Source organism: Kitasatospora sp. NEAU-CNBT7, assembly GCF_057220535.1.
Genome location: NZ_JBXQQB010000017.1, coordinates 1 through 55,619, shown reverse-complemented (window position 1 = coordinate 55,619; position 55,619 = coordinate 1). Strand labels below are relative to the sequence as shown.

At 73.2% G+C, this 55,619-nt stretch carries 53 protein-coding genes and 3 tRNA genes (1 of these 56 running past the window's edge); 32 read left to right on the top strand and 24 right to left on the bottom strand.

Features of this window, described 5'->3' with window-relative positions; translation table 11 throughout:
• The 5 genes from AC2TEW_RS22120 to AC2TEW_RS22100 all read left to right on the top strand — a co-directional run.
• On the top strand, positions 1–301 hold the final stretch of the coding sequence (locus tag AC2TEW_RS22120; protein ID WP_484625060.1) for a response regulator. Its footprint begins 374 nt before the window's first position; 301 of the gene's 675 nt are visible here — the last part of the coding sequence; its start codon lies beyond the left edge, outside the window; its stop codon occupies positions 299–301.
• 444 nt (positions 302–745) lie between these two features.
• Positions 746–1,897, top strand: a complete 1,152-nt coding sequence (locus AC2TEW_RS22115; RefSeq protein ID WP_484625059.1) for an alpha/beta hydrolase — start codon at positions 746–748, stop codon at positions 1,895–1,897.
• Positions 1,887–3,119, top strand: coding sequence for an acyltransferase family protein (locus AC2TEW_RS22110; RefSeq protein WP_484625058.1), 1,233 nt, complete (start codon positions 1,887–1,889; stop codon positions 3,117–3,119). Before AC2TEW_RS22115 ends, AC2TEW_RS22110 begins: the two co-directional genes overlap by 11 nt.
• A gap of 40 nt (positions 3,120–3,159) precedes the next feature.
• A complete protein-coding gene (locus AC2TEW_RS22105; RefSeq protein WP_484625057.1) occupies positions 3,160–3,558 on the top strand; it encodes an MmcQ/YjbR family DNA-binding protein in 399 nt (132 codons plus the stop codon).
• A gap of 175 nt (positions 3,559–3,733) precedes the next feature.
• Complete coding sequence (locus tag AC2TEW_RS22100) at positions 3,734–4,918, top strand: alpha/beta hydrolase (protein ID WP_484625056.1); 1,185 nt, start codon at positions 3,734–3,736, stop codon at positions 4,916–4,918.
• Here AC2TEW_RS22100 and AC2TEW_RS22095 read toward each other — a convergent pair whose 3' ends face one another.
• Positions 4,919–5,890 carry a helix-turn-helix transcriptional regulator gene (locus tag AC2TEW_RS22095; protein WP_484625055.1) on the bottom strand — a complete coding sequence of 324 codons (972 nt, stop codon included), beginning with the start codon at positions 5,888–5,890 and terminating at the stop codon, positions 4,919–4,921.
• A 116-nt stretch (positions 5,891–6,006) separates the two neighbouring features.
• Here AC2TEW_RS22095 and AC2TEW_RS22090 point away from each other — a divergent pair, with 116 nt between their 5' ends.
• Entirely contained in the window at positions 6,007–6,588 is a 582-nt protein-coding gene (locus tag AC2TEW_RS22090; RefSeq protein WP_484625054.1) for a TIGR03086 family metal-binding protein, read from the top strand.
• A 75-nt stretch (positions 6,589–6,663) separates the two neighbouring features.
• On the opposite strand, the gene AC2TEW_RS22085 is transcribed toward AC2TEW_RS22090, so the two are convergent.
• A complete protein-coding gene (locus AC2TEW_RS22085; protein ID WP_484625053.1) occupies positions 6,664–7,668 on the bottom strand; it encodes an aldo/keto reductase in 1,005 nt (334 codons plus the stop codon).
• On the bottom strand, positions 7,665–8,135 hold the full coding sequence (locus tag AC2TEW_RS22080) for a MerR family transcriptional regulator (RefSeq protein WP_484625052.1): 471 nt from the start codon (positions 8,133–8,135) through the stop codon (positions 7,665–7,667). Before AC2TEW_RS22080 ends, AC2TEW_RS22085 begins: the two co-directional genes overlap by 4 nt.
• Positions 8,136–8,242: 107 nt before the next feature.
• On the opposite strand from AC2TEW_RS22080, the gene AC2TEW_RS22075 reads away from it, so the two are divergent.
• Positions 8,243–9,076 carry a serine hydrolase domain-containing protein gene (locus tag AC2TEW_RS22075; RefSeq protein WP_484625051.1) on the top strand — a complete coding sequence of 278 codons (834 nt, stop codon included), beginning with the start codon at positions 8,243–8,245 and terminating at the stop codon, positions 9,074–9,076.
• A 22-nt stretch (positions 9,077–9,098) separates the two neighbouring features.
• Here the strand turns inward: AC2TEW_RS22075 and AC2TEW_RS22070 are convergent, their stop codons facing one another.
• Positions 9,099–9,875 carry a pirin family protein gene (locus AC2TEW_RS22070; protein ID WP_484625050.1) on the bottom strand — a complete coding sequence of 259 codons (777 nt, stop codon included), beginning with the start codon at positions 9,873–9,875 and terminating at the stop codon, positions 9,099–9,101.
• 197 nt (positions 9,876–10,072) lie between these two features.
• On the opposite strand from AC2TEW_RS22070, the gene AC2TEW_RS22065 reads away from it, so the two are divergent.
• From AC2TEW_RS22065 to fabF, 5 genes are all read left to right on the top strand, one after another.
• On the top strand, positions 10,073–11,269 hold the full coding sequence (locus AC2TEW_RS22065) for a PucR family transcriptional regulator (RefSeq protein ID WP_082527268.1): 1,197 nt from the start codon (positions 10,073–10,075) through the stop codon (positions 11,267–11,269).
• An 89-nt stretch (positions 11,270–11,358) separates the two neighbouring features.
• Complete coding sequence (locus tag AC2TEW_RS22060; RefSeq protein ID WP_484625049.1) at positions 11,359–12,303, top strand: ACP S-malonyltransferase; 945 nt, start codon at positions 11,359–11,361, stop codon at positions 12,301–12,303.
• Positions 12,300–13,331: a beta-ketoacyl-ACP synthase III gene (locus AC2TEW_RS22055; RefSeq protein WP_484625048.1), complete on the top strand. Its 1,032-nt coding sequence runs from the start codon at positions 12,300–12,302 to the stop codon at positions 13,329–13,331. Before AC2TEW_RS22060 ends, AC2TEW_RS22055 begins: the two co-directional genes overlap by 4 nt.
• Before the next feature lie 93 nt (positions 13,332–13,424).
• Positions 13,425–13,667 carry an acyl carrier protein gene (locus AC2TEW_RS22050; protein WP_033825980.1) on the top strand — a complete coding sequence of 81 codons (243 nt, stop codon included), beginning with the start codon at positions 13,425–13,427 and terminating at the stop codon, positions 13,665–13,667.
• Positions 13,668–13,770: 103 nt separating this feature from the next.
• Complete coding sequence (gene fabF / locus AC2TEW_RS22045) at positions 13,771–15,036, top strand: beta-ketoacyl-ACP synthase II (protein ID WP_484625047.1); 1,266 nt, start codon at positions 13,771–13,773, stop codon at positions 15,034–15,036.
• Positions 15,037–15,121: 85 nt separating this feature from the next.
• On the opposite strand, the gene AC2TEW_RS22040 is transcribed toward fabF, so the two are convergent.
• Together AC2TEW_RS22040 and AC2TEW_RS22035 are read right to left on the bottom strand one after the other, a co-directional pair.
• Positions 15,122–15,616, bottom strand: a complete 495-nt coding sequence (locus AC2TEW_RS22040; RefSeq protein ID WP_484625046.1) for a DUF3145 domain-containing protein — start codon at positions 15,614–15,616, stop codon at positions 15,122–15,124.
• 357 nt (positions 15,617–15,973) lie between these two features.
• A complete protein-coding gene (locus AC2TEW_RS22035) occupies positions 15,974–16,993 on the bottom strand; it encodes an NADP-dependent oxidoreductase (RefSeq protein WP_484625045.1) in 1,020 nt (339 codons plus the stop codon).
• A gap of 125 nt (positions 16,994–17,118) precedes the next feature.
• On the opposite strand from AC2TEW_RS22035, the gene AC2TEW_RS22030 reads away from it, so the two are divergent.
• On the top strand, positions 17,119–17,583 hold the full coding sequence (locus tag AC2TEW_RS22030) for a MarR family winged helix-turn-helix transcriptional regulator (RefSeq protein WP_484625044.1): 465 nt from the start codon (positions 17,119–17,121) through the stop codon (positions 17,581–17,583).
• Between the two features lie 131 nt (positions 17,584–17,714).
• On the top strand, positions 17,715–19,214 hold the full coding sequence (locus AC2TEW_RS22025; RefSeq protein ID WP_484625043.1) for an LCP family protein: 1,500 nt from the start codon (positions 17,715–17,717) through the stop codon (positions 19,212–19,214).
• On the opposite strand, the gene AC2TEW_RS22020 is transcribed toward AC2TEW_RS22025, so the two are convergent.
• Both AC2TEW_RS22020 and AC2TEW_RS22015 read right to left on the bottom strand, forming a co-directional pair.
• A complete protein-coding gene (locus AC2TEW_RS22020) occupies positions 19,201–20,112 on the bottom strand; it encodes a 1-aminocyclopropane-1-carboxylate deaminase/D-cysteine desulfhydrase (RefSeq protein WP_484625042.1) in 912 nt (303 codons plus the stop codon). The genes AC2TEW_RS22025 and AC2TEW_RS22020 overlap by 14 nt on opposite strands.
• Before the next feature lie 135 nt (positions 20,113–20,247).
• Positions 20,248–20,321, bottom strand: a tRNA-Ile gene (locus AC2TEW_RS22015).
• Between the two features lie 254 nt (positions 20,322–20,575).
• Here AC2TEW_RS22015 and AC2TEW_RS22010 point away from each other — a divergent pair.
• On the top strand, positions 20,576–21,337 hold the full coding sequence (locus tag AC2TEW_RS22010; RefSeq protein ID WP_484625041.1) for a trypsin-like serine peptidase: 762 nt from the start codon (positions 20,576–20,578) through the stop codon (positions 21,335–21,337).
• Between the two features lie 129 nt (positions 21,338–21,466).
• Here AC2TEW_RS22010 and AC2TEW_RS22005 read toward each other — a convergent pair.
• Together AC2TEW_RS22005 and AC2TEW_RS22000 are read right to left on the bottom strand one after the other, a co-directional pair.
• Positions 21,467–21,539 (bottom strand) — tRNA-Asn (locus AC2TEW_RS22005).
• 32 nt (positions 21,540–21,571) lie between these two features.
• A tRNA-Asn gene (locus AC2TEW_RS22000) sits at positions 21,572–21,647 on the bottom strand.
• 294 nt (positions 21,648–21,941) lie between these two features.
• On the opposite strand from AC2TEW_RS22000, the gene AC2TEW_RS21995 reads away from it, so the two are divergent.
• The 3 genes from AC2TEW_RS21995 to gad all read left to right on the top strand — a co-directional run bounded on the left by AC2TEW_RS21995 (position 21,942) and on the right by gad (position 25,280).
• The gene (locus AC2TEW_RS21995; RefSeq protein WP_033822299.1) at positions 21,942–22,235 is read left to right on the top strand and encodes a hypothetical protein; all 294 of its coding nucleotides are present in this window, start codon (positions 21,942–21,944) and stop codon (positions 22,233–22,235) included.
• A gap of 111 nt (positions 22,236–22,346) precedes the next feature.
• Positions 22,347–23,780, top strand: coding sequence for an FGGY family carbohydrate kinase (locus AC2TEW_RS21990; protein ID WP_484625040.1), 1,434 nt, complete (start codon positions 22,347–22,349; stop codon positions 23,778–23,780).
• Positions 23,781–23,879: 99 nt separating this feature from the next.
• A complete protein-coding gene (gene gad / locus AC2TEW_RS21985) occupies positions 23,880–25,280 on the top strand; it encodes a glutamate decarboxylase (protein WP_484625039.1) in 1,401 nt (466 codons plus the stop codon).
• Between the two features lie 29 nt (positions 25,281–25,309).
• On the opposite strand, the gene AC2TEW_RS21980 is transcribed toward gad, so the two are convergent.
• From AC2TEW_RS21980 to AC2TEW_RS21965, 4 genes are all read right to left on the bottom strand, one after another.
• Positions 25,310–26,569, bottom strand: coding sequence for an RNA polymerase sigma factor (locus AC2TEW_RS21980; RefSeq protein ID WP_484625038.1), 1,260 nt, complete (start codon positions 26,567–26,569; stop codon positions 25,310–25,312).
• Between the two features lie 124 nt (positions 26,570–26,693).
• Positions 26,694–28,598: a DNA primase gene (gene dnaG / locus AC2TEW_RS21975; RefSeq protein WP_484625037.1), complete on the bottom strand. Its 1,905-nt coding sequence runs from the start codon at positions 28,596–28,598 to the stop codon at positions 26,694–26,696.
• Positions 28,599–28,620: 22 nt separating this feature from the next.
• Positions 28,621–29,925 carry a deoxyguanosinetriphosphate triphosphohydrolase gene (locus tag AC2TEW_RS21970; protein ID WP_484625036.1) on the bottom strand — a complete coding sequence of 435 codons (1,305 nt, stop codon included), beginning with the start codon at positions 29,923–29,925 and terminating at the stop codon, positions 28,621–28,623.
• A gap of 160 nt (positions 29,926–30,085) precedes the next feature.
• Positions 30,086–30,853: a sirohydrochlorin chelatase gene (locus tag AC2TEW_RS21965; protein WP_484625035.1), complete on the bottom strand. Its 768-nt coding sequence runs from the start codon at positions 30,851–30,853 to the stop codon at positions 30,086–30,088.
• Positions 30,854–31,466: 613 nt separating this feature from the next.
• Between AC2TEW_RS21965 and nirB the strand changes: the two genes are divergently transcribed.
• Together nirB and nirD are read left to right on the top strand one after the other, a co-directional pair.
• Positions 31,467–34,091, top strand: a complete 2,625-nt coding sequence (nirB, locus tag AC2TEW_RS21960; RefSeq protein ID WP_484625034.1) for a nitrite reductase large subunit NirB — start codon at positions 31,467–31,469, stop codon at positions 34,089–34,091.
• Positions 34,088–34,486, top strand: coding sequence for a nitrite reductase small subunit NirD (gene nirD, locus AC2TEW_RS21955; RefSeq protein ID WP_484625033.1), 399 nt, complete (start codon positions 34,088–34,090; stop codon positions 34,484–34,486). The genes nirB and nirD overlap by 4 nt, the downstream gene beginning before the upstream one ends.
• A gap of 35 nt (positions 34,487–34,521) precedes the next feature.
• Here the strand turns inward: nirD and AC2TEW_RS21950 are convergent, their stop codons facing one another.
• Complete coding sequence (locus AC2TEW_RS21950; protein ID WP_484625032.1) at positions 34,522–35,529, bottom strand: SGNH/GDSL hydrolase family protein; 1,008 nt, start codon at positions 35,527–35,529, stop codon at positions 34,522–34,524.
• Positions 35,530–35,667: 138 nt separating this feature from the next.
• Positions 35,668–36,612, bottom strand: coding sequence for a PAC2 family protein (locus tag AC2TEW_RS21945; protein WP_484625031.1), 945 nt, complete (start codon positions 36,610–36,612; stop codon positions 35,668–35,670).
• Positions 36,613–37,290: 678 nt separating this feature from the next.
• Between AC2TEW_RS21945 and AC2TEW_RS21940 the strand changes: the two genes are divergently transcribed.
• Entirely contained in the window at positions 37,291–38,010 is a 720-nt protein-coding gene (locus AC2TEW_RS21940) for a GNAT family N-acetyltransferase (RefSeq protein ID WP_484625030.1), read from the top strand.
• Between the two features lie 71 nt (positions 38,011–38,081).
• On the opposite strand, the gene AC2TEW_RS21935 is transcribed toward AC2TEW_RS21940, so the two are convergent.
• The 6 genes from AC2TEW_RS21935 to AC2TEW_RS21910 form a co-directional block, all read right to left on the bottom strand.
• The gene (locus AC2TEW_RS21935) at positions 38,082–38,783 is read right to left on the bottom strand and encodes an MOSC domain-containing protein (protein ID WP_484625029.1); all 702 of its coding nucleotides are present in this window, start codon (positions 38,781–38,783) and stop codon (positions 38,082–38,084) included.
• Between the two features lie 93 nt (positions 38,784–38,876).
• Entirely contained in the window at positions 38,877–39,719 is an 843-nt protein-coding gene (locus AC2TEW_RS21930; RefSeq protein ID WP_484625028.1) for an alpha/beta fold hydrolase, read from the bottom strand.
• A gap of 107 nt (positions 39,720–39,826) precedes the next feature.
• Positions 39,827–40,291, bottom strand: coding sequence for a ribonuclease domain-containing protein (locus AC2TEW_RS21925; protein ID WP_484625027.1), 465 nt, complete (start codon positions 40,289–40,291; stop codon positions 39,827–39,829).
• 177 nt (positions 40,292–40,468) lie between these two features.
• Positions 40,469–43,177, bottom strand: coding sequence for a pyruvate, phosphate dikinase (gene ppdK, locus AC2TEW_RS21920; protein WP_484625026.1), 2,709 nt, complete (start codon positions 43,175–43,177; stop codon positions 40,469–40,471).
• 565 nt (positions 43,178–43,742) lie between these two features.
• The gene (dusB, locus tag AC2TEW_RS21915; protein WP_484625025.1) at positions 43,743–44,915 is read right to left on the bottom strand and encodes a tRNA dihydrouridine synthase DusB; all 1,173 of its coding nucleotides are present in this window, start codon (positions 44,913–44,915) and stop codon (positions 43,743–43,745) included.
• A gap of 91 nt (positions 44,916–45,006) precedes the next feature.
• The gene (locus AC2TEW_RS21910) at positions 45,007–45,669 is read right to left on the bottom strand and encodes an MmyB family transcriptional regulator (RefSeq protein ID WP_484625024.1); all 663 of its coding nucleotides are present in this window, start codon (positions 45,667–45,669) and stop codon (positions 45,007–45,009) included.
• 53 nt (positions 45,670–45,722) lie between these two features.
• On the opposite strand from AC2TEW_RS21910, the gene AC2TEW_RS21905 reads away from it, so the two are divergent.
• The 5 genes from AC2TEW_RS21905 (at position 45,723) to AC2TEW_RS21885 (ending at position 51,112) form a co-directional block, all read left to right on the top strand.
• Positions 45,723–47,165, top strand: coding sequence for a recombinase family protein (locus AC2TEW_RS21905; RefSeq protein WP_484624314.1), 1,443 nt, complete (start codon positions 45,723–45,725; stop codon positions 47,163–47,165).
• A gap of 1,051 nt (positions 47,166–48,216) precedes the next feature.
• A complete protein-coding gene (locus AC2TEW_RS21900) occupies positions 48,217–48,492 on the top strand; it encodes a hypothetical protein (protein ID WP_484624313.1) in 276 nt (91 codons plus the stop codon).
• A 131-nt stretch (positions 48,493–48,623) separates the two neighbouring features.
• The gene (locus tag AC2TEW_RS21895; RefSeq protein ID WP_484624312.1) at positions 48,624–48,872 is read left to right on the top strand and encodes a hypothetical protein; all 249 of its coding nucleotides are present in this window, start codon (positions 48,624–48,626) and stop codon (positions 48,870–48,872) included.
• A 2-nt stretch (positions 48,873–48,874) separates the two neighbouring features.
• Positions 48,875–49,372, top strand: a complete 498-nt coding sequence (locus AC2TEW_RS21890) for a hypothetical protein (protein ID WP_484624311.1) — start codon at positions 48,875–48,877, stop codon at positions 49,370–49,372.
• Positions 49,373–50,617: 1,245 nt separating this feature from the next.
• Positions 50,618–51,112, top strand: coding sequence for a phage terminase small subunit P27 family (locus AC2TEW_RS21885; protein WP_484624310.1), 495 nt, complete (start codon positions 50,618–50,620; stop codon positions 51,110–51,112).
• 81 nt (positions 51,113–51,193) lie between these two features.
• Here the strand turns inward: AC2TEW_RS21885 and AC2TEW_RS21880 are convergent, their stop codons facing one another.
• Together AC2TEW_RS21880 and AC2TEW_RS21875 are read right to left on the bottom strand one after the other, a co-directional pair.
• Positions 51,194–51,664, bottom strand: coding sequence for an NUDIX domain-containing protein (locus AC2TEW_RS21880; RefSeq protein ID WP_484624309.1), 471 nt, complete (start codon positions 51,662–51,664; stop codon positions 51,194–51,196).
• 4 nt (positions 51,665–51,668) lie between these two features.
• Entirely contained in the window at positions 51,669–52,412 is a 744-nt protein-coding gene (locus tag AC2TEW_RS21875) for an XRE family transcriptional regulator (RefSeq protein WP_484624308.1), read from the bottom strand.
• Between the two features lie 149 nt (positions 52,413–52,561).
• On the opposite strand from AC2TEW_RS21875, the gene AC2TEW_RS21870 reads away from it, so the two are divergent.
• The 6 genes from AC2TEW_RS21870 (at position 52,562) to AC2TEW_RS21845 (ending at position 55,505) form a co-directional block, all read left to right on the top strand.
• Positions 52,562–52,819 carry a hypothetical protein gene (locus AC2TEW_RS21870; protein ID WP_484624307.1) on the top strand — a complete coding sequence of 86 codons (258 nt, stop codon included), beginning with the start codon at positions 52,562–52,564 and terminating at the stop codon, positions 52,817–52,819.
• Positions 52,820–53,183: 364 nt separating this feature from the next.
• The gene (locus AC2TEW_RS21865) at positions 53,184–53,450 is read left to right on the top strand and encodes a DUF7848 domain-containing protein (protein WP_484624306.1); all 267 of its coding nucleotides are present in this window, start codon (positions 53,184–53,186) and stop codon (positions 53,448–53,450) included.
• Positions 53,447–53,581: a hypothetical protein gene (locus AC2TEW_RS21860; protein ID WP_484624305.1), complete on the top strand. Its 135-nt coding sequence runs from the start codon at positions 53,447–53,449 to the stop codon at positions 53,579–53,581. The genes AC2TEW_RS21865 and AC2TEW_RS21860 overlap by 4 nt, the downstream gene beginning before the upstream one ends.
• A gap of 258 nt (positions 53,582–53,839) precedes the next feature.
• A complete protein-coding gene (locus tag AC2TEW_RS21855; RefSeq protein ID WP_484624304.1) occupies positions 53,840–54,019 on the top strand; it encodes a hypothetical protein in 180 nt (59 codons plus the stop codon).
• A 3-nt stretch (positions 54,020–54,022) separates the two neighbouring features.
• Complete coding sequence (locus AC2TEW_RS21850; RefSeq protein WP_484624303.1) at positions 54,023–55,195, top strand: methyltransferase domain-containing protein; 1,173 nt, start codon at positions 54,023–54,025, stop codon at positions 55,193–55,195.
• A 121-nt stretch (positions 55,196–55,316) separates the two neighbouring features.
• Positions 55,317–55,505, top strand: a complete 189-nt coding sequence (locus AC2TEW_RS21845) for a hypothetical protein (protein ID WP_484624302.1) — start codon at positions 55,317–55,319, stop codon at positions 55,503–55,505.
• Positions 55,506–55,619: the final 114 nt, after the last annotated feature.

The window sequence follows — 55,619 nt, the reverse complement described above, 5'->3', positions numbered from 1 at the left end:
CGGCGAGGCGCTGCTGGCACCGTCCGTCACCCGGCGGCTGATCGAGGACTTCGCGCGGACCCGGCCGGCGCCGCGGCGGGATCCGGCGCTGCGGCTCAACGGGCTCACGCCGCGGGAGACCGAGGTGCTGGAGCTCATCGCCCGGGGTCTGTCCAACCAGGAGATCGCGGCCCGTCTGGTGGTCGCCGAACAGACCGTCAAGACGCACATCGGGCGGGTGCTGGGGAAGCTCGGGCTGCGGGACCGGGCACAGGCGGTGGTGCTCGCGTACGAGTCGGGGCTGGTCACGCCGGGGCAGTAGGGGCGGGGCGGGGGCGCCCGGCGGCGGGCCGGCACGGAGGGTGAAGCCCCCGGCGGCGGCGCCCGCAGGCGCAGGGCGAACGACCCACAGGGCCGCTGCTCGCGCAGTTCCCCGCGCCCCTGCAAACAGCCTGCCCAGAGCCGCAAGGGCCCCCGAATACGGCGGCGCGCCCGCAGGCGCAGGGCGAACGGCCCACAAGGCCGCTGCTCGCGCAGTTCCCCGCGCCCCTAAAAACAGCCTGGCCAGAGCCGCAAGCGCCCCCGAACGCGGCGGCGCCCGCAGGCGCAGGGCGAACGGCCCGGCGGGCCGCTGCTCGCGCGGTTCCACCCCCGGGGGTACCCCTAGTACTGCGGTGGCAGGCCCGAGTTGGCTCCGTGGGCCGACGTTCCGTGGGGTGTCGTGCTCCTAGCTTCCTCTCGTTCACGGACGAGAGGGAGGGCAGCGATGCTGCTGCGATTCAGGCGGGCCCTGGCGGCCGCCGTGGTGGCCGCGACGGTGGCGGTGGGAGTGGGGGCGTCGGCCGCGGCCGGCAGCCAGGTGGCGGTGACGGGGCCGCCGCCGGGGAGTGCGGCCTGGCGGGCGGACACCGTCCTGGGGGTCCGGTTGCCGGATCCGGTGGGTGCCGCGCCCGCCGAGGTGGCCGCGTTCTTCGCCGGGCTGACGCCCGCGCAGCGGGATGCGCTGGCCGTCCGGCACCCGCTGGTGACCGGCAACCTCGACGGGGTGCCGGTCGAGGTCCGGTACCGGGCCAACGCACTGGCGCTGAAGGACCAGCAGCGCCGCGAGCAGGCCGCCGCCGAGGACGGCACGCTGGGCGCCGCCGCGCGGGCGCAGGCACTGGCCCGGGCGCAGCGGTACGCCTCGCTGGCCGGCCGGCAGATCCTGGCCTTCGACCCGCGCGGCCGCGGCCAGGTGGTCGAGGTGTTCGGCGAGCTGTCGCCGGGCAGCCGGCCGGCCGTGGTGGTGCCGGGTTCGGACGTCGACCTGGGGGACTACGACCGGGACGGCGAACCGTACGCCGGGCCGGCCGGGATGGCCCGGGCGCTGCGGGCGGCGACCGGCGGGCGGGTCCCGGTGGTCGCCTGGGCGGGGTACACCACGCCGGTCGGGGTGGGGGTGGACGCGGCCACCGCCGATCTCGCGGTGGCGGGCGGCGCCCGGCTGGGGCGGTTCCTCGACGGGCTGGCCGCGCGGACCGGCCCGGCGACGGTGTTCTGCCACAGCTACGGCTCGGTGGTGTGCGCCCGGGCGGACCTCGGTCCGCGGCAGGCCGCGGGCCTGGTGGTGCTCGGCTCCCCCGGGATGGAGACGGCCCGGGCGGCCGACCTGCGGGTGCCGGTGTGGGCCGCCGAGCGGAACGACGCGGACTGGATCGGCCGGGTGCCGCACGTGTCGGTGCTGGGCCTGGGGCACGGCGCCGACCCGACCGGTACCGGCTTCGGCGCCCGGGTGGTCTCCTCGGCCGGTTCGCACGGCCACAGCGGCTACTTCGCCCCCGGCACCGCCTCGCTCGCCAACTTCGCGGCCCTGGCGCTCGGCGACACCGCCGGCGTCCGCTGCGCCGACCGGGATCCGGGGTGCCGCGATGCGCGTTGACCTGCAGCGCCTCGGCGCTCCCCTGCGCAGGGCCGCGGCCCTGACCGACGCCCGCACCCCCGCGAGCCGGGACCGGGCACTGGACGGGCTGCGGGCGCTGGCCCTGCTGGCCGTACCGACCGGGCACTGGCTGCTCGGCGGGTTCTCCGTGGCGGCCGGGGACGGGGTGCTGCACAACGCCAGCCCGCTGTCCTCGCTGGGCTTCCTGGCGCCGTTCAGCTGGGGGCTGCAGCTGCTCGGGCTGTTCTTCCTGGTGGGCGGGTACTCGGCGGCGAAGTCGCTGGAGCGGGCCCGGGAGCGCGGCAGCGGCCTGGGCGGCTGGCTGCGCGGGCGGGCGGTGCGGCTGCTGCGGCCGGTGCTCGGGGTGGCCGCCGTGTGGGCGGTGCTGATCCCGGTGCTGCGGACGGCGGGGGTGCCCGAGGGGACGGTGCGCACCGGCTCGGTCCTGGTGGTGCAGCCGCTCTGGTACATCGGGATCTATCTGGTGCTGACCGCGCTGACCCCGTACTGCCTGGCGGCCGGCCGGCGGCTCGGGGCCTGGGCGGCGGCCCCGCTGCTCGCCGTGGTCGCGGCCGTCGACGTGCTGCGGTACGGGCCGTGGGCGCAGGCGGTGCCGTCCTGGCTGGCGCTGGTGAACCTGCTGCCGGGCTGGCTGTTCGGCTACCAGCTCGGGGTGTCCTGGGCCCAGGGGCGGCTGCGCCGGGCGGGTGGGGCGGTGCTGCTGGCGGGCGGGGCGGTGCTGTTCGCGCTGCTGCTGGCGGTGTTCCACTACCCGGCCAGCATGGTCGGCGTGCCGGGGGCGGCGCGGACCAACTCGCATCCGCCGTCGCTGCTGGTGCTGGCCCTGGCGGCGGTGCAGTGCGGCGCGGCGGTGCTGCTGCGCGAGCGGATCGCCCGGCTGCTGCGCCGGCCGGCGCTGTGGCTGCCGGTGGTCGCGGTGAACCTGTCCGCGATGACGATCTTCTGCTGGCACCAGACGGCGATGTTCGCGGTGGCGCTGCCGCTGTCGCGGGCGGGCGCGGTGCCCGGTCTGACCACCGAGCCGTCCTCGCTCGGGTGGGTGCTGGCCCGGCTGGCGTGGCTGCCGGTGTTCGGGCTGGTGCTGGCGGTGCTCGCGGGCCCGGCCCGCCGGTTCGACGGACCGTGGCCGTCCCGGCTGTGGCGGGCCGCCGTGGGGGCGGGGGCGGCGGCGTTCACGGTGTACGCGCTGGGGGTGGTGTGAGGTGCGCCGGGCTGTCGGCGCCCGGCCGTACGCTGGCGGGATGGTGACGTTCGATCAGTTCGAGGCGCTGGCGCTGGACCTGCCGGAGGCGCACGCCCAGCCCACCTGGGACCAGGTGACGCTGCGGGTCGGCAAGAAGATCTTCGCGATGGGGAGCCCGGACTCGGGCCGGGTCTGCGTCAAGGCCTCCAAGGAGGACCAGGCGGAGCTGCTCGCGGCCGACCCCGACACGTACGCCTTCGCCCCGTACGTGGGGCGGCACGGCTGGGTGCTGGTGCAGCTCGACCGGGTCGACGCCGGGGAGCTGGGCGAGTTGCTCGCCGAGGCCTGGCGCAGCGTCGCACCGAAGCGGCTGCACGCCCTGGTCGACGGGCGGACGGCGGACGGGCGGCGCGCGGACGGACGGACCGCGGGCGGTCCGCAGGTGGACGAGCGGTGAACCGGTCGGATCCGGTCAGGTAACGCCACTCACACGGGCGAATGTGAGCCAGAACACAGTTTGAACGCCGCCCTCGGCTGCGCCCTGCCTCTACGCTGGCTGACGTGTAGTTGGCAGTCGTAGCACCATCGGGCCCGGCCCGCTGTGACGCTCACCGGCCCGAGGAGTGAACGCCATGCAGCGCAGGGTCAAGCGCATCCTGATAGGCGCCTTCGCGGGCTGCGTGGTCCTGGTGGACGCCGGCGCCGCCGCCGCCCAGGCCGCCGCCGCCAACGAGCAGGTCGCCATCGCCACCCCGCCGGCCGGCAGCGCCGCCTGGGTCTCGGACCACTCGCTCGGCCGCGACCTGCCCGACCCGGCCTCCGCCACCGCGGCCTCGGTCGCCGCCTTCTTCGCCTCGCTGAGCCCCGCCGAGGCCGAGCGCCTGGCCACCGCCTACCCGCTGGTGGTCGGCAACCTGGACGGCGCCCCGCTGCCGCTGCGCTACCACGCCAACCGGCTCGCGATCACGGCCGAGCGCGACCGCGCCCGGGCCCGCGCCGCCGACCGCCGGCTGGACGCCGGCACCCGGGCACTGGCCGTCTCCCGCGCCAACGACTCCGACCACCTGCTCGCCGACGGCCGGCAGATCCTCGCCTTCGACCCGCGCGGCCGCGGCCTGGTCAGCGAGGTCTTCGGCGACCTGGCCACCGCCCAGCGGGTGTCGGTGCTGGTCCCCGGCTCGGACGCCGACCTCGGCCACCACGACCAGTCCTCCGAGCCGCTGCGCTCCCCCGCCGGGATGGCCCGCGCACTGCTCGCCGAGGAGCAGCACCAGGCCCCCGGCACCCGGACCGCGGTGATCGCCTGGACCGGCTACGTCACCCCGTCCGGCCTCGGCCCGGACGCGGTCACCGCCCGGCTCGCCGACGTCGCCGCGCCCCGCCTGCTGCGCCTGCTGGACGGCCTGCGGGCGACCACCCACCCGGACGTCCCGCCCGCGCTGTTCTGCCACTCCTACGGCTCGGTGGTCTGCGGCACGGCCGCGCCCGGCATCGACGCCGCCCGCAGGACCGACATGGTGGTCTTCGGCAGTCCCGGCATGGGCGTGGAGTCGGCCGGCGAACTCGGCCCCGGGGTGGCGGTCTGGGCCACCCGCAACCGCACCGACTGGATCGGCAACGTCCCGTACCTGGAGGTCGGCGGCCTCGGCCACGGCGCCGACCCGACCAGCTCCGGCTTCGGCGCCACCGAGGTCTCCTCGACCGGCGCGGCCGGCCACAACGGCTACTTCGCACCGGGCACCGCCAGCCTGCACAACTTCGGCGCCATCGCGCTCGGCCGCTACGACACCGTGAGCCACCCGCCGACCGTCGCCTGATCAGCCGGCCGGCCGGTCCCCCGCGTACAGCGCGACCACGTCGGCGGCGGCCCGGGCCAGCTGCGCCCTGGCCTCCGGCGGGTCGATCACCTCGACGTCCGCCCCGAACGCCAGCACCGCCCTGGCCGCCTCCACCGACCGCAGGCCGAGCCGCACCTCGGCCCACCCGGGATCGTCGCCGGACGGCGGCGAGGCCAGCAGCCCGGCGTGGATCCGGGTGAACATGTCCAGCCGGTGCCGCCGCACCCGGACCCGTACGAGGACGTCGGCCGGCTGCTCCTCGATCCGCTCGCGCAGCACCGCCCAGACCTCCGGCAGGCCCGACCCCGGCCGCCGCCGGACCGGTTCGTCGAGGACCCGGGCCGCCCGCACCCGGTCGGCCCGGAAGAGCCGCGGGTCGCCGTCGAGGTCCGCCACCAGGTACCAGACGCCGGCCTTGCTCACCAGCCCGTACGGGTCGACGGTGTACCCGTTCGGGGCGGCCGCGCCGCTGTGCCGGTAGGACAGCTCCAGCCGCAGATCGGCGAAGACCGCCCGCTGCAGTTCGCCGAGTTCGACCGGCGCGGGGCCGACCCGCAGCCAGCGCTCGGGGTCGACCAGGATCCGTTCGCTGGTCCGCTCGGCCGCCGGGCGGTGCGGTGCGGGCAGCGCCGCCATCACCTTGCGCAGCGCGGTGGAGATCGCCTCGCCCAGGCCCAGTGCGTCGTGGGTCCCGGCCGCGGCCAGCACGAACAGCGCCCGCGCCTCGTCGGCGGTCAGCCCGGTGACGTCGGTGCGGTAGCCGGGGAGCAGGCTGATCCCGCCGGCCCGGCCGCGCTCCGCCCAGACCGGCACCCCGGCCGCCGACAGCGCCTCGACGTCCCGGTAGATCGTGCGGACCGACACCTCCAGCCGCTCGGCCAGTTCGGCGGCGGGCACCAGGCCCCGGGTCTGGAGCAGCAGCAGGATCGAGAGCAGTCGGTCGGCCTTCACGGAAACCCACTCTAAAACCTGACACAAGATGTCAGGTATACCCGGGAGAGTGTCCGTCGTAGCCCGAACCGCACGCCGCATCACGGCGCATCACGACGCATCACGAGGAGCACCCCATGACGGACACCGCCTACGACCCCCGCCCCGACTACCTGCGCGCGCTGGACCAGCTCGGCAAGGTGGTCGCCCTGGTGACGCCCGATCTGCTGGACCGGCCCACCCCCTGCGAGGAGTACGACCTGCGGGCGCTGCTGAGCCACACCCTGGGCGGCATCCACCGGATCGCGTACGTCGGCGAGGGCGGCCGCAGCCTGGACGTGGCGGCCGCGGCCGGCGAGATCGAGGACGACGGCTGGGGCGCGGCGCTGGACCGGGCCAAGGCCCGGGCCCAGGCGGCCTGGGCCGCGGACGCGACCCTGGACCGGCCCGCCGAGGTGCCGTGGGGCCGGATGCCGGGCCGGTTCGGGCTCGCCGGGTACGTGATGGAGGCGGTCACCCACACCTGGGACATCGCCCGGGTCGTCGACGCCTCGACGGTGCTCGACGAGGAGCTGGCGCTCGGCGCGCTCGCCGTCGCCGAGCAGGTCCTGCCGGCCGAGCCGCGCGGCGGCGACCTGCCGTTCGGCCCGGTCCGGCCCGCGCCCGAAGGCGCCGACGCCACCACCCGGCTGGCCGCCTGGCTGGGCCGGGCGGTCTGAGCGACGGCCCGTGGGCCGCGGCCGCACCGGCCGCGGCCCACGGGCGGCCGCTCGCCCCCGGTTACTCGCGGCCGGTCATTCGCGGCCGGCCGAGGTGAACGTCATGTCGGCGTAGCGGTCCCCGGTCACCTGCCCGGCGACCGGCTCCAGCGCCGCCAGCTCCGCGGCCGTCAGCCGCAGCGCGGCGGCCGCGGTGTTCTCGGCCAGCCGGGAGCGCTTGCGGGTGCCGGGGATCGGGACCACGGTCAGCCCGTGCACCTCGGCCCGCTGGTGCACCCAGGCCAGCGCGACCTGCGCGGCGGTCGCCCCGCGCTCGGCGGCGATCTTCTGGATCGGCGCCACCAGCGCGGCGTTGCGGGCCGCGTTGTCCCCGCTGAACTGCGGGTGGCTGCGCCGGTAGTCGTCCGCGGCCAGCTGCTCGGCGGCGGTGAACGCGCCGGTCAGGAATCCCCGCCCGAGCGGCGAGTACGGGACGAACGCGACCCCCAGCTCGGCCGCCGCGGGCACCGCGGTCCGCTCGACGTCCCGGGAGAACACCGACCACTCGGACTGCAGCGCGGCGATCGGGTGCACCGCGTGCGCCTCGCGCAGCTCGTCCCCGGTCACCTCGGACAGCCCGAGGTGGCGGACCTTGCCGGCCTGCACCAGCTCCGCCATCGCGCCGACCGACTCGGCCAGCGGCACCCGCGGGTCGCGGCGGTGCATGTAGTAGAGGTCGATCACCTCGACGCCCAGCCGCCGCAGCGAGGCGTCGACGGCGGCCCGGACGTACGCCGGGTCGTTGCGCACCCCGCGGTAGGAGGGGTCGTCGGCGCGGCGCTCGATGGCGAACTTGGTGGCCAGCACCACCCGGTCCCGGTTGGCCCGCACGAACGGGCCGATCAGTTCCTCGTTGTGGCCGGACCCGTAGACGTCGGCGGTGTCGAAGAGGGTGACGCCGGCCGCGAGCGCGGCGTCCAGGGTGGCGAGTGCCTCGGCGGTGTCGGTCGGACCGTAGAACTCGCTCATGCCCATGCAGCCCAGGCCCTGGCTGCCGACGACGGGGCCGCCGGTGCCGAGCGCGGTGGTGGGGAGGGTCATGCGCTCTCCTTCTGCTCCCCGGCCTCGGGGAGACGTGAGTACAGGTCGATCTTGTAGTCGAGGACGGCGAGGGTCGCGTGCAGGTCGGCGAGCCGGCGCCGGACCTCCTCGCGGTGCGCGACCAGCAGGTCCCGCCGCCGGTCGTAGGTGTCGGCGCCGAGGCGGACCAGTTCCACGTAGCGGAGCATGTCGGCGACCGGCATGCCGGTCAGCCGCAGCCGGCCCAGGAAGGCCAGCCGGGTCAGGTCGGCGTCGCTGTAGCGGCGCTGCCCCGAGTAGGAGCGGTCGACGGGGTCGAGCAGACCGATCCGCTCGTACCAGCGCAGCGTGTGCGCGGTCAGTCCGCTGGCGGCGGCGACCTCGCCGATGGCGTGCCGCGGGGTCCGGTCCGCGGGCAGGTCCGCCTGCCGGTGGTAGGCCTCCTCGCAGCTGAGCAGGTCGGCCTGGATCGGTGCGAGCGTTGCCATGGTGTGACCCCCGGTGATCGGCGACGACTACGAAACTAGCGAGTTGGAGTGCACTCCAAGCAAGCCTCGCACGCGTGCCGGCGGCCCGGATCGCTAGAGTTCCGGCCATGCAGAGCTTGCGGATGATCGAGGACTGGCCGGTGCCGAACGCTGCGGCGGCGGTGGTACGGGGCGCCGACGGCGCGGTGCTGGGCGGGCACGGCCCGCAGCAGCAGCTGTTCCCGCTGGCGTCGGTGACCAAGCTGCTCACCTCGTACGCCGTGCTGGTCGCGGTCGAGGAGGGGGTCTTCGAACTGGACGACCCGGCCGGCCCGGAGGGTTCGACCGTCCGGCACCTGCTGGCCCACACCTCGGGGCTGGCCTTCGACGAGCACCGGGTGATGGCCCCGCCCGGGAACCGGCGGCTGTACTCCAACGCGGGTTTCGACGTACTGGCGCAGACCCTTCAGCAGGCCGCCGGAATCGAGTTCGGGAAGTACGTCGCGGAGGCCGTGTTCGAGCCGCTGGGGATGCACTCCACCCTGATCAACACGGCGCACCGCTCGCCGGCCGGCGCGGGCGGCCTGTCCACGGTGGCCGATCTGGCGCTGTTCGCCGCCGAGTTGCAGACCCCCCGGCTGCTCGACCCGGGCACCGTGCACACCGCCACCCGCGAGGTCGCGTTCCCCGGCACCAGCGGGGTGCTCCCGGGCTTCGGCCACCGCCGGCCCAACGACTGGGGTCTGGGCTTCGAGATCCGCGGGGACAAGGCCCCGCACTGGACCGGCACCACCAGCTCGCCCGCGACCTTCGGCCACTTCGGCCAGTCCGGCACCTTCCTGTGGGTCGACCCGGCCGCCGGGGCGGCCTGCGTCGCCCTCACCGACCGCGACTTCGGGCCGTGGGCCGCCGAGGTGTGGCCGCGGTTCACCGACGCCGTGCTGGCCGAGCTGAACGGCTGAGTCCCGGCCGCGCGGGCGGCGCTCACCCCAGCACGAGCCCGGAGTGCATCTCCAGCAGCAGCAGTTGGGCGCCGTCCGGACCGGCCACCGGGTCGGCGAAGGCCGGTCCGGTGATCCGGACGCTGTCGCCGGGCTCCAGCGAGCGGCCGCCGCCCTGCGGGCCCGGCACCGTCCGGTAGCCGACCGAACCCACCGTCAGGTGCGCGTACCGGAACGGCGCCGGGGGCAGGTCGGGCAGCGGCTGCCACGGCCCGGCCGTGACCAGGTACAGCGCGGCGTCGCTGCGGCGCAGCCGCAGGGCCGCGGTCCCGGCGTCCCGGGCCAGGCCCGAGGCGAGCAGGGTCAGTCCGCCGGGCTCCGGGTCGACCCGGCGCAGCCCGTACGCCGGGTCGGCGGCGAACTCGTCCGGCTGGAGCCAGAGCTGGACGAAGCGGACCGGCGTGTCGGCGCCGCCGACGTTGCGTTCGGTGTGCCGCACGCCGCGCCCGGCGCTGAGGTGCTGGAGCATGCCGGGGCGGACCACACCGGCGTGGCCGTCGCCGTCCCGGTGGGCGAGCGCGCCGGAGACCACCCAGGTCAGCAGTTCGGTGTCGCGGTGCAGGTGCTCCTCGTACCCGGCGCCGGGGGCGAGGGTCTCCTCGTTGCAGGCGAGCAGCGCGCCGAAGTGGGTGTTCTTCGGGTCGTAGTGCCCGGCGAAGGAGAAGGCGTGCCGGGTCTCGATGCCCGCCGCCGGGGTGGAGAGGTAGCGCTCGGGGGCCCGGCGCAGGTCGGCGCGGGGACGCTCTCGGGTGTCGGTCACGGTGCCTACCGTAACGGGTGTGACCTGGCCCACCCGGTGGTTCCGGTGGGGGTGTGCACCAGCACGTCCTCCGGTGAGGCAGTCTTGTTCCTGTGCCAGCCGCTTCAGCGAGTCCCGACAAGAAGTCCGCCGCCAAGAAGGCGGCGCCCGCCCGTCCAGCCGCGGCCAAGCCGCCCGCCACCGGCCGGACCGGCCGGCTGACGGCGCAGGAGCGCAAGCTCGCCGCCGAGCGGGCCGAGCTGCGGGTGGCGACCCTCAAGCGGTTGGAGAAGTCCGCCGGGAAGCTCGCCACCGCCGCCATCGCGCGGATGGACGACCAGCTGGCCTGGTACCGGCGGATGCCGCCGGAGCACCGGTCCTGGATCGGGCTGGTGGCGCAGGCCGGCATCGCGGCCTTCACCGAGTGGTACCGGCACCCGGAGGCGCCGCAGGCGATCTCCACGGACGTCTTCGGCACCGCGCCGCGCGAGCTGACCCGGGCCATCACCCTGCGCCAGACGGTCGAGCTGATCCGCACCACGATCGAGGTGATGGAGGAGGCCATCGAGGAGGTGGCCGCCCCGGGCGACGAGGCCGGGATGCGCGAGTCGGTGCTGGTGTACGCCCGTGAGATCGCCTTCGCCACCGCCCAGGTGTACGCCCAGGCCGCCGAGGCGCGCGGCGCCTGGGACGCCCGGTTGGAGGCGCTGGTGGTCAACTCGCTGCTGTCCGGCGACGCCGACGAGGGCGTGCTGTCGCGGGCGGCGGCGCTCGGCTGGGGCCAGCCCAAACAGGTCCGGGTGGTGATGGGCAGCGCACCGGACGGCGACAGCGAACTGGTGGTGGAGGCGATCCGGCGGGCGGCCCGGTACGCCAAGCTGCACGTGCTGACCGGGGTGCTGGGCCGGCGGCTGGTGGTGGTGGTCGGCGGCGACAAGGAGCCGGTGCACGCGGCCCGGGCGCTGATCGGCCAGTTCGCCCCCGGCCCGGTGGTGGTCGGCCCGACCGTGGGCGACCTGCTGTCGGCGACCCGCTCGGCGCACGCGGCCGCCGCCGGCCTGCGGGCCTGCGCGGCCTGGCCGGACGCGCCGCGCCCGGTGCTGGCCGACGACCTGCTGCCGGAACGGGCGTTGGCGGGCGACGAGGTGGCCCGGCAGCAGTTGGTGGAGGAGATCTACACACCGCTGGAGGAGGCCGGGTCGGCACTGCTGGAGACGCTGAGTGTCTACCTGGAGCAGGCGTCCTCACTCGAAGGGGCCGCCCGGATGCTCTTCGTTCACCCAAATACCGTGCGCTACCGGCTGCGTCGTGTGACGGACGTCACCGGCTATGCTCCGTCCGACGTACGTTCGGCCTTCACCCTGCGCATCGCCCTGGCGCTCGGGCGCCTGGGCTCGGTGGCCGAGCAGGGCTGAGGCACTGTGGAGACTCCACAAGCCGACGTGCTTTTCTTCGTTACCGTCGCCTACCCGCCCCCGGGCGTCCGGCGAGAGAGGGTTGAACCGTGCTCGTAATCGTCGCCCCTGGACAGGGTGCCCAGACTCCCGGCTTCCTCAACCCCTGGCTTGAACTGGACGGCGCCGCCGACCGGCTGCGGCAGTGGTCGACCGTGGCCGGCCTCGACCTGGTCCGCTACGGCACCGAGGCCTCCGAAGAGGAGATCAAGGACACCGCCGTCGCCCAGCCGCTGCTGGTCGCGGCCGGACTGCTGACCGCCGGCGAGCTGTTCCCGGCCGGCCCGGTGCCGCGCGAGCTGGTCGGCGCGGTGGCCGGCCACAGCGTCGGCGAGATCACCGCGGCCGCGCTGGCCGGGGTGCTGAGCGCCGAGGACGCGCTGGCCTTCGTCCGTGAGCGCAGCCTGGGCATGGCAGACGCCGCCGCGCAGACCGCGACCGGGATGACCGCCGTGCTCGGCGGGGACCCCGAGGCGGTGGCCGCGAAGTTCGCCGAGTACGGCGTGACCGCGGCCAACAACAACGGCGGCGGCCAGCTGGTGGCCGCCGGCACGCTGGACCAGCTGGCGGCGCTGAAGGCCGACCCGCCGGCCGGCGCCCGGCTGATCCCGCTGAAGGTCGCGGGCGCCTTCCACACCGAGCACATGGCCCCCGGGGTGGAGCGCCTGGCGAAGCTGGCGCCGACCCTGAGCACCGCGGACCCGCTGGTCACCTACGTCTCCAACCGGGACGGTGAGGCCGTCGCCACCGGTGCCGAGGTGCTCTCCCGCCTGGTCGCGCAGGTCTCCAACCCGGTCCGCTGGGACCTGTGCATGGAGACCATCCAGCAGCTGGGTGCGACCGCCGTGATCGAGCTGTCGCCGGCCGGCACCCTCACCAACCTGGTCAAGCGCAACGTCAAGGGTGTCGCGACGCTGGCCCTGAAGACCCCCGCCGACCTCGACAAGGCCCGTGAGCTCGTCGCGGTCCACGGCGGTCAGGAGAACGACGCATGACCAACCCGCAGATCAAGCCCGCCACCGGCGCCCAGTTCTCCCGGATCCACGGTGTGGGCGGCTACCGCCCGGTCCGGGTGATCCCCAACGCCGAGGTGCTCAACTGGATCGAGTCCTCGGACGAGTGGATCCGCTCGCGCAGCGGCATCGCCGAGCGCCGCTGGGCCGGTCCCGAGGAGACCGTCGCCGAGATGTCGGTGCAGGCGGCCGGCAAGGCGATCGCCCAGGCCGGGATCGCCCCCGAGCAGATCGGCGGCGTCATCGTGGCGACCGTCTCGCACCTGAAGCAGACCCCGGCCATCGCCACCGAGATCGCCGAGCGGCTCGGCTGCGGCACCGCACCGGCGTTCGACATCTCGGCCGCCTGCGCCGGCTTCGGCTACGGCCTGGGCCTGGCCGACGGCATGGTGCGCGGCGGCAGCGCCGAGTACGTGCTGGTGATCGGCGTCGAGCGGCTCAGCGACCTGACCGACACCTCGGACCGCTCCACGGCCTTCATCTTCGGTGACGGCGCGGGCGCGGCCGTGGTCGGCCCGTCCGAGGTCCCCGGCATCGGCAAGGTGATCTGGGGTTCGGACGGTTCGCAGCGCGACGTCATCTCGCAGACCCAGGCCTGGGACACCGCGTTCGCCAAGGAGGACGCCGTCAACGGCGCCGGCGACGAGGTCAAGTGGCCGGCCCTGCGGATGGAGGGTCAGACCGTGTTCCGCTGGGCGGTCTGGGAGATGGCGAAGGTCGCGCAGCAGGCGCTGGACGCCGCCGGGATCACCGCCGACCAGCTCGGCGCGTTCATCCCGCACCAGGCCAACATGCGGATCACCGACACGATGATCAAGGCACTGAAGCTTCCCGAGTCGGTGCCGGTGGCCCGCGACATCGTCGAGACCGGCAACACCTCCGCGGCCTCCATCCCGCTGGCGATGGAGCGCATGCTGGAGAGCGGTGCGGCGAAGAGCGGCGACCTGGCGCTGATCATCGGGTTCGGGGCGGGTCTGGTCTACGCGGCCGCAGTCGTTACTCTCCCCTAGGCATCCAAGCCACCGAGGGCATCCCCGCCGTCGAGGAAACCTGCGACGGTCCGCCGGACCGTTCGCTTTCAACACCGAAGAGGAGCAGCCACTATGGCTACCAAGGACGAGGTTCTGGCCGGTCTCGCCGAGATCGTCAACGAGATCGCCGGCATCCCGGCCGAGGACGTCGAGCTCGACAAGTCCTTCACCGACGACCTGGACGTCGACTCGCTGTCCATGGTCGAGGTCGTCGTGGCTGCCGAGGAGCGCTTCGGCGCGAAGATCCCGGACGACGAGGTCAAGAACCTCAAGACCGTCGGCGACGCGGTGGACTTCATCATCGCCAACAGCTGATCACCGGCTGAACCCGGCCGGGGTGCCTCGGCGCACCCCGGCCACCCCTCCCCTCCCCCTCAGCCCGCCCCTCCCCTGAACAACGTGAGAGAAGAAGAAACCAGTGACCGCTGAAAACCGCACCGTGGTCGTCACGGGTATCGGCGCCTTCACGCCGCTGGGCGGCGACGCCGCCTCGTTCTGGGAGGGCCTGCTCGCCGGCCGTTCCGGGGTCGCCGCGCTGACCGAGGAGTGGGCCGCCGACCTGCCGGTCCGGATCGCCGCGCGCACCGCCGTGGAGCCGGGCGAGATCCTGCCCCGCCCGCTGGCCCGCAAGCTGGACCGCTCGGCGCAGTTCGCGCTGATCGCCGCCCGCGAGGCCTGGGCCGACGCCGGGTACGAGACCCCGGCCACCGATCTGTCCTCCAAGCTCCACCCCGAGCGCCTGGGCGCCGTGATCGCCTCCGGCATCGGCGGCGTCACCACCCTGCTCGACCAGTACGACGTGCTCAAGCAGCAGGGCGTGCGCAAGGTCTCCCCGCACACCGTGCCGATGCTGATGCCCAACTCCCCGGCCGCCAACGTCGGCCTGGAGGTCGGCGCCCGGGCCGGTGTGCACACCCCCGTCTCCGCCTGCGCCTCCGGCGCCGAGGCGATCGGCTACGCGATCGAGATGATCCGCAGCGGCCGCGCCGACGTCGTGGTGGCCGGCGGTACCGAGGCCGCGATCCACCCGCTGCCGATCGTCGCCTTCTCCAACATGATGGCGATGTCCAAGAACAACGACGACCCCGAGCACGCCTCCCGCCCGTACGACAAGGGCCGGGACGGCTTCGTGCTCGGCGAGGGCGCCGGCGTGGTCGTGCTGGAGTCGGCGGAGCACGCCGCCGCCCGCGGCGCCCGGATCTACTGCGAGGCCGTCGGCCAGGGCCTGTCCTCGGACGCCCACCACATCGCCCAGCCGGAGCCGACCGGCGCCGGCGTGGCCCGCGCCATCGCCGACCTGTTCGAGCGCAACGACCTGGACAAGGCCGAGGTGGTGCACGTCAACGCGCACGCCACCTCCACCCCGCAGGGTGACACCGCCGAGGTGAAGGCGCTGCGCAAGGAGCTCGGCGAGCACCTGGACCACGTCGCGATCTCGGCGACCAAGTCCATGACCGGCCACCTGCTCGGCGGCGCCGGCGGCATCGAGACCGTCGCGACCGTGCTGGCCCTGCACCACCGCCTGGCCCCGCCGACCATCAACGTCGACCAGATCGACGACGACATCGACGCGGACATCGTCACCGGTGAGCCCCGCAAGCTGCCCGAGGGCCGGATCGCGGCGCTCAACAACTCGTTCGGCTTCGGCGGCCACAACGTGGTGCTGGCCTTCCGTTCGGCCTGACGGCCCGAAGGACCCTGAACGCACCGGGGCCCCCGCCGCGATCACCTCGCGGACGGGGGCCCCGGTGCGTGGTGCCGGGCCGGGGTCAGACCACCTGGTGCAGCCAGCGCACCGGGGCGCCCTCCCCGGCGTAGCGGAACGGCTCCAGCTCGTCGTCCCAGGGCTTGCCGAGCAGCCGGGAGAGTTCCGCCTCCAGGTCGCCGCCCTCGTTGCGGGAGCGCAGCAGGACGGCGCGCAGCCGGTCCTCGGGGATCAGGATGTCGCCGTGCAGACCGGTGACCGCGTGGAAGATGCCCAGGCTGGGCGTGCTGCTGTAACGCTCGCCCTCGGCGGTGGCGCAGGGCTCGCTGGTGACCTCGTAGCGCAGCAGCTGCCAGCCGCGCAGGGCGGAGGCCAGCCGGGAGGCCGTCCCGGGCTCGCCCTGCCAGGACAGTTCGGCCCGCCACTGACCGGGCGCGGCGGGTTGCCGGATCCAGTCGAGGCTGACGCGTACACCGAGCACGCCCGCGACCGCCCACTCGACATGCGGGCACAGCGCGCGGGGCGCGGAGTGGACGTACAGGACTCCACGTGTCGACACCGGGACCTCCAGGCTGTGGACGAGGGTCGCCTTCCCCAGCTGCCTCGTGCCCACCGCCGGTAGGTACCGTCTACCCCCGTGACGCTCAACTTATTCGACATTAGGTCATCAAATTGAGCAAAACGGACAAGCTTTCACCCAATGTTAGTCGGATCCCCGGGGAGGTCCACCCCCGCTCGGGATCTCTCCCCCGAACGGACCTATCGGCCGGCGGGGGCGGTCGCGGCCACGCTATCGGCCCGACGGTACGGGCCGGGTGACGGTCCGTCGGAAAGCCGGGTGGCGCCCGCGCCGAGCGCCCGTACCCGAACCGCCCCGCGCACCGGGCGGTGTGCGGGGCGACGGGGGGGGAAACGGTCAGAGCTTGACGACCATCTTGCCGGTATTGGCGCCGCGCAGCAGGCCGATGAAGGCGTCGGCGGCGTTCTCCACGCCCTCCACCACGGTCTCGTCGTACCGCAGTTCGCCACTCTTCAGCCAGCCCGCCATGTCGGCGACGAACTGCGGCTGGAGCGCGGCGTGGTCGCCGACCAGCATGCCCTGCAGCCGCAGGCGCTTGCCGATCGCCAGCGCCAGGTTGCGCGGGCCGACCGGCGCGCCGGTGTCGTTGTACTGGGCGATGGCACCGCACAGGGTGGCGCGGCCGTGGACGTTGAGCGCGCCGATCGCGGCCTCCAGGTGGTCGCCGCCGACGTTGTCGAAGTACACGTCGATGCCGTCCGGGGCGGCCTCGGCGAGCTGGGCGGCCACCGGTCCGGCCTTGTAGTCGAAGGCGGCGTCGAAGCCGTAGCCGTCGACCAGGGTGGCCACCTTCTCGGCGGAGCCGGCCGAGCCGATCACCCGCGCGGCGCCCTTGAGCCGGGCGATCTGGCCGACCAGCGAACCGACGGCGCCGGCCGCGCCGGAGACGAAGACGGTGTCGCCCTCCCGGAAGGAGGCGACCTCCAGCAGACCGGCGTAGGCGGTCAGGCCCGGCATGCCCAGCACGCCGAGGTAGTAGGAGAGCGGCGCGAGCTCCGGGTCGACCTTGACCGCGCGGGCCGCGTCCAGGGTCGCGTACTCGCGCCAGCCGAGGCCGTGCAGGACGGCGTCGCCGACCTCGAAGCCCTCGGCCTCGGAGGCGATCACGTACCCGACCGCGCCGCCGTCCATCGTCTCGCCGAGGCCGAAGGGCGGGACGTAGGACTTCACGTCGTTCATCCGGCCGCGCATGTAGGGGTCGACCGACAGGAACGCGTTGCGGACCAGGATCTGCCCCGGGCCGGGCTGCCGGACCGGGGCCTCGACCAGGGCGAAGTCCGCCGGGGTCGGCCAGCCCTGGGGGCGGGCGGCCAGCTGCCACTCGCGGCCGGTGGTGGGCGTCGCCTGCTCTGCCATGTCCTGCTCCTCGCACGTTCGACGGTCTTGCACGTTCGATGATCCGTAGGCCCACCTGAAAGGTTGACCGGTTCAAGCAATCGTGCGGATAAAAGGTTCAGGTTGTCAAATGTTCAGCTAGACTGATGTCCATGGAGAAGCAGCAGCCGCCCGCCGACGCGATCACCCGCGAGGTCGTCGACCTCATGGCGAGCCTGGTCGCGCTCTTCCACCGTGAGTACGAGGAGGCCGCCGCCGCCCGCTCGCTGACCGGCGCCCAGGCCAAGGTGCTCGGCCTGCTGCGGCGCGGCCCGATGCCGATGCGGCACATCGCCCAGACCCTGGCCTGCGAACCCTCCAACATCACCGGCATCGTGGACCGCCTGGAGTCCCGCGGCTTCGTCACCCGCGAGGCCGACCCGCTGGACCGCCGGGTCAAGCTGGTCGCCGCCACCGAGGCCGGCGGCCTGGCCACCGACGAGCTGCGCGAGTCGCTGAACTTCGCCCGCGAGCCGCTGGCCGCGCTCGACGACGACGAGCGCCGGCAACTGCGCGACCTGCTGCGCAGGATGCTGGAGGGCGCCGACCCGGCCGAGGCGGCCACCGGCTGACCCGCCCCGGAGCGGGCCGCCGCGAAGTTCGGCCCTGCGAGGTGTAACCGGACACGCCGCTGGTCCGTCTATTGATCTGGACCGTACGTGTACCCGTGGCGCCCGCCACACCTGGCAGAGAGCGCTGAGCGATGACCGACCGCACCTCCCGGCCCGCCAAGACCCGCCGGGGCCGGATCGCCCGCGGGCTCGGCGCCACCGCCGCCGTCCTGGTGGTCGCCACCGCCGGCGTCGGGGCCTGGTTCTACCAGCGCCTCGACCACAACATCAGCACCTTCTCGGCGGACGGCGTCGCCACCAGCCGGCCACCGGCCGGCCCGACCGCGAGCGGGGGCGGACGCCCGGTCAACATCCTGCTGCTCGGCTCCGACACCCGCCAGGACGGCAACGGCGACCTCGGCGGCGGCGAGGAGGGAGTCGGCCACTCCGACACCGCGATCCTGCTGCACGTGTACGCGGACCACAAGCACGCCGTCGGCGTCTCGATACCCCGCGACACCCTGGTCACCGTCCCCGCCTGCCGGCTGCCGAGCGGCAACTGGTCGCAGGCGAAGACCAACCAGATGTTCAACTCGGCCTTCACCGTCGGCGAGTACCCGCAGGGCAACCCGGCCTGCACCCAGAACACCGTCGAGGCGCTGACCGGCCTGCGGGTCGACCACACCATCGTGGTCGACTTCAAGGGCTTCGCGGCGATGACCGACGCGGTGCACGGCGTCGACGTCTGCGTGCCCAACGACGTCAACTCCTACGGCATACACCTGGCCAAGGGCCGGCAGACCGTCTCCGGGCAGCAGGCATTGGACTACGTCCGCGCCCGGCACGGCTTCGGCGACGGCTCGGACATCGGCCGGGTGAAGCGGCAGCAGGCCTTCATGTCCTCGCTGATCAAGAAGATCCGCAGCCAGGGCTTCAACCCGACCACCCTGCTCCCGCTCGCCGACGCGGCGACCAAGTCGCTCACCGTCGACCCGGAGCTCGGCTCGGCCGTCAAGCTCGCCGACTTCGCCCAGTCGCTGCAGGGCATCGACCTCGCCGACATCTCCTTCGTCACCGTCCCCTGGCGCTACCAGGGCGAGCGGGTCGCGCTGGTCCACCCCGACGTGGACGCCCTGTGGGCGCTGCTGCGCCAGGACCGCACCCTGACCGGCCAGTCGGCCGCCGACCCGGCGGCCACCGCCTCGCCGTCGGCCCCGGAGTCGCCGTCCCCGACGGCCACGGCGCCGGCCGCGGGGGACGTCCCGCTCACCGTGCACAACGCCTCCCGGGCCGGCGGGCTCGGTGGCCAGGCCGCGGCGGAGCTGAGGGCCAAGGGCTATCTCCAGGTCGGCGTCGGCCCGGACACGGCCTTCCGCCGCACCACCCTGATCGGGTACGCCCAGGGCCAGCAGGCCGCCGCCGACCGGCTCGCGCAGCTGTTCCCCGGCGCCGAGGTGCAGCCCGACCCGGCCGCCGACGGCCTGACCGTCACCCTCGGCCGGGACTACGCCTCCGCCCACGCCGCCGGGCCCGGCGCCGACGGCACCGCGGCCGGCACCCCGACCGCGCTGCCCACCGGCATCCCGACCGGGATCACCGAGAACACCCGCCCGGCCGACAGCGACCTCTGCGCCGACCTCAGCTTCGGCTGAGGCCGGTCGGCGGATCGGGGACCCCGGTCACGACCACGGTGACCCGGGTCCCGGCGGCCAACTCCCCGGCCGCCGCCAGGTCGTGGACGGCCTTCAGCGCCTTCGCCACGTACCGCCGCTCGACCGGCACCCCGTGCCGGCGTCCGAACCCGGCGGCGAAGGCCTCCAGCTCGGCGGGCACCCGGCCGTAGCCGCCGCCGTGGTGCCCGTGGTGGATCCGCCAGTTGCCGAACTCCCGCCCGTACGCGGCCCGGTGCAGCCGCGTCACCTCCCCCTCCAGGTAGCCCTCGCCGCGCAGCACCGCCACCCCCAGCGCCCGCGCCCCGGCCGGAAGCCCGGCCGCGATCCCGGCCAGCGTCCCCCCGGTGCCGACCGGGCAGCACACCAGGTCCCGCTCCCCGAGGCCGGGTATCTGCCCGGCGAGTTCCCCGGCGACCACGGCGGCGCCGCGCACCGCGAGCGCGTTCGACCCGCCCTCGGGCAGCACCAGGTACCCCTCCCGGGGCTCGCCGCCGCGCGCCACCAGCTCCCGGTACGCCGAGCGCGGGGCGAACTCCAGCACCATCCCGGCCGCCTCCGCCGCCCGCAGCGACCAGTTGCGCGGCGCCGCCGCCAGCTCCTCGCCGCGGATCACCCCGACGCTCGCCAGTCCCAGCCCCCGCGCGGCCGCCGCCACCGCCCGCACGTGCGTCGAGTACGCCCCGCCGTAGGTCAGCAGCCCCCGGTGGCCGGCCGTCAGCGCGGGCCGCAGATTGGGCGCCAGCTTGCGCCACTTGTTGCCGGGCACCGTCGGGTGCGCCAGATCGTCCCGCTTCAGCAGCAGCTCCACCCCGGCGGCGGCGAACAGCGGATCCGCGACCGGGGTCAGCGGGGTGGGCAGCGCGGCGGGAGTGAGCACCGGGTCAGCATACGAAGCCCTCGACGGGGCCTCCGCCGGCGGAGCGCACCGGTCCCGGGGAACCCGGTGTGTCGGTGCCGGTCCGGCACCGGCGCCTGCCCTAGAGTTCTCGCAAGCGCAGGCCGGTGCGTCGAGTGGGGCGGGTGGGACTCGAACCCACGACCAAGGGATTATGAGTCCCCTGCTCTAACCGGCTGAGCTACCGCCCCCGATTCGACCAGCTGGCGCACCGGCAGGCCGGCCGTTCCAGCAGCAGACGGCCCCTCAGGGCCGTCCCCGGCAGCATAGCCGGTCGATCACCTGCGGTGCGCGCCGGGGGCGCAACCGGGTACGCCCCCCTGAGCCCGTTCCACCACCCGCCTGGCGGACCCGCGGGCCGGGCTGGTAGATCTTGGATCCGGGCCCCTCCCCGGAGCGGGCCGGACGGGACGTACCAACGGGGAGCGGGAGCACGGGGAGCGGGATGGACCGGACTGGACGGGTACGGCGGGCCCTGCGGCCGGCCGTACTGCTGCTGGCCCTGGCGGCGACCGCGTGCGGCCTGCTCGACGACGGCGGCTCGCAGCGCTGGAGTTCCCGGCTGACCGCCCGTCCGGCGCCCGCCGACGCCGCCGACGACCGGATCGGCGCGCTCTTCCTGGCCGAGCTGAACGGCCCGCGGATGTGCACCGCCAGCGTGGTCGCGAGCCCGCGCCGCAACCTGCTGGTCACCGCCGCGCACTGCGTCCACAGCACCGAGCGCGGCCACTTCGACGACCTGGTCTTCGCCCCCGGCTTCCGGGACGGCGTCGCCCCGTACGGGGTGTGGCCGGTGGCCTCCGTCACGGTCGACCAGCACTGGACCGACCGCGAGGACCCCGACTACGACGTGGCCTTCCTCACCGTGCAGTCCGTCCAGGGCCAGGAGATCCAGGACCTGCTCGGCGCCAACCGGCTGGTCACCGGCCTCGGCTTCGACCTGCCGGTCTCGGTCACCGGCTACCCGAACGAGCGCGACGCCCCGGTCACCTGTTCCAACCGGACCACCGCGCAGAGCCCGACCCAGAGCCGGTTCGAGTGCTCCGGCTACACCGTCGGCACCAGCGGCAGCCCCTGGCTCACCGGCAACGGGCAGCTGGTCGGCGTGATCGGCGGCTACCAGGAGGGCGGGGACACCGACGCGGTGTCCTACAGCGTCGCCTTCGACCAGCGGATCGACGACCTCTACCGGCGGGCCACCGCCTGACCGCGGGAGCCGGCCGCGCGGTCGGGCAGGTGCGAACCGGGCTATCGCGCACCGGGCGGGGAAACACGAAAGCCCCCCGGTCTGCCGAGGGGCCGTCGCTCTGTACCGATCGTCTCCGGAGAGGCGAAGCTCCCCCAATTGGACTCGAACCAATAACCTGCCGATTAACAGTCGGCTGCTCTGCCAATTGAGCTATGGGGGACTGCACAGCGGGACGCTCCCGAGGGACCGTCCTGGCTCCCCCAATTGGACTCGAACCAATAACCTGCCGATTAACAGTCGGCTGCTCTGCCAATTGAGCTATGGGGGATCGATCTTCTGCCGTCCTCCCGGATCCCTCCGGGTCTTCGGCGCTCGCTGCGGGACATACATTAGCGCACTCAGGGGGGTGTTCCGCCAATCGCTTACGCCCGGCCCCCGCCGGGACCCGGCGGGCCCCGGCCCCGCGGCCCGGTCGGCGCGCCCCGCGCGCGCCCCGGCGGCCCGCCGGGGATGCTGGTGACGGCGGGCGCCCGGACGGGCCCGCCACCGGCCGGGCGGTTCACCACCCGGCCCGACGGGTAGGGCAATGCGGCAAAGACCGCGATGAAGGGTGGAGCCGAGCATGTGGAAACTGACGTTGATCGTGGGCGTCGGGGTCGGATACGTCCTGGGCGCCCGAGCCGGCCGGCAGCGGTACGAGCAGCTGGCCGGCGCGGCCCGGCAGTTCTCCCAGAACCCCAAGGTCCAGGACGCCGCCGGGAAGGCCAAGCAGCAGGCCGGCGCGGTGGCCGGCCGGGCGGCCGGCGCGGTGGCGGACCGGGTCGGCGAGAAGCTCCCGGACTCGGTCACCGACCGGGTCCCGTACTTCGCCCGACGGCAGTCGGCGGACGACAGCTGGGGCACCTTCCGGCCCTGACCGGCCCCGCCGCCGGGCCTCGGCGGAGCCCGTACCGAGTGCCCGTACCGAGTGGGCAACACTTGCCGCGGCGGGCAGCACCGGAGGTGCCCGCTGCGGCATGATCTCGGTATGGCCATCGTCGCGGGCATCGACAGTTCCACCACTCGCACCAGGATCGTCTCGTGCGACTCCGACACCGGCGCCGTCCTGCGGCAGGGGAAGGCCTCCCATCCGCTGCCGGAGGGCGTCGATGCCAGGACCACCGAGGTCGACCCGCAGACCTGGCTGCACTCGCTCGGCGACGCGGCCGCCGGCGGCCTGCTGGAGGGCGTCCGGGCGATCGGCGTCAGCGCCCAGCAGCACGGGCTGATCGGGCTGGACGCGGGCGGCGTGCTGGTCCGCCCGGCACTGCTGTGGAACGACCCCCGCTCGGCCGGCGCCGCCGCCTCGCTGCTGGACGCGCTCGGCGGCCCGGGCCCGTGGGTGGAGGCCATCGCCGCGGTGCCCGCACCGACGTACACCATCGCCAAGCTGCGCTGGCTGGCCGAGTTCGAACCCACCTCGGCCAAGCGGATCGCCGAGGTGCTGCTGCCGCACGACTGGCTGGTGTCCCAGCTGCTCGGCAGCCCCAAGCGGCGCACCACCGACCGCGGCGACGCCTCCGGCACCGGCTACTGGTCGCCGATCACCGGCGAGTACCGGCAGGACCTGATCAAGCTGGCGGTCGGCCACGAACTGCGGGTGCCGGACGTGCTCGGCCCCGCCGAACCCGCCGGGCACACCCCGGAGGGCCTGCTGATCTCGGCCGGCACCGGCGACAACATGGCCGCCGCACTGGGCCTGGGCCTCGGCCTCGGGGACGCCGTCGTCTCGCTCGGCGGCAACGGCACCATCTTCGCGGTGCACGACCGGGCGGTGATCGACCCGACCGGCCTGATCTCGTCCTTCGCCGACGCCACCGGCCGCCACCTGCCGATGGTCGCCACCCTCAACGCGGCGCAGGTGCTGCGCTCGACCGCCACCGTGCTCGGCACCGACCTGGAGGGCCTGAGCGCGCTCGCCCAGCAGTCCTCCCCCGGCTCGTACGGCCTGGTGCTGCTGCCGTACCTGGACGGCGAGCGGACCCCCAAGCTGCCGCACGCCGCCGGCACCCTGACCGGCCTGCGGATGGAGTCGATGGCACCGCAGCACTTCGCCCGGGCGGCCGTCGAGGGGATGCTGTGCAACGTCGCGGACGCCGTCGACGTGCTGCGCTCGCACGGGGTGGCGGTGCGCCGGATCTTCCTGCTGGGCGCGGCCGGACGGCTCGGGGCGGTGCGGGAGATCGCGCCGCTGGTGTTCGGCTGCCCGGTGGTGATCCCGCCGCCGGGCGACCACGCGGCCCGGGGCGCGGCCCGGCAGGCCGCCTGGGCACTGGCCGGCACCCCCGAACCGCCGCACTGGGAGCTGCCCGAGGTCACCACCCTGGTACCGGACCAGGAGCACGACCTGGCGGTCGGCCAGGCGGTGCGCCAGCAGTACGCGGCGGTCCGCGACCAGACCTACCCGGAGGCCAAGGGCTGAGCCGGCCCGGGGCCGCCGCGCGCGGGCGCCGAGGATGCGTCAGCAGCGGGGCGGTGGCAGCGTGGGAGTTCCCTGCCCGGCTAGTGAAAGGGATCTCGGATGGCGCTGCACAAGGGCGACGGCGATGAACGCCGACTGTCCCTCAGCCCGCTCCAGGGCGTGCTCGACCTGCTCGGTTCGATGGCCGCCGCCCCACCGGTGCACCGGCTCTCGGACAACCCGGTGCTGCCCGCCGTGGCCTACCAGCTGATCCACGACGAGCTGATGCTGGACGGCAACGCCAAACTCAACCTGGCCACCTTCGTCACCACCCAGATGGACGACTACGCCGGCCGGCTGATGGCGGAGTGCCGCGACAAGAACATGATCGACAAGGACGAGTACCCGCAGACCGCCGAGCTGGAACGGCGCTCCGTGGCGATCCTGGCCGACCTGTGGCACGCCCCCGACCCGGACCAGGCGGTCGGCTGCTCCACCACCGGCTCCAGCGAGGCCTGCATGCTGGCCGGTCTGGCGCTGAAGCGGCGCTGGATGCGGGCCAACGCCGACCGGTACGCGGCCGGGGCCCGGCCGAACCTGGTGATGGGCATCAACGTCCAGGTCTGCTGGGAGAAGTTCTGCAACTTCTGGGAGGTGGAGGCCCGGCTGGTGCCGATGTCCGGCGACCGGCTCCACCTGGACGCCGAGCAGGCCGTCGCCCACTGCGACCAGGACACCATCGGCGTGGTCGGCATCCTCGGCTCCACCTTCGACGGCTCCTACGAGCCCATCGCGGAGATCTGCGCCGCCCTGGACGACCTCCAGCAGCGCACCGGGCTGGACGTCCCGGTCCACGTCGACGGCGCGTCCGGGGGCATGGTGGCGCCCTTCCTCGACCCCGAGCTGGTCTGGGACTTCCGGCTGCCCCGGGTCGCGTCCATCAACACCTCCGGCCACAAGTTCGGCCTGGTCTACCCGGGCGTCGGCTGGGCGCTGTGGCGGGACAAGGACGCGCTGCCGGACGAGCTGGTCTTCAAGGTCAACTACCTGGGCGGCGACATGCCGACCTTCGCGCTCAACTTCTCCCGGCCCGGCGCCGAGGTGGTCGCCCAGTACTACGTCTTCCTGCGGCTCGGCCGCGAGGGCTTCCGGATGGTGCAGCAGGCCTGCCGGGACGTCGCCACCTACCTGGCCGGGGAGGTCGAGCGGCTGGGCTTCCGGCTGCTCACCAAGGGCGACGAGCTGCCGGTCTTCGCCTTCACCACCCGGGAGGGCGAGAACTTCGACGTCTTCGACGTCTCGCGCCGGATGCGCGAGCGCGGCTGGCAGGTGCCGGCGTACACCTTCCCGGACGACCGGACCGACCTGTCGGCGCTGCGGATGGTCTGCCGCAACGGCTTCTCCCGGGACCTCGCGGACCTGCTGCTGGAGGACCTCGAACGGCTGCTGCCCGAGCTGCGCAACCAGCCCGCCCCGCTCAGCACCATGGGCGTCGAGGCGCGCAGCGCGTTCCACCACTGACCCGCGCGGCGCCGGCCGGCGGCGGCTGCTCAGTCCAGGTAGCCGCGCAGCTGGTCGGCGCAGACGTGGGCGCGCAGCTTGGCGAGCGTCTTGCCCTCGATCTGGCGGATCCGCTCCCGGGTGACGCCGAACAGCCGGCCGATCTCCTCCAGGGTGCGCGGCAGGCCGTCGCCGAGGCCGTAGCGCAGCTGGACGATCTGCCGTTCGCGCTCGCCGAGGGTGGCCAGCACCGCGTCCAGGTGCTCGCGCAGCAGCAGGAAGGCGGCGCTCTCCACCGGTGAGGCGGCGTCGGCGTCCTCGATCAGGTCGCCGAGCGCGACGTCCTCCTCCTCGCCGATCGGGGTGTGCAGCGAGACCGGGTCCTGGGCCAGCCGCAGCACCTCCCGGATCCGCTCGGGCGGCAGCTGCAGCACCAGGCCGACCTCGGCGGGGGTCGGCTCGTGGCCGTACTCCTGGATCAGGGCGCGCTGCACCCGCAGCACCCGGTTGATCAGTTCCACCACGTGCACTGGCACCCGGATGGTGCGGGCCTGGTCGGCCAGTGCCCGGCTCATCGCCTGCCGGATCCACCAGGTGGCGTAGGTGGAGAACTTGTAGCCCCGGGTGTAGTCGAACTTCTCGACCGCCCGGATCAGGCCGACGTTGCCCTCCTGGATGAGGTCGAGCAGGGTCAGGCCGCGCCCGACGTAGCGTTTGGCGACCGAGACCACCAGGCGGAGGTTGGCCTCGATCAGACGGCGTTTGGCGATCCGGCCGAGCACCACCAGCCGGTCCAGCTCGTCGGCCAGCACCGGGTCGCCGGCCGACGGCGGGTCGCCCGCCGGTAACGGGTCGCCGGCCCGCCGCCCGCCGGCCGCCGCGCGGTCCAGCGCCTCCTCGGCGAACAGGCCGGCCTCGATCTGGCAGGCCAGCTCGACCTCCTCGGCGGCGGTGAGCAGTCGCACCCGGCCGATCTCGCGCAGGTACTGGCGCAGCAGGTCGGCGGCGGCGCCCGAGGCCTCGTCCGGCGTGGCGGCGGCCCGCCGCGCGGGGCCGGGGTGTCCGGGGTGTCCGGGCCCGGGGTCTGCCGGGTCGGGGTCCGGCGGCTCCGGTTCCAGCGGCTCGGACAGGTCGGGGTCGGACAGGTCGGGGTCCGCGGGTTCGGGGTCGAAGGGTTCCGGGTCGGCGGGGGCCCGGCCGGGGGTGGGGTCCTGGTCCGGGGCGGGCCGCTCGGCGGCGGGCGGCCCGGCCTGGGCCGGGACCCGGGCGGCGGCCTGCGGCTGGCGGACGGCGGCGAGCTCCACGGGCATCCTCCACGGCCGTGGCGGCGCTGGGGGGACGCCGCACCACAAGGGATGGGATACCCAGCGGTGCGCCCCGCGCCACCCCCCGCGGCGGACCGGATGGCGCGGGCCGGTGGTGAAGGGCCCGGGATCAGAGCGCGGCCGCGCCCCGGGAGCGGAGCTGCTGGGCGTACTGCTGCAGGGCCCACAGCTCGCTCTGCACCGCGTGCAGCTGCTCGGGGGTGGCCCGGCTGCCGAGCCGCTGCAGGTGGGCGCGGGCCTCGCCGACCCGGCGGTCGACGGCCTGCAGCCGCAGCTTGACCAGGAACTCCCCGGCGTAGATCTCGTCCGCCTTGCGGCGGGAGCGGATCGGTTCGACGGTCAGCTCGGTGACCAGGCCGCGGACCTGGTCGTCCGGGCTGGCGTCGCGGACCGCGGTGGTGAAGTCGGGCAGCGCGGCGCCGTACGCGGCGCCGCCGGCCGAGCCGATCGCCCGGCGGACGGCGGCGTACGGCGGGGTGGGGAACTCCTCCTCGCCGTACTGGTCGAAGGCCGGGCTGACCAGGTCGGGGTGCTGGAGGGCGAGCTTGAGCAGCTCGCGCTCGACGAACTGCGCCGGGTCGCGCGGGTTCAGCCGGAACGCCGGCCGCGGCGGCCGGACCGGTGCGGCGGGCTCCTGGCGGCGGGTCGGGCGCTGGGCGGCGTTCTGCTGGTTCTCGCGCTGCCAGCGGGCCAGCTGGCCGATCCGGCGGACCACGAACTGCTCGTCCAGGATGCCGAGCATGCCGGCCAGCTGGACGGCGTACTCGTGCTGGATCGAGCGGTCCTTGATCTTCACGATGATCCCGGCGGCCTCCTCCAGCGCGGCCGCGCGGCCCTCCGCGGTGTCCACCCGGTGCCGGGCGACCGCCGAGCGCAGGGCGAACTCGAAGAGCGGGACGGGGTGTTCGATCAGTTCGCGGACGGCGTCGTCGCCCTTGGCGAGGCGCAGCTCGCAGGGGTCCATGCCGCCGGGGGTGATCGCGATGGAGGTGCGGGCGGCGAACTTCTGGTCGTCCTCGAAGGCCCGCAGCGCGGCCTTCTGGCCGGCCGCGTCGCCGTCGAAGGTGAAGACCGTCTCACCGCGGTAGGCGGAGGTGTCCATCAGCAGCCGACGGATGATCTTGACGTGGTCCTCGCCGAAGGAGGTGCCGCAGGTGGCCACCGCCGTGGTGACGCCCGCCAGGTGGCAGGCCATCACATCGGTGTAGCCCTCGACCACCACGGCCCGGCCGGACTTGGCGATCTCCTTGCGGGCCAGGTCGATGCCGTACAGCACCTGGGACTTCTTGTAGAGCGGCGTCTCGGGGGTGTTCAGGTACTTGGGCCCGGTGTCGTCCTCGCGCAGCCGGCGGGCGCCGAAGCCGACCACCTCGCCGCCGGAGTCCCGGATCGGCCAGACCAGCCGGCCCCGGAACCGGTCGATCAGCCCGCCGCGCTGGCCCTGCGAGGCCAGGCCGCCGAGCAGGATCTCCTTGTCGGTGAAGCCCTTGCCGCGCAGGTAGCGCACCAGGTGCTCCCAGCCCACCGGCGCGTAGCCCACCCCGAAGTGCTGGGCGGCGGCCTCGTCGAAGCCGCGCTCGGCCAGGAAGCGGCGGCCGATCTCCGCCTCCGGCGAGCCGAGCTGTTCCTGGAACCAGGCGGCGGCCACCTTGTGCGCCTCGACCAGCCGGGTCCGCTCGCCCTGCTGGTGGCGGGGCGAGTAGCCGCCCTCCTCGTACCGCAGGGTGATGTTGGCCTGGGCGGCCATCCGCTCCACGGCCTCGGCGAACGAGCAGTGCTCGATCTTCATCAGGAACGAGATGGTGTCGCCGCTCTCGCCGCAGCCGAAGCAGTGGTAGACGCCCTTGCCGGGGTGCACGTAGAACGAGGCGGACTTCTCGTCGTGGAACGGGCAGACGCCCTTGAGCTGGGCACCGCCGCCGTTGGTCAGCTGGACGTAGTCGCCGACGACCGCGTCGATGGGCAGCGCGTTGCGCACTGCCTGCACATCTTCATCCCTGATCCGACCGGCCACCCTGGAAGTTTACGCACGGCCGTCAGGCGTTCGGCCCCGCCTTCTCGACCAGCCGGGCGTGCAGCGCGAACGCGGAGGCGTCGGTGAGGGTGGCGATCTGGTCGACCACCGCCCGCAGCGCCGCCCGGTCGTCCTCGGCCTCCTCGTACAGCGCGGCGAAGACCGGGTCCAGCCCGTACGGCGCGGTGCGGGTGAGCGCCTCGGCCAGCTCGGCGATCACGATCCGCTGGCGGGTGCGCAGCTGGGCCTGCTCGTCGCGCTGCATCACGTACCGGACGGCGACCGCCTTGAGCACCGCGCACTCCAGCCGGACCTCGGCGGGGACCACCAGCTCGGCCGCGTACCGGGTCAGCGGGCCGGGGCCGTAGCGGGCCCGGGTGGCCTGCTCGGCGGCCAGGCAGAAGCGGCCGATCAGCTGGCTGGTGAGGTCCTTGAGCCCGGCCCGGGCGCGGGCCGAGCCGTCGTACGCCCGGGGCCACCACTCCTGGCGCTGGAGCCGGTCCAGCGCCTCGGCCAGCTCGGCGGCGGACGCCTCGGGGGCGTACCGCTCGGCGATCTTGAACAGCTCGGCGCGCTCGTCGGCCGAGCGCAGCGCCGCCGGGTCGATGTGGCCGGCCTGGAGGCCGTCCTCGACGTCGTGGGTGGAGTACGCCACGTCGTCGGACCAGTCCATCACGGTGGCCTCGAAGCACTTGCGGCCCTCGGGGGCGCCGGTGCGCAGCCAGCGGAAGACCGGCAGGTCGTCGGCGTAGACGCCGTACTTGGCGGAGTCCGGGTCGGTCGGGTGGCCGCCGCGGGTCCACGGGTACTTGGTGGCGGCGTCCAGCGCGGCGCGGGTCAGGTTGAGGCCGACGCTGCGGCCGGGCCAGGGGGCCAGCCGGGCCGGGGCCTCGTCCAGCGGGGCGAAGCGCTTGGGCTCCAGGCGGGTCAGGATGCGCAGCGACTGCGCGTTGCCCTCGAAACCGCCGCAGGCCGCGGCGGCCTGGTCGAGCGCCTCCTCGCCGGTGTGCCCGAACGGCGGGTGGCCGATGTCGTGCGCCAGGCACCCGGCCTCCACCAGGTCCGGGTCGCAGCCGAGCGCGGCGCCGAGCTCCCGGCCGACCTGGGCGCACTCCAGCGAGTGGGTCAGCCGGGTCCGGGAGAAGTCCGCGCGCATCGGGGCGACGACCTGGGTGGTGCCGGCCAGTCTGCGCAGGGCCGCGGAGTGCAGGACCCGGGCGCGGTCGCGCTGGAAGGCGGTGCGGCCGGGCCGCTTGTCCGGCTCGGGCACCCAACGTGCCTGGGCCTGCGGGTCGTACGGGGCGGTGCGGTGCGCGGTGTCGTCCATATGACAGTCACCGTACGCCGACGGGCCGACATCGCGCCGGTGCGCCGCGCTTTCGCCAGGGCGTGCGGACGGTGAACAGCCGTCGCCGTCGCGGCTGCTCGGCGGCGGGCCGGCCCGGACGGCGTGTCCGTCGGCCGGGGGCGGGGCGCGCCGACGCCGGTCAGGTGGTGGCGGCGAGCAGGGCCGGCGGGTGCGCGGGGAGACGGGCGGCGGCGGCCGCGTAGCGGGCCAGCAGCAGGCGGACCAGGAGGGGGTGGGCCCCCAGCGGCGCGGCGGCCGGGCCGTCCCAGGCGGCGGCCGCGAGCCGGGCGAAGTCCCCCGGCGCCGTGAAGTACCCCGCCACCGCGACCGGTCCGGCCCCCAGCGCCGCCAAGGCCGCCGCCGTCGCGGCCACGCCGGGCCCGGCACCGGTCACGTACCCCGGCCGCACCGGCACCCCCAGCCGGGCCGCCAGCAGCGCCGCCTGCGCCTCGGTGTCGGCGGCGGCCTGCGGGTCGCGCGAGCCGGCCGCCGCGAGCACCACCGGGCCGTCGCCCGGGCGCACGCCCGCCTGCGCGAGGCGCAGCAGCAGCAGGTCGGTGAGCAGCGGGTCGGGGCCGAGCGGGGCGGCGACCGCGCCGGTCAGCCGCGGCGGCGCCGCGAGGGCGGCCGGCAGGTCGACCTTGGCGTGGTGGCCGCGGCCCAGCAGGAGCGGGACGAGGACCGCCGGGCCGTCCAGTGCGGCCAGCACCTCGGGCAGCAGGGGGGCGTTCAGGCCGAGGTGGGCCGGGTGGACGTCGAGGTCCGGCCGGGCGGCGGCCACCATCGCCGCCACCCGGCGGGTCCCGGCCACGGCGGACGGATCCCGGGAACCGTGCGCGACGAGCACCAGGGCGGGACGGCGGGCGCTGCGCGGCACCCTCGGCAGGACGGCGGAGGCAGGGGTCATGGGGCAAGCCTGGCCGCCCGCTGTTTCCCGGCCGTTGCTCCACGGTCACGACGGGTTTCCCGGACCTCACGGCCGCGTGCGGCACCGCGGTGAGCACCGGCCGCGGGTGCGGCGGCGGTGCCCGCCCGGTCGGTCCGGAGGCGGGAGGCTGTGCGGTCCGCCCCCGGACCCCGGCGGAGCCGACGACCGCCCGCCGGCCCGGGCACCCGCAGGGCCGCGGCCGGTACCGGTGCTGGGGCGCGCGGCCCGGACCGGGCCCCCGGTTCCCCGGTTCGGCGGGGTGTGCCGGCGCTTGCGCCCGGCAACGCGACGCCGGGCGCTCCCGCACGGCGCGGGCCGCACCCGACACACCGGCCGCCCGGCCATCCCGCCCTGCCGGTCCCCGAGGCGCTCACAGCCCGCCGTGGGCGGTGCTGAGGCCGAAGTTCCGCCGGTGAAACCGGGGTGCCCCGGCCGGGTAACACCTGCGGCCGATGCTCGACGGCAGGGGCGGGCACCGGGCTCCGGTGCCCGCGGGACCCCGCCCGTCCGACCCGTGCCCCACCTGCCCTGCCCGCCCCAGCTGCCCCACCCGCCCCGCCACGCGGCGCACCACCACCGGAGGGACTCCCCCATGACCACCACCAAACCCACGCTGATCCTGGTCGGGTACGGCATGGTCGGCCACCGTTTCCTGGAGGCCCTGGCCGAGAGCGGCGCCGCCGCGCGCCACCGCGTCGTCGTCCTCGCCGAGGAGCCGCGCCCGGCGTACGACCGGGTCGCGCTGACCTCCTACTTCTCCGGGCGCACCGCCGAGGACCTGCTGCTCGCCGGGCCGGGCTTCACCGACCGGCACGGCTACGAGCTGCACCTGTCCTCACCGGTGGCGTCGGTCGACCGGGCCGCGAAGACCGTCACCACCGGGGCCGGCCGCACCCTGCGCTACGACACGCTGGTGCTGGCCACCGGCTCGTACCCGTTCGTCCCGCCGGTGCCGGGCCGGGACGCCGAGGGCTGTTTCGTCTACCGCACCATCGAGGACCTGGAGGCGATCGAGGCGTACGCGGCCGGTCGGCGGGTGGGCGCGGTGGTCGGCGGCGGGCTGCTGGGGCTGGAGGCGGCGGGCGCCCTCCAGGGACTCGGTCTGCGGACCCACGTGGTGGAGTTCGCGCCCCGCCTGATGCCGGTCCAGGTGGACGACGGCGGCGGCGCGGCGCTGCGCCGGACCATCGAAGGCATGGGCGTGACCGTGCACACCGGGGTGGGCACCACCGCGGTGGAGGTGTCGGCCGACGGCCGGGCGGCCGCGATGGCGTTCACCGACGGCTCGCGGCTGGAGACCGGCCTGGTGGTGTTCTCGGCCGGGATCCGCCCGCGCGACCAGCTGGCCAGGGACTGCGGTCTGACCGTCGGTGAGCGCGGCGGCATCGCCGTGGACGAGCTGTGCCGCACCTCGGACCCGGACGTCTACGCCATCGGCGAGTGCGCGCTGGCCGCCGACGGGCGGGTCTACGGCCTGGTCGCCCCCGGCTACGAGATGGCCCGCACGGTCGCCCGGCAGCTGGCCGGGCAGAGCGCGCAGCCGTTCACCGGCGCCGACCTGTCGACCAAGCTGAAGCTGCTCGGCGTCGACGTGGCGAGCTTCGGCGACGCCTTCGGCACCACGCCGGGCGCGCTCGACGTGGTCTACGCCGACTCCCGCGCCGGGGTCTACAAGAAGCTGGTGGTCACCCCCGAGGGCGCGCTGCTCGGCGGCATCCTGGTCGGCGACGCGGAGGCGTACGCGATGCTGCGCCCGCTGGCCGGGACCGGCAGTCCGCTGCCCGTCCCGGCGGAGTCGCTGGTGCTGCCGGCCGGGCCGGGCGCGCCGCCGACGCCGGTCGGCGCGGCGCTGCCGGACGAGGCGGTGGTCTGCAACTGCCACGGCGTCACCAAGGGCGAGGTGCGGGCCGCCGTCACCGGGCACGCGTGCACCACCGTCCCGGAGGTGAAGGCGTGCACCAGGGCGGGGACGGGCTGCGGTTCCTGCCTGAAGCTGCTCGGCACGGTGGTGGCCGACGAACTGGCGGCCTCCGGCGTCGAGGTCGACCGGGGTCTGTGCCCGTGCTTCGGGCAGAGCCGCGCGGAGCTGTACGAGCTCGTCCGGGTCAAGCGCATCCCGACGCACGCCCGGCTGCTCGCCGAGCACGGCCGGCTCGGCGGGCAGGACGGTGCCGGGGGCGGCGAGGGCTGCGAGGTGTGCAAGCCGGCGGTCGCCTCGATCATCGCCTCGCTGGCGCCGCACCTGCCGGTGTCCGGGCACATCCTGGACGGCGAGCAGGGCGCCCTCCAGGACACCAACGACCACTTCCTGGCCAATCTCCAGCGCAACGGCTCGTACTCGGTGGTGCCCCGGATCCCGGGCGGGGAGATCACCCCGGAGAAGCTGATCGTGATCGGTGAGGTGGCCCGGGACTTCGGCCTCTACACCAAGATCACCGGCGGGCAGCGGATCGACCTGTTCGGCGCCCGGGTGGACCAGCTGCCGCAGATCTGGCACCGGCTGGTGGCGGCCGGCTTCGAGTCCGGTCACGCCTACGGCAAGTCGCTGCGCACCGTGAAGTCCTGCGTGGGCTCCACCTGGTGCCGGTACGGCGTGCAGGACTCGGTCGCGATGGCGATCCGGCTGGAGCTGCGCTACCGGGGCCTGCGCAGCCCGCACAAGCTCAAGTCGGCGGTCTCCGGCTGCGCCCGGGAGTGCGCGGAGGCCCGCGGCAAGGACTTCGGGGTGATCGCCACCTCCAACGGCTGGAACCTCTACGTCGGCGGCAACGGCGGCGCCACCCCCCGGCACGCCGACCTGCTCGCCCAGGACCTGGACGACGAGCAGCTGATCCGGCTCACCGACCGGTTCCTGATGTTCTACATCCGCACCGCCGACCGGCTGGAGCGCACCTCCGCCTGGCTGGAACGGATCGGGGGCGGTCTCGACCACGTCCGGGCCGTGGTGGTCGAGGACAGCCTCGGCATCGCCGCCGACCTGGAGGCGATGATGGCCCACCACGTGACCGACTACCAGGACGAGTGGGCCGCCACCCTGGCCGACCCCGGCCGGCTCGCGCGCTTCGTCTCCTTCGTCAACGCCCCCGGCGTACCCGACCCGAGCATCCGCTTCACCCCCGAACGCGACCAGGTCAAGCCGGATCTGGCGGTGCTCGCCACCGAGGCCGGCCTGCTCGCCTCCCTCGTCCGCACCCCCGTCCTGGAGGGCTCCCGATGACCACCGCGACCACCACCGGGGCGACCACCACCGGGACGACCACGACGACCGCCGCCCGCACCCGCCCCGACCGGGTCGAGCTGCTGAGCGGGGGGACCTGGACGCCGGTCTGCGCCTGGGAGCGGCTCGTCCCGGGCCGGGGCGTGGCCGTGCTGCTCCCCGACGGCCGGCAGGCGGCCGTGTTCCGCGACAGCCGGGACGCGGTCCACGCGGTGGCCAACCGCGACCCGTTCACCGGCGCGTACGTGCTCTCCCGGGGCCTGCTCGGCGCCACCCCGGACGGCCGGGTGTACGTCGCCTCCCCGCTGCTCAAGCAGCGCTTCGACCTGGCCACCGGCGAGTGCCTGGACGACCCGGCGGTCCGGATCGAGGTCCACCCGGTCCGGCCGGTCTGAGGCTCGCAAGGCAGCGGGCTTCGGCCGGCGGGCCGTCAGCGGGCGGCGAGCACCGCGAGCACGGCGGCGGCCATCGCCCGCTCGCCCGCGGCGTTCGGGTGCATCGGCGCCAGCCCGGCCGCGGGCACCGGCGGTTCGACCCAGCGCTCGGCGTCGCCCGCGCACATGTGGTGGGCCGCCGAGGGGGCGGCGGTGTCCACGAAACGCGCCCCGCCGGCCTCGGCGGCACGCTCGAGCACCGAGTTCAGCTGCTCCTGCTTCTGCTCCAGGTAGCGGAGGTCACCGGCGCTCACGCCCTGCCCCAGCACGGCCGAGCAGGCCGCCGGATCGGCGGGCAGCAGCGCCGGGTAGCCGACCACCAGCACCTGGGCCTGCGGGGCTCGGGCGCGGATCTCGCGGAGCGCCTCGGTCAGCCGCGGACCGGTCGCGTCGATCGTGCGGCCGACCTCGTCGCCGCCGTCCGCGGCGGTGTAGTGGTCCTTGCAGGGCGCGTCGGCGGACACGTCGGCGGCGGGCCCGGCGGTCAGCGCGGCGGACACCGAGTGCCTGATGCTCTCCATCGCGCAGCGCCCGAGGACGTCCATGAACCCGACGTCGTTGCCCCCGATGCCGAGCGTGACCAGCCGGGTGGCGGAGGTCACCGCGCCGAGCTGCGGCGGGTTGGCGCCGCCGGAGGTCTGCTGGGCCCGGGTCAGGTCGGCGGTCCGCGCGCCGCTGCAGCTGACGTCCCGGAAGTCGGCGGCGGCCAGGCCGAGCCCGGCCGCGACCAGCGACGGATAGTTGACGCCGGACCGGCCGCAGCCCTTCGGGGTGCCCTGCTGCGGAGGGACCTGCAGGCCGGAGGTGTAGGAGTCGCCGAGCGCCGCGTACGGGCCGGACGCCGCCGGCCGCGCCGGGGACGGCGAGGCGGCGGCCGTGGCCGGGGAGAGCGCGGCCGACCCCGTGGGCGCGGGCCCGGGACCGGGTGCGCCACCGCCGCAGCCGGACAGCACCAACAGGGCCGCCACCGCGGCACCGGGCACGCCGGCCCGCCTGAACGCCATGCTCATCACTCCCCCGGGCCCGGCCCTGTGCCGATCTGCCGACGCGGACGGCCCGTCCCCCGGGTCCCCGAGGACACGAACGAGCCGGGACCGGGAATCGATCCCGGCCCCGGCCACGGTAGCCACCGGCCGGCGGGCTCAGTCCGCGCCGCGCTCGTGCTCCGCCAGGAACTCCTCGAACCGCCGGCCCAGCTCGTCCGCCGAGGGCAGGTCCGCGCTCTGGGCCAGCAGGCTCTCCCGGTCCTCGGCGCCGGCCACCGCGTCGTACTGGCCCTCCATGCCGCGGATCGCCGAGCGCAGCTCGCCGTCGCCCTGGGTGAGCTGGTCCTCGATCTCGGCGTACACCTCGTCCACCCGCGCCCGCAGGTCGCTGCCGGGCAGCACCAGCCCGGTGGCGGACTGCACCGCCTCCAGGATCACCACGGCGGCGGCCGGGTAGGCCGAGCGGGCGATGTAGTGCGGCACGTGGACGGCGAAGCCCAGCACGTCGTGGCCGGACTCGGCGAGCCGGTACTCCAGCAGCGCCTGCGCACTGCCGGGCACCTGGGCCTGCTCGAACCACTTCGGGTAGCCGGGTGCCAGGTCCAGCCGGTTGCCGTGCGGGGTCACCCCGACCGGGCGGGTGTGCGGCACGCCCATCGGGATGCCGTGGAAGTCGACCGACAGCCGGATCTCGAACTCCTCGACCAGGCCGCGCACGGCCGCCGCGAACAGCTCCCACTCGGTGTCCGGTTCGGGCCCGGTGAGCACCAGGAACGGTGCCCCGGTCGAGTCGTGGACCAGCTGGAGCAGGATCTCCGGCGGGTCGTAGTCGGTCCAGGACTCGCGGTCGAAGGTCATCGCGGGACGGCGGGCCCGGTAGTCGACCAGGCGGTCGTGGTCGAACCTGGCGACCACCTGCGGGCTGCCCTGCTCCAGCAGGTGCGCCACGACCTGACCGCCGGCCTCGCCCGCGTCCATGAAGCCCTCGAAGTGGTACAGCAGTACCAGGCCGGTCTCGGCCTCCGCAGCCGCGTCGCGGGCCACGGCCACCGCGGCCACGCCCAGCGGCTCCAGCTGGTACAGCTCCTTGGGATCACGCACGGCGCACCCAACCCCGTTCCGTCTCGTCGTCTCACCGGACCGGCCCTGCTGGGCCCGCCCACGGCGGAGGACCGCATACCGCGCGGCCGCCTGCTTCAGTCCAGCGTGCCGGAGGCGCTCGGCATTCCCGGCGCGCCCGGCGCTCTTCCCCCTGCTCGGCCGATCTTCTCACCCGGCCGGAAAACCGCTGGTAGGAGCCCCCGTGTCGGCCGCGGCGGGCGGACGGGACGCATCGCGCGCCCCCGTTCGCGCGATGCGAGGTGACGCACCGCCCGCGGACGGGTATCGTCCTCTCGCTGCCTCGCATCGTCGCGTCGTCGCCACGCCGTCCGTCACGTCGTGGGACACGGCCCGGTCCGGTGCGCGGCCAGCCACTCCTCTCGCACCTTGCCTTCACCTGGCCGCCTGCTTCCTTCGCGCTCTCGTTCCTCTCTCGGCCATCTCGCGGACGCACACTGTCCCCTCGCTCATCCCCCGCCGGTACGGTCCCGTCGACCCGATGCCGTTCCGGCACCGCGCTGCCCGCTTCCCGGGCCGCCGCCCCCGCCTCAGGTCCGCGTTCCGGACGCTGCGGCGGACCGCGGCGGCCGATCCCGGGACCGGGGCGAAAAGACCACAGCCCTCGTGCCGCACCCCGGCGTGACGGGCCCCTCCGAACGCCGAAGGACCGAAGGATCCGTGCCCGTACCCGTCACCCTCTACGGCCGCACCGTGCGGCTGGAGCCCCTCGCCGAGCACCACGCCGCGGCCCTGGCCGAGGCCGGCGCCGAGGACCGTACGACCTACGCCTTCACCCCCGTTCCGCACGGCCTGGAAGCCGCCCGGGAGTACATCTCCCGCGCGCTGGCCGACCAGGCGGCGGGCAGGTCGCTGCCGTTCGCCACGGTGAGCTGCGCCGACGACCGGGTGGTCGGCTCCACCCGGTTCCTGGAACTGGACTACTGGCAGGGCCCGCTGGTGTGGCCGCCGGTCCCCGGCGTGCCGCACGGTGATCCGCTGCTGGCCGTGCCGGACGCCGCCGAGATCGGCAACACCTGGCTGTCGCCGCGCGCCCAGGGCACCGGGATCAACACCGAGGCGAAGCTGCTGATGCTGCGCCACGCCTTCGAGACCTGGGGCGTGCAGCGGATCTCGCTGCGCGCGGACGCCCGCAACGCCCGTTCCCGGGCCGCCATCGAGCGGCTCGGCGCCACCTGCGAGGGCGTCCGCCGGGCCCACTCGCGGGGCCTGGACGGGGAGGTCCGCAGCACCGCGTTCTACTCCATCCTGGACGAGGAGTGGGAGGCCGTCCGCGACATCATCGAGCTGCGGATCGCCGCCGCGACCTCGCCGAGCGCGCCGGACCCGGCGCTCAACCAGGAGTGTCTTAGACACGGCGGCCCACTGATCGCCGCCTGAGCACGACGGGTCCCCTCCCGGCCGGGAGGGGACCCGCGGCTCCGGCCCGCCCGGGGCCGGCCGGGCCGGCCTCAGGCGTCGGCCTCCCAGACCTCGGGGTCGTACGGCGGGGTCAGGCCGGCGCGCCGGCGGGCCAGCTCCCGGGTCTCCTCGGGCAGTTCCTTCACGTCGATCAGCCGGGGCAGCAGCTCGGCCCGGGTCATCAGCGCGCGGAAGCAGAGCTCCACGGTGACGTCGTGGTCGGGGCGGTGCTCGACGGTGACCGGGTCACCGGCCCGGATCACCCCGGGCTCGACGATCCGCAGGTAGGCGCCGGGCAGCGCGCCCTCGGCGAAGCGCTTGACCCAGCCCCGCTCGTCCATCCAGCGGGCGAAGGTGGAGCAGGGGATCCGCGGCGAGGAGACCTCCAGCAGGACCTGCTCCCCGATCCGCCAGCGCTCCCCGATCAGGGCGCCGTCCACGTCCAGTCCGGTCGTGGTGAGGTTCTCGCCGAAGACGCCGCCCGCCAGCTCCCGGCCGAGTTCGCGCTCCCAGTGGTCCAGGCTCTCCCGGGCGTAGGCGTAGACGGCCTGGTCGTCGCCGCCGTGGTGGCGGACGTCGACGATCCGGTCACCGACCAGGCCGCCGTCCTGCCCGGCCTCCTTGGGCCCGGGGGCGCGCAGCCGAACGGGGTGGTCCACCGGGCGTTTGTCGATGCCGGTGGTCCTGACCTCGGACCGGGTGGCGGGGTTCGGGCGGACGTGGGCCAGGTTCACGGAGAGCAGATGTGCCATGCGGGCAGCCTAGGACGGCCGCCGGGCCGGGGCGCGCCTTCGCGGGGCGGTTCACCCGGTCAGGTAGCCGGACCGGCGGTGGCCGGGCCAGGGTCAGGCCGCGAGGAAGTCCGTGACGGTCCGGACGAAGGCGTCGGCGTCGTCCAGCCACGGGTAGTGGCCGGCGCCGGGCTGCACCCGGTGGTCGGCCAGCGGGAAGGCCTCGGCGAACTCGGCGGCACGCGCCGGGGTGGGGCCGCCGTCCAGCTCCCCGGCCAGGACCAGCACCGGCGCCTTGAGGCCGGCCAGGGCGGCGCGGGTCCCGGCCGGGTCGAAGGCTCCCTCGGCGCGGTACGCCTCGGCGGCCCCGGCGTTGCGCTGTCCGGCCTCGGCGGCCGCGTGCGCCCGGGCCTGCTCGTCCCAGCGGCCGTACAGCAGCGGCAGCAGGTCGGTGCGCTGCCCGGGCGTGGCGGTGCCGGCGAGCACGGCGTCGAGGGCGGCCAGCGCGGCGGGCAGCCAGGGCCGCTCGCCGCGCAGCCGGGCCGCCGCCCGGTAGTCCTCGTCGCCGAACGGGATGCCGAGGGCGGCGCCGCTCGGGGTGATCAGGGCGAGCCGCCCGATCCGCTCGGGGTGCTCGGCGGCGTACCGGGTGGCGAGCGAGGCGCCGGCGGAGTGCGCGAGCAGGTCGATCCGGTCCGGGCCGAGGTGGGCGCGGAGCGCCTCGACGTCGGCGACCTGCCGGTCGCAGCGGTAGCCCGCCGGGTCGGCCGGCACGCCGGAGCGGCCGGTGCCGCGCAGGTCGAGCAGGATCAGGGTGCGGTGGGCGGCCAGGCCGCCCAGGTCGCCCAGGTACGCGGCGGCCCGCATCGCTCCGCCGGGCAGGCAGATCAGCGGCTCGCCGCGGCCGACCCGGCGGTAGGCGAGGGTGGTTCCGTCCGGAGCGGTGAAGGTGGGCATGGCCATGATCCTCGCGACCGGGGGGCTCCGGCGCAAGGAGGCCGGGCCAGGGCGGCGGTCCCGGTTGCGGAGCCGGTTGCGGAGCCGGGCAGGCCGGCGGGCGGGGGTCAGCAGCGGCTGTCGATCTCCTGGAACGAGCCGTAGTGGTCGGCGCTCCAGTACTGCTCGCCCGCCGCGCCGGTGACCACCCGGCGGGTGCCGCGGTCCGCCGAGCCCGGGGTGGTGACGGTGTACTCGTGGTAGTAGCCGCTGCGCTGGGCGGGCAGCCGCCGCTCCCGGTTCTCGAACACCACGCCGTCCGAGCGGTACGGGTAGGGGCCGCCCGCGGCGATCAGGGCGAGGGTGTCGGCGGCCTGCCGCGGGAGGGCGGAACGGCAGACGTCGGCCAGGGCGGAACTGCTCGGCACCCAGCCCCCGGACGGCCGGGCGGACGACACGGCGGCGGACGGGCCGGGCGCGGACGGGCCGGAGGGGCCGCCGCAGCCGGCCAGCGCGGGCAGGGCGAGCGCGAGCGCGGCGAGGGCGGCGAGGGCGCGCCGCGGCGGCGGGCCGGCGGACGGGCGGCGTGTCATGGGTCCAGCTTGCCGGGAAACGCCGCCGGGGCGGGCTCGGACGCCATTGTCCGTGCCCGCCCCGGCTGCTCACGCACGGCGGCTCTCCTGCGCCGAGCTCCGCCGTGCGCCCCTCCCCGGTCGGAGGGGGTGCGGTCAGCGATGGGACCGCGCGTTCGGGGGGTGTGACCCTCCCCGTCAGCGCGAGTCGCTGCCCGCCGCCTCGAGGGCGGCGCGGCCTGCCTCCAGGCGCGCCACCGGGATCCGGAAGGGGGAGCAGGACACGTAGTCCAGCCCCACCTCGTGGAAGAAGTGGACCGAGTCCGGGTCGCCGCCGTGCTCGCCGCAGACGCCGAGCTTGAGGTCCGGACGGGTGGCCCGGCCGGCCTCGGCGGCCAGCTTGACCAGCGACCCGACACCGTCCCGGTCGATGGTCTCGAACGGGCTGACGCCGAAGATGCCCTTCTCCAGGTAGGCCGTGAAGAACGAGGCCTCCACGTCGTCCCGGGAGAAGCCCCAGACGGTCTGGGTCAGGTCGTTGGTACCGAAGGAGAAGAACTCCGCGGCCTCGGCGATCTGACCGGCGGTCACCGCGGCCCGCGGCAACTCGATCATGGTGCCCAGCTTGATGTCCAGCGACACCCCGGTGGAGGAGGCCACCTCGGCGAGCACCCGCTCGCACTCGTCGCGCACCAGCTCCAGCTCCTGGACGGTGCCGACCAGCGGGATCATCACCTCGGGGCGCGGGTCGCCGCCGGCCAGCCTGCGCTCGGCCGCGGCCTCCGCGATGGCCCGGACCTGCATCCCGAACAGGCCGGGGATGACCAGGCCGAGGCGGACGCCGCGCAGACCCAGCATCGGGTTCTGCTCGTGCAGCTTGTGCACGGCCTGGAGCAGGCGCAGGTCGTTCTCGTTCGGGTCCTTGCGGGCCTCGGCGAGGGCGACGCGCACCGACAGCTCGGTGATGTCGGGCAGGAACTCGTGCAGCGGCGGGTCGAGCAGCCGGACCGTGACGGGCAGTCCGTCCATCGACTGGAAGAGCTCGAGGAAGTCGCCCTTCTGCAGCGGCAGCAGGGAGGACAGGGCCTGCTCGCGGTCCTTGTCGTTGTCGGCCAGGATCAGGTGCTCGACCTCCTTGCGCCGCTCCTCGCCGAGGAACATGTGCTCGGTGCGGCACAGGCCGATGCCCTGGGCGCCGTAGCGGCGGGCGCGGTTGGCGTCCTCGGCGTTGTCGGCGTTGGCGCGCACCGCGAGCCGGCGGCGGACGTCGGCGTGCGCCATCAGCCGGTGCACGGCCTGGACCAGCCCGCCCTGGACGTCGGCGCCGGCGTGCAGGGTGCCCTCGAAGTACTCCACCACCGGGGACGGCAGCACGGGTACCTCACCGAGGTAGACCTTGCCGTTCGCACCGTCGATGGAGACCACGTCGCCCTCGTGCACGACCTGGCCGTCGGAGGTGGTGAACTTGCGGTTCTTGGTGTCCACCTCCAGCTCCTCGGCGCCGCAGACACAGGTCTTGCCCATGCCGCGGGCGACCACGGCCGCGTGCGAGGTCTTGCCGCCGCGCGAGGTCAGGATGCCCTCGGCCGCGATCATGCCTTCCAGGTCGTCCGGGTTGGTCTCCCGGCGGACCAGGATGACCTTCTCTCCGGAGCGGGACCACTTGACGGCGGTGTACGAGTCGAAGACGACCCGGCCGACCGCGGCGCCCGGGGAGGCGGCGATGCCGTAGGCGACCGGCTTGGTCTCGGAGGTGGGCGCGAAGCGCGGGAACATCAGCTGGGCCAGCTGGGCGCCGGTGACCCGGTGCAGCGCCTCGTCCAGGTCGATCAGGCCCTGGTCGACCAGCTGGACGGCGATCCGGAAGGCGGCCGCGGCGGTGCGCTTGCCGACCCGGGTCTGCAGCATCCAGAGCTTGCCGCGCTCGATGGTGAACTCGATGTCGCACAGGTCCCGGTAGTGGGTCTCCAGGGTCTGCATGATCGACATCAGCTCGTCGTACGACTTCTTGTCGAGCTGCTCGAGGTCGGCCAGCTGCAGGGTGTTGCGGATGCCCGCGACGACGTCCTCGCCCTGGGCGTTCTGCAGGTAGTCGCCGTAGACGCCCTGGGTGCCGGTGGAGGGGTCGCGGGTGAAGGCGACGCCGGTGCCGGAGTCCTCGCCGAGGTTGCCGAAGACCATCGAGCAGACGTTGACCGCCGTGCCCAGGTCGTTGGGGATGCGCTCCTGACGGCGGTACAGCCGGGCCCGGTCGCCGTTCCAGGAGTGGAACACCGCGTGGATCGCGAGGTCCAGCTGCTCGCGCGGCTCCTGCGGGAAGGCCCGGCCGGTCTCGGCGAGCACGATGCCCTTGAAGGTCTCCACCAGGGCCTTGAGGTCCTCGGCGGTGAGGTCGAGGTCGTTCTCGGTGCCCTTGGCGCGCTTGACCTCGTCCAGCGCGTCCTCGAACAGCTCGCCCTCGACGCCCAGCACGGTCTTGCCGAACATCTGGACCAGGCGGCGGTAGGAGTCCCAGGCGAAGCGCTCGTTGCCGGACTGGGCGACCAGACCGGTCACCGAGGCGTCGGAGAGCCCGATGTTGAGGACCGTGTCCATCATGCCGGGCATGGAGAACTTGGCCCCGGAACGGACGGACACCAGCAGCGGGTTGTCGGCCTGGCCGAGCTGCTTGCCCATCTCGCCCTCGAGGGCGGCCAGGTGCTTGCTGATCTCGTCGTTCAGCGAGCCCGGCTCACTGCCGGTCTCCAGGAAGACCTTGCAGGCCTCGGTGGTGATGGTGAACCCCGGAGGGACGGGGAGACCCAGGTTGGTCATCTCGGCGAGGTTCGCACCCTTCCCGCCAAGAAGGTCCTTGAGGTCCTTGTTTCCTTCGGTGAAGGAGTAAACAAACTTCTGCTCGGACGGCACGGGTCGGTCTCCTCGCACACGGTTGCCCTGACGCCGGAGAACATACCCATTTCGAAGGCGTTGTCGCGCCCCTAGCTGGACGTATGAGCTCTGTGCCGCCCAGCGACCCGACAGATCGAATGCCCGTCAGGGCGTTTACCTCTGTTGGTGAAATCGTCCGGCTGACGCGAGTGACGCTTCAAGTATTGAACGCAACGAAACGCCAAGATCACACGAACCGGACAGAGCGTAGCGGCGGGTGAACCACCGTGTTGCCCCGGCTTGATTTCCTGCATCCAGCGACGCCGATCCGGTGGAAAGCCCCTTCGGGAAGCGATTCACCTCCGCTCACCCCGCCGGAGACCCCTGACAAGGCGTCAATCGCCACGATATGTGGCAAGCGTCACGGGCGCACCTCAACCGTCGGGCGTAGCAGGACTGCGCCTTTCGTGGCATGGGGTGATGATCCAGCGACTCCGTGTAGGCGAAATCTGCCTCAAAGGAGCCCTCTTGGCCAGGTTGTCCAAGAGGGCAGGGCCGCGACGGCCTCCCGGTCGCCGCGGCCGATTTCGCCAGTACGTAGTACTCAGCCGCCAGAGGTGTCCGATTCGGCGTCCAGGCTGGGGAGGGCGCAGTCGTACGGATCGTCCAACCAGCCCTCGGGGAGGACAACACGATTGTTGCCACTCGTGCGCCCGCGCGGGCCGTCCGCGCTCTCCGGCCACAGTTGTGCCTGGTCAACCTGGTCGAGGGTGGTGCTGAGCTCGGCCAGCGAGCTGGAGTTGGCCAGCCTGACCCGCAGCTCGGAGCCGACCGAGAAGCCCTTGGTGTACCAGGCGACGTGCTTTCGGAAGTCGATCACACCGCGGGTCTCGTCCCCCATCCACTCACCGAGCAGCTGGGCGTGCCGGACCATCGAGCGGGCGACGTCGGCGAAGGCCGGCCGGGCCGGGTCCACCGCGCCCTCGAAGATCGACACCAGGTCCTTGAACAGCCAGGGCCGGCCCAGGCAGCCGCGGCCGACCACCACGCCGTCGCAGCCGGTCTCGCGCATCATCCGCACCGCGTCCTCGGCGCACCAGATGTCGCCGTTGCCGAGCACCGGGATCCCGGCCGGGACGGCCTCGCGCAGCCGGGCGATGGCCGACCAGTCGGCGGTGCCGCCGTAGTGCTGGGCGGCCGTGCGGCCGTGCAGGGCGATGGCCGCCACGCCCTCCTCGGCGCCGATCCGGCCGGCGTCCAGGTAGGTGAGGTGGTCGTCGTCGATGCCCTTGCGCATCTTCATGGTGACCGGGAGGGCGCCCGCGTTCGCGACCGCCTCGCGGAGGATCTCGCGCAGCAGGTTGCGCTTGTACGGCAGCGCGGAGCCGCCGCCCTTGCGGGTCACCTTGGGGACCGGGCAGCCGAAGTTCAGGTCGATGTGGTCGGCCAGGCCCTCGTCCGCGATCATGCGGGCGGCCTTGCCGACGGTGACCGGGTCGACCCCGTAGAGCTGGATCGACCGGGGCTTCTCGCTCGGGTCGAAGTGGATCAGCTGCATGGTCTTGGCGTTGCGCTCGACCAGCGCCCTGGTGGTGATCATCTCGGAGACGAACAGGCCCCGGCCGCCGCTCTGCTCACGGCACAGGGTGCGGAACGGGGCATTGGTGATGCCCGCCATCGGCGCCAGCACGACGGGGGGCCAGACCTGCATCGGGCCGATGTCCAGCGGCGCGAACTCGGTGGCGGCGGCCGGGGCGGGGTCGGGCGTGGTCGTCATGCGCGGCAAGTCCTCAGGGAGGGGGTTCGGGACTCTCCATTGTCCCCCACCCGGCGCAGCGCCCGGCCGGGCCGCCGCCACCGCCCTCCCGCTACCCCAGCAGGGCGGCCAGCCGCTCCCGGGTCTCGGCGTCCTGCGGGGTGTAGGCGACCACCCGGGCACCGGTGCGGGGGCCGAGCCACAGGTTGGTGTACTCGAAGCGCAGCAGCCCGGTGCCCGGGATCTCGAACTGCTTGAGCCCGTTGGCGGGCGCGTCCACCTCGTGCCGCTGCCAGGCCGCCTCGAACTCCGGCGCGGCCTGGGCCAGCCGGGCCAGCAGGTTCTTCCAGCCGGGGTCGGCGGCGTGCTCGGCCATCGCGGTGCGGAAGCGCGCCACCACGCTGCGCCGGGCGGCGTCCAGGTCGACCAGGTGCCGGGCGAAGGGGGTGTCGGTGAACGCCATCCAGAGCACGTTGCGGTCCTCGAACGGCACCCGGTCCAGGTCACCCGCCAGCACCGTGTACGCCCGGTTGTGGGCCAGGACGTCGTAGCGGCTGTTGAGCACGGCCGCGGGCAGCGGGTCGAACTGGTCGAGCACGGCCCGCACCGGCGCGGTGACGGTGAAGCACTCCGCCTGCGGGACCGGGTCCTCGGCCGCGGCCAGTGCGAACAGGTGGGCGCGTTCCACCGGGTCGAGCCGCAGCGCCCGCGCCACCGCGTCCAGCACCTGCACCGACACCTGGATGTCCCGGCCCTGCTCCAGGGAAGTGCACACCCGTCGGGTTATTTCCCTGGAGATTCGAACAGATGACCACTACCGTGCGACCGATGAGCACAACCGCGCTGGTCCCCGCCACGTTCCACCCTGAGATCCGGATTGCGATCAGCCTGCGTCTGTCCCGTGCGGACGACGCCTCTACCTCGCTGGACGTGCAGCGCAAGGCGTGCCACGACTCCATCCGGGCCGCCGGGCACGACCCGTCCAAGGCGGTCGAGTTCATCGACTACGGCGTGTCCGGCGCTACGCCGCTCACCGACCGCGAGGGCATGTCGGAACTCATGGCCTACCAGCCCACCCACGTGTGGGCGTGGAAGCTGGACCGCTACAGCCGTAGCGTGCGGGAGTTCCTGCACCTGGTCGAGTGGGCGGAGACCCCGAACAAGCGCGTGATCCTGGCCACGGCGGACGGCTCGCTGAACACGGGCACCCCCGGCGGACGCCTGATCGCGCTCATCCTGGTGGCGCTCGCGGAGTGGGAACGCCAGATGATGACCGAGCGCATCCTTGCCGCCCACCAGGAGCGGCGGGAACAGGGTCGGTGGATCTCCGGGTTCGCGCCGTTCCCGTTCATGACCGTGCGCGAGAACCCGAAGGCCCCGGCCTACCTGGACGCGGACAGCGAGATGATCCCGCTGGTCATCAAGGCAGTTGGGGAGTTGCTGGCGGGCGGAACGCTGGCGAGCACGTCCAAGCCGCTGCCGATCGGCCGCCAGCAGTGGAAGAAGCTACTGTCCGGCGTGACGCTGCGCGGGTGGCGCAAGCACAAGGGCGAGCTGATCGTGAAGGACGACGGGGTCACCCCGGTGCAGTTCGCCCCGGAGGTGCTGGACGCAGTGACCTTTGCGCGGGTGCAGCAGCGACTCAAGGAGCTTGCCCGCACGGAGAACGCACCCCGCTCGGACGCCCCATTCCTGGCCGGGTTCGTCGTCTGCGCGCAGGCCTGCGGCTTCAACGGCGGCAAGTCGAGCAAGAAGAAGGCTCTGTACAAGTGCGAGAACGGGCACGGGTCGATCATGGCGAGCATCCTTGAGCCCATGGTGGACGCCGCGTTCTGCGAGCGGTTCGGCGGCGAGCAACTGATGCGCGCCGTTCACACGGGCGGCATCGACCACTCCGGCGCGCTCGCCGATCTCGCGGCGTCTCAGAATCGGGTGATCGCTGCCATTGCCAAGGTCGAGGGTCCCGCGCTCGAAGCGTTGACCGCCAAGCTGACCGAGATCACCGAGAGCACGGCGCGGCTCACGGCCGAACACGACCCGACCGTGACCACCACGTACGTGCCGCTCGACTCCACCCTGTACGACGCGTGGGAGGGCAGCGACGAAGAGACTCAGCGCGTCCACCTCGCCGAGAAGGGGCTTCGGGTCACGATCCACCCGCAGGGCACACCCGGCGGGCGTGTCACGATCGAGTGGAGCAAGCCCCCGAGGGAGAAGCGCAAGCCCACCCGGCCGGTCACGGTCGCGGAGCGCCGCGCAATAGCCGCCTGACGGCCCGTACGGCGAAGCCAGAGCCCCGGCAGGTCCCACGAAGACCGCCGGGGCTCTTTCGTGCCCGCAGCAGGCCGCTCAGGGGCTCGCCGGTCAGCGGCGGGACCTCGGGTGACGTGGTGACGGTTCTCGGGCTTGTTCTGGTTCTCTCTGACATGTCTAGAGAGAACTGAAATCCGCCTCTCAACCGTCACCACGTCACCTCGCCGTGCCGGAGCAGCGCGGTGGGACCGCCAGGGTGACGGGGTGACGTTTGAGGCGGTGGTTCTGGTTTCTCTTAGATCCCGCGCAGAGAAGAGAACCCAGAATCACCCCGCTGAACGTCACCCCGTCACCTGCGTTGGTCGAGACGCGCACGGGCGCCGCCGCCGTGGCGGGCGGACGCGGACGGAAGATCTGCTCTCCCTAACCAGTGAGAGGCAGGAAGCAGCGTGTAGGAAATTTCTGGTCCCCCAACATGATGGGCCCGCGCTGTGCCGCCTGCGGGGCACACCTTGCCTCCCGGACTTCGGAGCCAGCGTGGCGGAGGTGACGGCGAGGGCTTCGCCGGCTGAGCGTCACAGGGGCGCTGACCTGGGAGTTGTGATGAGTGACGCCCTGGATGCCAAGTCAGGTATCCCTATGGAAGTCCTAAGGGGATAGCCGCCGGACCGCTTCGACCGTCATTCGTCACGTCGCCAAGTGAGACGCAGATCACATGTCCGAGATTGCCCGAATGCCCCAATATGCGGGCCATCTGCCCACTCTCCACAGCAGTAGAGGGAGAAACCGTCGGTCCCTACAAGCCCGGCGAGGGGAATTCGTCCCCCTCTCCTATCTTCGGGCCCTCGGCGTATCAGTCATGGCAACCAGGAATCCCGTGCACTCAAGTACCCGTGCGATCCCGGCCCAAGGAATCCCTCCCCGTCCACTACAGGGTGAGAGAGGAATCGTCCCTCCCTACTTGGGGCAGGACAAGCAATCGTCCCGCCCCACGTGGAAGCAAGGGACGCGCGACGACCGAGCAGACCCCACTGTCCGCCCAACCACCAACAGCCTTGGAGGCTTCGAGATGAACACCGACCACGCCCGTGCGCTTGAGCTGATCCGCAGCGCAGAGGCGATCGTTCTGCGGGCCCTGTCCGGCGATGCGGCGGCAGCCGGCGAAGCGCACCGCCAGGCCACCGAAGCCGCGCGCCTGCTGGCACCCACCCGGGACGGCGGTCCCTGCCAGCGCGAGGGCTGCCCCAACCGGGTCGTCAACCGCACGATCGGACGCCGCCGCCTCTACTGCTGCGACGCATGCCAGCAGGCCGCGTACTGGGCCCGCAAGGCGGACGCCGCGTAGCCGCCCCACCGAACATACGCACGTGAGTATGTCGGCACGTTGAACACCGTCACGTGACGATCTTCGCCCCTCCCGACCCGGGCAGGGGCTTTTCCATTCCACCCGACAGGTGGCCTACCGGAGGTAGCACCGTGATCGACCCTGGCAGCTTCGCCTACTCCTACGAGGACAGGGAGACCAAGAGGCTCCGTTTTCGCGCAGACGCTTTCCAGTACAGCGCCGCTATGGAGCGGCTTGCCGAGATGAAGCGCGACCGCCCCGAGCAGTACGACCAGATGGGCGCTGTCGCTCACCTGTCGCTCGGCCACTACGAGGCCGCGAAGGCTGCCGCCGTGCAGCTCGGCCGCGACGTCTCCGCCCCTACCGATCGTGAGGTCTGACCATGAGCAACGACGTTTCCCGAGCCGCTGACAAGCTCGCCAAGCTGCGCGCACAGGCCGACCGGCTCGCTGGTCCAGTGGCGGATGCCGAAGCCGCCCTGGTGGCCGCCCAGGAGGCTGAGCAGGCCCGCCGCGCCGAGCGCGCCGCCGAGTACGACCGCACATTCCTCAAGACGTGGACGGCGCAGGCCAGCGAGCGGTCCGACCGGGGCAATGAGCTGCACGCGGAGTTCCTTGAACTCCTGTCCGCCGAGCCGTGGTTTCAGGCGTACGTCGCACACCGTGCCGAGCGGTACAAGCGCGAGAAGATCCTGACCGCCGCGCAGAGCGCACAGGCCCACCTCGGCGAGGCGCGAACTGTCCCCGAACAGCGCTGGTACGACCTGCGCATCATCGAGGACGTCACCAGCGCTGTGGACAATGCCGCTGCGGCAATCGGCGCGGCCTACGCCGAGGAACTGGACACAGCCCGGAACGCCTACATCGAAGCGGCGGACTGACATGGCCGTTGACGCACTTGACCCCGGCCCGGACGGAACCTATCCGCACTTCCCTCGGGATGCGCGGGGGCGGCCCGTGTGGTCGGATTCCCCAACCGGCCTGCCAGTGCTAAATGGTGGGGCGCCGATGCCGCGCGGAGTCCAGCAGATGCGCGACCCGAGGAACCCCGGCCGGCTGCTGGCCGTGGACGTGACGCCGAGGCGACAGGACGGCGAACCGATCAACCCGCCGGTCTTCCCTCCGGGCGCTCCGGCATGAGGCGCTGGTCCGACACACGGCCAACCATCCCGCCCGCCGCTCACCAAGTGGGAGAACGCGTGGACCTTGTATAGCACTTGCCGCCGGGAAAGACAGCGGCCGACTTCGGATCCTTGGCCGTCGGTCCCAGACTGGCTCACTTTCGCGCCCACCAGGCGGTGAACGCCGTACCTCCTGCTGCCGTTGCCGTGACGAGCCACGGAGGGATGCGCTGGATAGTCAAGTGGATTCCACCGAACCGAAGCTCGAAGGCAGGTCGGGGTGTGCGTTCAGGCATGGCTGCTCCGGTCCAGGTTCCGCACTGGATACGCGGTTCTCAATGGGGTCATCGACTACTCCATTGGAGCGACGAATCTCCGATATGGCAAACACTCGCGCCCGCGAGTACGCCGAATGGCGGGCGAAATCAGGCCGCCCTCTATCTTCCGTACCCGTCAATCCAACTGAAATACCCCAAGCGTAACTTGATGAGACAAAAGGTTCTTATGCCGCGTAGACCCCGCCCCCCGTGCTCAGTCCCGGGTTGCCCCGAGCTGACCACGGGCGGACGCTGCCCCGCTCATGAGCGCGAGGCGACCAGGAACCGCCAGACGCCAGGCGGCAGCGCGTACGGCCCGAACTGGCCCAGGGTTCGCCGGGCTTACCTCTACGCGAACTCGTGGTGCCTGCTGTGCGGGCGAGTCGCCACCGTGGCGGACCACTTCCCGAAATCCCGAAAGCAACTTATCGCGGACGGCGTTGCCAACCCGGATGTACCGCAATACCTGCGCCCATTGTGCACGCCGTGTCACAACAAAGAGACGGCGAGAAATCAGCCAGGCGGATGGGCTGCGGCAAACGTCAAGCCAATTCGCCGCTGACCCGACCCAGGCGGGGTGCCCCCTGAGTCGTCTGAGATTGCACGGCAGGGAGGCAAAAAACTCTCGCCGGAGCTGCGGCCGTTTTTGGCAGCCCGCCGTGCCCGCCACGGAATGCGAAAGGAGACCATGGCCGACCGATACCGACCGAAACCATCAGCCGCACGGGCCCGAGAGGGAAACCCGTCCAAGACCGAAATCAAAGAGGGGGTGATTGTCCCGCGCGCCGTCCTCGCTGAACCCAACTGGCGAGAGATCTTCAAGGACTCACCGGCCACCGAGACGCAGCAAGCGAACATCCGGTGCAGGGAAGTCGCGTCCGCCGAGTGGCGGCGCGTCGTGCCGATCCTCGAAGTTGCCGCCGGTCTCGGCGAAGTGGATCACTCGACCGTCAAGGATCTGTGCGTCTGCGTCGCCCGGATCGACCAGGCCGAGCGGGACCTGTCGACACGCGGGCTCATGGTCACCGCCGAACGCGGCACAGTGAAGAACGGCGCTGCCACCATCGCAGCACAGTACCGATCCCAACTCTCCCGCTATATACGAGAGTTGGGGCTATCGCCGAGTGCTCGGGTGGCGATTGCCCCGCCGGAGTCCGGCGACGACTCCGATATCTGGGACTGACCGGTCCCGAGCACCATGACGGCCCCCGTCCCTTCCTCCCTCAGCGGGTGGTTGGGGCGGGGGCCCTTCGTCGTCCGCGCCCTACCCCAGGTAGGGAGTCGCCCGGTGCTCAAGGAAGTGCCGAAGCCGGAGTTGCTGGGTGTGGTGCATCGGCAGGTCGCCGATGTCGTCCGGAGCTACGAACTGGAGATCGGTCGACTCGTCGGAGATCCGGAGTTCACCGCCCGTGATACGCGCGGTGAAACAAACATTGAACTGTTGCCGCACCTCGCCATCCGAGTAGGAGATCACGTGTCGGGGATCGGTGTACGTGCCGACGAGTCCAGTGATCTCCACATCAAGGCCGGTCTCTTCGCGGACCTCCCGAATCGCCGTTCCCGGAAGAGACTCACCAAGATCCATCGTGCCGCCCGGCAGCGCGTACAGACCATTGTCGGTGCGCCGTTGGAGCAGGACGCGCCCTTCGTCATCCGTCACCACTGCGGACGCTGCCACCACCAGCCGGTTTGGCATGGGCGCGTTGGGATCGTCGTAGAACTCGGTGCGTGCCACGTGATCAGCTCTCCTCAACCGGCAGGGCGGCGTTCCACACTGCGTCGAAGCTCGCAGCATAGGTGTCAAACAGCGTCCCTGCCCCGGTTCGGCGCAGGTGCCAGACCGGCGCTCCGAAGGCGTTGACCCCCCACACATGGGCGTTTACCAGCACCTGGTCATCTGCGCGGTAGAGGCTGTTGTAGAGCGTGGTTCCGTGGGTGCGGATCTCGATGCCGGGCGTGCCGAGCAGCGGGCGGTAGTGCATGAGGGCGAGCCTGCACCGGGACTCGATGCCGTGGCCGAACCTCTCTTCTTCCCCGCGTTGCTTGACGTTCTCACTGTCGGCGGCGCCGAGGGCGATCCGGACCACGCATCCTTCGGCGGCGCGCTCACGAAGTAGATCGTTAAGCCGGGGATACGCCTCGTGAAGGAATACGGCAGCGTAGACCAGCACGTCGATGCGCTCCGTGGCCTTTCCGAGCAAGTCCACGAAGACGGATACCGGTAGATCGGCTCGCTGTTCGTACAGGGCGACCAGTTCAGGGCTTATCGCGCGTGCGGCGCGCGGCTGCCGCAGACTCGGCCACAGTGCGAACATGTCTTCTCCGAGGGCTTCGGCAGCCAAGCGGGCTGTACCTAACCGAGGCGTGCGGTTCTGATTGGCCCACCGCTCAACCGACTTGGTGTCCACGCCGGCTCTCTCGGCCAGGGCTGAACACGTCCAACCTCCCGACGCCATAACGTCTTTCAGTCTCTCGTTCGGCATCTCGTTTGTCTCCCCACACATCACGGACCTTTTGTAGGGACGTTCTACCGCACGAGGGACGTTCTGAAGTGTCCTTTGAGCGAGGTTCCACCGTCCCGGGTGACTGCCAGATCTTGGTGTCAACTCGGCGGAGGAGAGGAGCGGGGCCGATGGCGACGCGCAGGACGACCCGAGGGGCGATCTACCTACCCAAGGTCGGAGAGGTGGTCCGGGACCGCGCCCACCAGGGCGCGGAGGGCACCTACATGGGCACCGTGGGCGGCATGGTCTATCTCCGCCCCCGAGGGGGTGGGAAGGAGTGGGAGACCTACCCGACCGAGATCGAAGCTTTGCCGGGTGTGCCGGAGCTGATCCCTGTCATGCATCCGAGCGCCCCGCGCCGGGCGCCGGAGCTGATCGGGTCGTGAGGCCCTCTCGCCTGGTCATCATGGGTCGTGTGCTCCGGGCGCTGGTGACCGAACCGCGTAACACGGTCGCTTGGATGTGGGGTGCCCACATCCAATTCGCTTGGCCTGTAACGATGTTCAGTCCCTACCGAAGGACGCTTGCCCGGCGGATGAAGCTCCGCCGGAAGCTCGACCAGCAGATGCGCACTTGCGCCCGACTATCCACCGGCGGCGCTGATGCCTGATCCCTATGAGTCACCAGTGTTCGGCATCGGCGGCCTCTGGGCGGGCCAGCGCCGGGCCCGGACCGGGCTGCCCCCGCCTGTTCCGTGGTGGGCGCAGGGGCGGCCCGTGTGGGCCCCGGAGAACGAGGAAAGGCGCGCCTGTGGCGGTTCGCAAGCGGTACCGGTTTCTGAACTGGACCGTCACTCACGACAGCGCGCCCGACGCGCCCCCGACATGGCACATGTTCCGGTGTCTCGGGGAGGACGAGGACGGCAAGCCGTGCGGCGCGGAAGGGCCCGTGATCGAGGACTTCCAGGAAGCGCAGCGCTGGCCGTTCGAGCACCTGCGGGAACATCAGGACCACCGCAGCTTCGCGCATGTCGCCGAGGTGCCGTGGCTGATGATCCCCGAGGAGGAACCGTCGTGACCGGAGCCGACCAGGACGAGTATCGGCGCGCCCGGAGCGAGCCGGTCAGCCGGCGGGCCGCTTACGGGGTGTCGGTGGCTGCTGTGGTGCTGCTCGCGGTGACGTTGCTCGCGCTGGCCCGGCCGCACTGACTCAAGACTCCCGCTCCGGCCGTCATCCCTGGCAGGCAGCCGACCGGAGCGGGCTCCGCAACACCGCACGACCCGGACACCGACCGGCGGTCCGGCCCGACACGATGTGAGGAGTTACCAGTATGAGTACTCCGACCGAGCGCCCGCCGGGCGACACCGGACCCGGTACCACGCAGGGCACGGCGCGAAGCTGCGCGCGGCCCCGGCAGCGCACCAACTAGCGGCACCAACTAACCGACAGAAGACAGGAGTTCACGCATGGCATGGGGTAGGAGCAGCGGCGGGAGCGGCGGGGGCGGCAAGCACGGCGGGGGTTCCGGCTCCGGCTCGGGCGGCAGTCAGCAGGACGACTCCAGCAGCGGCAACAAGCACGGCGGTGGCGGGTCGGACGAGGGTGGTAACACCTCGGACGGCCAGGGTCCGGCGACGGGCCGCTAACCGGTGAGCAGCGAGCACGAAGCGGAGGCCGGTCGGACCCGGCTGGCCTCCGCGCTCATCGCCAACGGGTCATTGACTACGGACTGGCTGCCTGCCTACAACGCCGTGCCGCGTCACCTGTTCGTGCCTGACACGATCTGGCCGGGACAGGCGGACGGTGTGCGCCAGGGCGAGGCGATCAACAAGAGCATCAACCCCGCCGAGTGGTGGAACGCTGTCTACTCGGATGTACCGCTCACCACACAGTGGGACGACGGAGAGCATGCGGGCAGCACGCGCGGCACCATGCCCACGTCGTCCAGCAGCATGCCCACCATGGTGTTCTCGATGCTCAATGCCCTCAGCGTCGAGGACGGCAACACGGTGATGGAGATCGGCACCGGAACCGGCTGGAATGCCGCTCTCCTGTCCCACCACCTCGGGTCGGGCAGCGTCGTCACCGTCGAGGTGGACGAAGACAGCGCGGCCAGCGCGCAACGCCGCCTCGCCCGTGCTGGGTACTCGCCCGTGCCCGTGGTCGGGGACGGGGCAGAGGGGTACCCGAAGGCGGCACCGTACGACCGGATCATTGCCACCTGTTCGGTCGGGAGCCTGCCGTACACGTGGGTCGAGCAGTCACGGTCCGGCGGGGTGGTCGTCGCGCCGTGGGGCCCGGAGTACGGCGGCGAAGCAATCGTCCGGCTCGCGGTCGGCGACGACGGGAAGGCATCCGGACGGTTCGTCGGGTCATCAGCGTTCATGCGGCTCCGGCAGCAGCGCACCGACCAGCCGAACAGCCTTGCCTACCTTTCGGCGCCTTGGCCGGCTGACGGGGTTGCGTCCTCAACTTCACTATCCCCGGAGCTACTTGGTGGATGGCAGGAGATGTTCGCCATCGGGGTTCAGGTGCCCGGCGCGTTTCCCCTGATCGAGCGGTACGACGACGGGTCTTACACGCTGTGGCTGCACGACACGGCCGTCACGTCGTGGGCTACGGCCGACTGGGAGCCCGACAGAGAACGCTACGAGGTGGTGCAGTCCGGCCCCCGCAGCCTCTGGGGCGAAGTGTCCACCGCATGGCACTGGTGGGACGACCAGGGCCGCCCCGGGTTCAACCGCTTCGGGCTCACGATCACCCCGGACGGCCACACCGTGTGGCTCGACAGCCCGGACAACCCGGTGCCCACCCGAGCCTGACCCCGTACGCGCAGAGCCCCGACCCCTGATCCCGGTAGCAGCGGAACCAACATCAGGGTCGGGGCGTCGGCGCAGAATTCGGCAGGCGGGCGAGGGCAGTGTGACGGTAGTCTCATCTGCCATGGCTGACTCTCTCAACATCGAACGGTCCTCCGGCTTCGACGACGCCGACAACCTCGTGATCGAGATCCCTGCAAGCGTTTGGGCCACGCTGAACTCTGAGAACGAGTGGGAAGGGAACGAGGCGGACGGCGAGGTGACCTCCGGGTCGCTGAATCTCTGGAAGGTGAAGATCCGGATCGGAGGCTGACACCGGCCCTTCTGGCCCCGCCCTCTACTGGCCCTTGCTGGCTGGGGCGGGGCTTCGTGCTGCTCAGGCGGATGCCACTCCCCGAGTATCCCGAGGGGTGTACGGTTCGAGCCA

What these genes read in the sequence shown, in the direction of transcription:
- AC2TEW_RS22025 (WP_484625043.1), top strand. Translation starts at nt 17,715, where the DNA reads ATGACCGACCGCACCTCCCGGCCCGCCAAGACCCGCCGGGGCCGGATC.
- AC2TEW_RS22110 (WP_484625058.1), top strand. Translation starts at nt 1,887, where the DNA reads ATGCGCGTTGACCTGCAGCGCCTCGGCGCTCCCCTGCGCAGGGCCGCG.
- AC2TEW_RS22050 (WP_033825980.1), top strand. Translation starts at nt 13,425, where the DNA reads ATGGCTACCAAGGACGAGGTTCTGGCCGGTCTCGCCGAGATCGTCAAC.
- AC2TEW_RS21930 (WP_484625028.1), bottom strand. Translation starts at nt 39,719, where the DNA reads ATGCCCACCTTCACCGCTCCGGACGGAACCACCCTCGCCTACCGCCGG.
- AC2TEW_RS21990 (WP_484625040.1), top strand. Translation starts at nt 22,347, where the DNA reads ATGGCCATCGTCGCGGGCATCGACAGTTCCACCACTCGCACCAGGATC.
- AC2TEW_RS21900 (WP_484624313.1), top strand. Translation starts at nt 48,217, where the DNA reads ATGAACACCGACCACGCCCGTGCGCTTGAGCTGATCCGCAGCGCAGAG.
- AC2TEW_RS22030 (WP_484625044.1), top strand. Translation starts at nt 17,119, where the DNA reads ATGTCCATGGAGAAGCAGCAGCCGCCCGCCGACGCGATCACCCGCGAG.
- AC2TEW_RS22010 (WP_484625041.1), top strand. Translation starts at nt 20,576, where the DNA reads ATGGACCGGACTGGACGGGTACGGCGGGCCCTGCGGCCGGCCGTACTG.
- AC2TEW_RS22105 (WP_484625057.1), top strand. Translation starts at nt 3,160, where the DNA reads ATGGTGACGTTCGATCAGTTCGAGGCGCTGGCGCTGGACCTGCCGGAG.
- AC2TEW_RS22055 (WP_484625048.1), top strand. Translation starts at nt 12,300, where the DNA reads ATGACCAACCCGCAGATCAAGCCCGCCACCGGCGCCCAGTTCTCCCGG.
- AC2TEW_RS21970 (WP_484625036.1), bottom strand. Translation starts at nt 29,925, where the DNA reads ATGGACGACACCGCGCACCGCACCGCCCCGTACGACCCGCAGGCCCAG.
- AC2TEW_RS21905 (WP_484624314.1), top strand. Translation starts at nt 45,723, where the DNA reads ATGAGCACAACCGCGCTGGTCCCCGCCACGTTCCACCCTGAGATCCGG.
- AC2TEW_RS21855 (WP_484624304.1), top strand. Translation starts at nt 53,840, where the DNA reads ATGGCATGGGGTAGGAGCAGCGGCGGGAGCGGCGGGGGCGGCAAGCAC.
- AC2TEW_RS22100 (WP_484625056.1), top strand. Translation starts at nt 3,734, where the DNA reads ATGCAGCGCAGGGTCAAGCGCATCCTGATAGGCGCCTTCGCGGGCTGC.
- AC2TEW_RS21965 (WP_484625035.1), bottom strand. Translation starts at nt 30,853, where the DNA reads ATGACCCCTGCCTCCGCCGTCCTGCCGAGGGTGCCGCGCAGCGCCCGC.
- dusB (WP_484625025.1), bottom strand. Translation starts at nt 44,915, where the DNA reads ATGACGACCACGCCCGACCCCGCCCCGGCCGCCGCCACCGAGTTCGCG.
- AC2TEW_RS21885 (WP_484624310.1), top strand. Translation starts at nt 50,618, where the DNA reads ATGGCCGACCGATACCGACCGAAACCATCAGCCGCACGGGCCCGAGAG.
- gad (WP_484625039.1), top strand. Translation starts at nt 23,880, where the DNA reads ATGGCGCTGCACAAGGGCGACGGCGATGAACGCCGACTGTCCCTCAGC.
- AC2TEW_RS21935 (WP_484625029.1), bottom strand. Translation starts at nt 38,783, where the DNA reads ATGGCACATCTGCTCTCCGTGAACCTGGCCCACGTCCGCCCGAACCCC.
- AC2TEW_RS21950 (WP_484625032.1), bottom strand. Translation starts at nt 35,529, where the DNA reads ATGGCGTTCAGGCGGGCCGGCGTGCCCGGTGCCGCGGTGGCGGCCCTG.
- AC2TEW_RS21875 (WP_484624308.1), bottom strand. Translation starts at nt 52,412, where the DNA reads ATGCCGAACGAGAGACTGAAAGACGTTATGGCGTCGGGAGGTTGGACG.
- AC2TEW_RS22085 (WP_484625053.1), bottom strand. Translation starts at nt 7,668, where the DNA reads ATGACCCTCCCCACCACCGCGCTCGGCACCGGCGGCCCCGTCGTCGGC.
- AC2TEW_RS22090 (WP_484625054.1), top strand. Translation starts at nt 6,007, where the DNA reads ATGACGGACACCGCCTACGACCCCCGCCCCGACTACCTGCGCGCGCTG.
- AC2TEW_RS21870 (WP_484624307.1), top strand. Translation starts at nt 52,562, where the DNA reads ATGGCGACGCGCAGGACGACCCGAGGGGCGATCTACCTACCCAAGGTC.
- nirB (WP_484625034.1), top strand. Translation starts at nt 31,467, where the DNA reads ATGACCACCACCAAACCCACGCTGATCCTGGTCGGGTACGGCATGGTC.
- AC2TEW_RS21925 (WP_484625027.1), bottom strand. Translation starts at nt 40,291, where the DNA reads ATGACACGCCGCCCGTCCGCCGGCCCGCCGCCGCGGCGCGCCCTCGCC.
- nirD (WP_484625033.1), top strand. Translation starts at nt 34,088, where the DNA reads ATGACCACCGCGACCACCACCGGGGCGACCACCACCGGGACGACCACG.
- AC2TEW_RS22075 (WP_484625051.1), top strand. Translation starts at nt 8,243, where the DNA reads ATGCAGAGCTTGCGGATGATCGAGGACTGGCCGGTGCCGAACGCTGCG.
- AC2TEW_RS21995 (WP_033822299.1), top strand. Translation starts at nt 21,942, where the DNA reads ATGTGGAAACTGACGTTGATCGTGGGCGTCGGGGTCGGATACGTCCTG.
- AC2TEW_RS22080 (WP_484625052.1), bottom strand. Translation starts at nt 8,135, where the DNA reads ATGGCAACGCTCGCACCGATCCAGGCCGACCTGCTCAGCTGCGAGGAG.
- AC2TEW_RS21980 (WP_484625038.1), bottom strand. Translation starts at nt 26,569, where the DNA reads ATGCCCGTGGAGCTCGCCGCCGTCCGCCAGCCGCAGGCCGCCGCCCGG.
- AC2TEW_RS22035 (WP_484625045.1), bottom strand. Translation starts at nt 16,993, where the DNA reads ATGGCAGAGCAGGCGACGCCCACCACCGGCCGCGAGTGGCAGCTGGCC.
- AC2TEW_RS22115 (WP_484625059.1), top strand. Translation starts at nt 746, where the DNA reads ATGCTGCTGCGATTCAGGCGGGCCCTGGCGGCCGCCGTGGTGGCCGCG.
- AC2TEW_RS21890 (WP_484624311.1), top strand. Translation starts at nt 48,875, where the DNA reads ATGAGCAACGACGTTTCCCGAGCCGCTGACAAGCTCGCCAAGCTGCGC.
- AC2TEW_RS21845 (WP_484624302.1), top strand. Translation starts at nt 55,317, where the DNA reads ATGGCTGACTCTCTCAACATCGAACGGTCCTCCGGCTTCGACGACGCC.